The sequence below is a fragment of the Brevibacterium sp. RIT 803 genome (genome assembly GCF_016892625.1).
Classification (GTDB): Bacteria; Actinomycetota; Actinomycetes; order Actinomycetales; family Brevibacteriaceae; genus Brevibacterium.
Genome location: NZ_JAFEMW010000004.1, coordinates 455,377 through 512,718, shown reverse-complemented (window position 1 = coordinate 512,718; position 57,342 = coordinate 455,377). Strand labels below are relative to the sequence as shown.

Sequence of the window (57,342 nt, the reverse complement as noted above, 5' to 3'; positions counted from 1 at the left end):
ATCGACTCGCACCGCATAGTGGAACCGGCCGCCGATGAACTCGGCACGGGTGACGAACGGCTGCGCCGGCTGCACATATTCCTGGACCAGTGTGATTCCGTCGATCGGCTCGTTCGCACCACCGGCGGCGAAGTCACTCGCAGCCTCATCGAGTTCGGCATGAGACTCGAAAAGGCGCACGCCGAGTCCCTTGCCGCCCTGGTTGTGCTTGGTGATGAAGGGCGGGAGGAAATCGCGCGCCGCCGTGGACAGCGCAGCACTGCCGAAGACCGCCGAGGTGCGCGGGGTGTCGAAGTCGCGCATGGCGAGCTCGCGGTTCTGGCGGATTTTGCTCACCTCGAGTTCGTAGACGTCTGCGCCGTTGATGACCGTGCGTCCTGCGGTCTGGAGCCAGGCGAGTACCGCACGCCCGTAGTCCTTGACGTGCGGATCCGTGCGAGTGTGCGCCGAGGCGGACAGTCGCGACCAGAACAGGCCCTGCGGCGGCTCTGTGGTGAGATCGATCGAGACTTCAGGCAGCAGCCATTCGACGAACGGGATGTCTGATCGATGAAGGGCCTGCGCAAACGGTGCGATCCATTCGGGATTGTCATGAATGATGTAGACCGCTGGAACATCCGTGACGGGAAGCAGCTGTGTGCTCATCTGTAATACCTCGCATCCTGCAGCGGCGGCGAAGGGTGACTGGATGCACCCGCACACCTGTTCTGCTCAACAATCCTAATCCGAACGACCTCGTTGAGGCGAGGGACGCAGAATGTGAACCGTGCGCTCCAGCTTCACCGGGTTTCGTCCTCAGCGTACGCCTCATCGAAGAAGGCCAGTTCGAGGTGGACGCCGCGGTACCAGATGTGAGTCAGTCGGCCTCGTGTTGCAGCGGATTCTGCGTCCTCGCCGGTGGGGAACACCCGCTCAAGTTCGTCGACGAGGAACTGCACCCAGGCCCGGAAGGCGTCACCGCGGTGCAGGTCGATCCACCCGGAATGGACCCGGCGTGGAGGCATCGGTTCTGAGCGCTCGCCCCAATCGAGGTAGAGCCACTCGGCGATGACGAGCACGACGAGCAGCTCTGCGTAGGAGGCCGAGTCGATGGCCTCGTCCATGAGGTCGCGGAAGCCCTCGGTCGGCTCAGCCAGCTGGGGGTCAGCGTAGTCGGCGGCAGGGACACCCACCTCGGCGAAGGCCATGAGGAAATACGAATCCTCGTCGGCTTCGAGGAAGCCGAGCTGTTTGGCGAACCGCAGCTTGGGCCCGAGCGCATCGCCGTGAGCGACGCACGCGCCGAGCATCGAGAGGAAGGATTCGAAGAACTGGTAGTCCTGGATCAGGTACCGACTCATCACGGAGTCTTCGACCGTGCCGGCAAACAGTTCGGTGACGAACCTGTGTCCGACTGCCGCCTCCCAGGCTGGAGCTGTTTGTGCTCTCAGACTCGCAACGAACCCCTCTGGGGTCAGTCGAATGCCGCTGTTGGTGGTGTGTTTCGTGTCAACGTCGCTCATCGGTGTCCGAGCTCACTTCCTCCGCCGGAGTTGACCGGATCAGGTTCGAAGGGTCTGCTTGCGCACTCTCAGCGCCCATCTCATAGCGCTCCCCTGTGGTGTTTCGAGCCTAGCATCGACAGGCGCGTAGACTTCCAGCATGGCAATCGCAAAGCAGCCCGTCGTCGTTCTCGACGCCCCTGACGCACGCGAACTCGCGGAGTTCTACGGTCAGCTCCTCGACTGGCAGGTCAGAGTCGATGACGACGGCACCTGGGCAGAGATCACATCCGATTCCTGGCCGCCGATCTGCTTCCAGCAGGTCGAGGACTATCACGCACCCAGCTGGCCGGGCCAAGCCCACCCACAGCAGATGCACCTCGACGTCATCGTCGACGACCTTGATGTCGCCGAGGCGGCCGTGGTCGAACTCGGCGCCGGGAAGGCGGCAGAGCAGCCGGGTGAGACCTTCCGCGTCTTCTTGGACCCGGCAGGTCACCCGTTCTGCCTCGTGCTGAACTGAGGTTCTGGCCGGTGCAGACGCGGAACTAGAGTGATCACATGCGCGTGATCACCTCATTCGATGACCTCGAACCGGTTCCATGGGCCAATGGTGCGGGGGAGACGACCGAGCTCGTCTCGCTCACCGAATCCCAGTTTCTGACCCCGAGCCGACGACGGTGGCGCCTGAGCATCGCGCGACTGGACCGTCCGGCTGCGTTCTCCCCATTGCCGGGCTTGGCACGCACGTTCCTTCCTATCGGCGCCGAGGTTGTCCTTGAGATCGACGGACAGGTGCACCGTGTCGCCCAGGATGACCCGCAGAGGTTCCGTGGGGATCAGATTGTCTCCCTCATCGAACTGGGCGCCCCGTGCTTCGCCCTCAACCTCATGGTCGAGTCGGACGACGGGGCAGAATCGGAACACGTCGGGATGGAGATGTCGACGCGATCGACCGGTTCCGACTTCTTCGCAGTGACTGTGGAATCGGGTGCCGGCTACCCGAGATTTCAGGTGCTGGAACTCGAGGAAACGGACGTACTTCCGGATCACCTCGGCCTGGCCATCCTGCACTGAGACGGCGGTCCTCGCAGAGGCCGAATTCGGACCTGCGAGTATCCTGCCAAGCGCCTGTCCTGTGCGTCACACCGATCGGCATCATTGCAGGTCAACGGTCATGGGGGCGCAGTCGTCTCACAGTGTTGTCCCAGCTTCTGAGAGGGTGGGTCAGGAACTCCGGAAATGGACGGCCGATACTGGACTCAGAGACCAGTCATCGGAGGTATTTTGGTGTCGAATCAGAATGAGTCAGGCAGACAGAACGGGCAGAACGTCGCAGCGTCCGATCACGGCAGATCAGCATCGGGAGACGGCGGATCCGAAACGACCGTGCAGGCATCGCAGACCCTGCCCCTGATCACCGAAGAACTCGCCGCCACACACGCCAGGAGCACTCAGTCGACACCGACGACGAGCGCGCACGTGAGCACGCCGGTGATGCCGCCGAATCCGATTCGACGCGAAGAGCAGCCGGTGTCAGCAGGGTCGGCGACTCGGATGATGCAGGAGAACACCACTGCCGGCGGTGAATCTACAGCGAAGGATGACGTCGCCGAGAATGCGAAGGGCGACGTCGGTGAGAAGAAGGAGAAGAGCGAGAGCAGGGTCTCGGCGACCCAGCTCGTCGCCGGTGCCGCAGCCGCAGCGACCTCCTCGGTCATCGGCGGGCAGCTGGGCGTGGCCGGAACTGTCGTCGGTGCAGGGGTCGCGAGCATCATCACCGGACTCGCGGTGACGCTCTATACCAGCAGCCTCGACAAGGGCAAAGAGAAGATCAGAGAGGTCGGCACGAAGCTCGCTCCGGCAGTCAAGGCGAAGTCACTCGGTGCCAAGACTCAGCGATCCTCTGCTGTCTCATCAACCCATACAACAGGACCGTCCCGCGCCACCAGCACCTTCGGGAGCCTGAGCGACGAGGCGGAGGCCGCCACGACCGTCGACGCCCCGTCAGCGCAGCACCCGTCACCCGATACCACCGATGCGGCCAACGATGAACCGAAATCGTGGTGGCAGAAGCTGCGCCGCAAACGCGTCCTCTACCCGGTGGCTATCGGGGTGGCGACATTCGGAATCGGGCTGGGTGCCGTGGTCATGGCCGAATCATTCACCGACACCGACATCTCGCCAGGGACCTCACAGATCTCACGATCAGTGACCGGAGACTCCGGCACCGGGGATGACTCCGAAACATCGCAAGACGGAGGCGGCACTGCCGAATCCAGCTCTTCCGGGGACGATTCCCAGCCCGGCCAGAACCCGAATCAGGGGAGCGGAACCGAGAGCTCGACGACGAGTGAAGGACAGTCCACCTCGGCGAACGAGGGCAGCTCCACCACCACCTCCTCGACTGCAGATCAGACGGGGACCGATCAGGGCACCGATGCCAGTTCGTCCACAACCACCGGCGACGACACCGCAGGAGCCGCCAGCGATTCGAGCGGGTCCAGCAGTGCCGAAGCGGACACCTCGGGCGGGGGCGCAACTTCGACGGACGGGGGCTCGAGTTCCGGCTCGCAGGGTGGAGCTGGCAGCTCTGGCTCCGGCAGTTCGAGTGGAGGATCCAGCTCAAGCGGAGGCTCGGGTGACGGTGTGGGCAGCGGTTCCGGCTCGAGCTCTGCAGGCGGTGGAAGCGCCGCGACTGCCGAAGGCTGAGGGGCAGGAATAGTGAACAGGGTGGCCTTGGTTGTATCGAGTAAGGAACCTGGATAGCGTGAAAGTCGGCTGCGCCAGTCTTGAGCACGCTGCCAGGAACTCGATATCAGGGGAGCCGGATCGGCCTTCGCTTCATCGCATACAGGCGAGCGATGTTCGTCCTATGATGGTTGAAGTGGACCGGGAAGCATGACTCCCCGTCGCTCAATCGGTTGAAGGAGAAGCAATGACTAAACACGCTGATCATGAACATCCAGGATTCGACGGTGCGAAGCCGTCGACGACCGAATCAGGTGCTCCACGAGAGTCCGACGCGCACTCGCTGAGCGTCGGAGCAGACGGCCCACTCCTCCTCCACGATGTTGCACTCGTTGAGAAGCTGGCTCGGTTCGACCGCGAACGCGTTCCCGAACGCAGCCCGCACGCCAAGGGCTCCGGTGCCTTCGGTGAACTGGAGATCACTGCAGACGTCTCCGCCTACACCCGGGCGAAGTTCCTGCAGAAGGGCACCAAGACCCCGATGCTCGCACGGTTCTCCACCGTCGCCGGTGAGCTGGGCTCACCCGATTCCTGGCGCGATGTGCGTGGGTTCTCACTCAAGTTCTACACCGAAGACGGAAACTTCGACATGGTGGGCAACAACACCCCCGTGTTCTTCGTTCGCGACCCCATGAAGTTCCCCGACTTCATCCACTCGCAGAAGCGCACCCCCGATTCGGGGCTGCGCAGCAACAACATGCAGTGGGACTTCTGGTCGCTCTCGCCGGAATCGGCACACCAGGTCACCTACCTGATGGGACCGCGTGGCCTGCCCAGGACTTGGCGGAACATGAACGGCTACTCCTCGCACACCTACTTGTGGGCGAATGAAGCCGGCGAACGCTTCTGGGTCCAGTACCACTTCCACACCGATCAGGGCGTGGAGAACATGAGCAACGAAGAAGCCGGCAGGCTCGCCGGCGAGGATGCTGACGTCCACCGTCGGGACCTGTTCGATGCGATCGAACGCGGTGACTACCCGTCGTGGACCGTCCACGTCCAGATCATGCCGTACGAAGAGGCCAAGACCTACCGCTTCAATCCCTTCGACCTCACCAAGACCTGGTCGAAGAAGGACTACCCGCTCGTGGAGATCGGCAAGTTCACGCTCAACAAGAATCCGTCGAACCACTTCGCGCAGATCGAGCAGGCCGCGTTCAGCCCCTCGAACACCGTGCCGGGCACGGGAATCTCGCCCGACAAGATGCTGATGGGGCGTGTCTTCTCCTACCCGGATGCGCAGCGCAACCGCATCGGCACGAACTTCAACCAGCTGCCGGTCAACGCACCCATCACGAAGACCAACTCCTATGACAAGGAAGGTCAGATGGAGTACCACCACTCAGGTGATGCTCCTGTCTACGCACCGAACTCCTACGGCAGGTCCTACCAGGCCGAGGAGGCTCAGGTCGAAGCACGGTGGGAGGCTGATGGTGAACTGGTCCGCAGTGCCGCCACTCTCCACGCAGAGGACGACGACTTCGGTCAGGCACACACCCTGGTCCGCGAGGTCTACTCCGAAGAGGAGCGCCAGGGACTCATCGAAACCGTCGTCGGTGCACTCAAGGACGGCGTGGAAGAGCCTGTGCTCTCCAACGTCTTCGCGTACTGGCGCAACATCGATGAAGAGGTCGGCCGCGCAATCGAGGACAAGTACAGGTCCGAGACCGCGTGATGACGTCGGGCGGGGCATCGGCACAGCGTTGATGCCCTGACTGAGTGTCCGAGAACTCAGAGACTCTCCGGGTGCTGAGCGACCATTGCAGGTTGCCGAGCACCCGGAGAGTTTCTCTGTGACTGTTCCGGCCTCCGAGCTCAGTCGTCGATCTCGTCGAGAAGCTTCTTCTCGTCGATGGCCAGCTGCTCCTTGTCGAGGTGCTGCATGAAGTGCTTCTTGCCTCGGGCATACCAGAGCACAACGCTGATGACGAGCACGGCGAGGACAGCGATGGGGGAGTAGTTGAAGGTCGAGATGGTGATCGGCAGGGTCGGTGGCAGCACGAACAGGATGCAGATGAAGATCACCCAGACGACGGCGATCCACCCAATGACTGCGCTCCACCGTCCCAGATTCCACGGACCCGGCTTGAACGCATCGCCCTTGAGTCGGCGCAGCAACACGGGTGCCACGTAGGCGATGTAGAGCCCGATCACCGCCACACTCGTCACCGCCAGATAAGCGGTCTCATTGAAGAGCGCCGGCACTGTCAGGATCGAGGACAGCACAATGCACAGCCAGATCGAGTTCGTGGGTGTGCCGGTGCGTGGGTTGACCTTCTTCCAGTACTTGGATCCGGGGATCGCATCGTCGCGGGAGAATGCGTAGCTCATCCGCGAGTTCGCCGTCACCGAGGCCATGCCGCAGAAGAACTGGGCGCCGCAGACGATGAAGAGCAGGAACTTCGCCATCGTCGGATTGTTCAGAGCGTCGAGGAACACCTGAGCCGGAGGCAGACCGGTTGCGGTGGCGTTGAGAGCGGTGAGCCCCGCCTCGGAGCCGTCCTGGATCGCGGCCGTGATCGAGTACAGCAGGATCCATCCGCCGATGATCGAGATCAGGACGCTCATGACGATGCCCTTGGGGGCTGCGATCGACGCGTTCTTGGTCTCCTCGGCCACGTGCGCAGAGGCGTCATAGCCGGTGTAGGTGTACTGCGCCATAAGCAGCCCCATGAGGAACACGAACGGCATGAACGTGAACCCGGTTTCGTTGTGCCAGGCTGTCATGGTCCAGCTGAACGACTGATGCTTCGTGGGCATGATCCACAAGGCTGTCACGATGACGAGCACACCGACGATGTGCCACCAGGCCGAGACGCCGGAGAGCAGATTGACCAGGTTGACGCCGAAGGTGTTGAGCAGACCATGCAGGGTGATGATGACGAGGAACAGGACGAAGGTGTTGAGTGCAGTGGGCACGACCCCGAAGGTCAGTGCCGCAAAGGCCATCATGGTCGTCGCTGCGCCGTAGTCGATGGCTGCGGTCACCGCCACCTCGCCGAGGAAGTTGAACCATCCTACGTACCAGGCCCAATGTCGCTTGTTGCGTTTGGCTAGGCGACCGGCCCAGAAGTACAGGCCACCCGCCGTGGGGTACTTCGAGCAGACTTCGGCCATGGCCAGTGCCACGCAGAGGACGAAGATGCCGACCAGAGGCCACCCGATCGTGATCGCTGCCGGGCCGCCCGATCCCAGCGCAATGCTGTAGGAGGTGATGCAGCCGGCGAGGATCGAGATGATGGAGAAGGAGACCGCGAAGTTGCCGAAACCCGACATGCCGCGCTTGAGCTCCTGTTTGTAGCCGAGCTCGGCAAGACTGGCCTCGTCAGCGCTGAGGGCTGGGGCCGGATCGTCGGGTGGAGAGGATTCATTGCTCATGGACAACACCGTTCTGCTTGAAATGGTTGCTTCCGCTGGCTGGCTGGCTGCCTCGCTGGCTGGATCGGTCGTCGCTGACCGATCGGCTTCATCCGGCTGTCGGCCAGACGCTGACGCTGCGGCTGACGCTTGCACCTCCAACGGGAACGCGACCGTACAACGTGTGCCGAAGTCGCGAAACCTGTGCGTGATGCAGCTCACAGATCCGTTCTGACGTTGAGCTTGTCACCGTGCCTATGGTTTGTCAATAGGTATTTGTTCATACCGCAAAGCGGGGATGTCGCCAATTTCGCTCCAGCTATTGCGCACAAATGGTCCAGTGGCATACCTTAAATATGAGAGTCATCCTGATCCGCCGCAAACCGCCACTGCCGCACAGAATCACCCCGCAACGATGAGTGATCACCGCAGGGATGCAGTCCGTCGCAAGGATGCGAACACATCGCCGGGGTGAGCTACCGAGAAGAGGAACCATGAGCGTGACTTCATCAGATATGACCCTGGAGCAGCTGCAGGCAGAGATCGCCGCCGGCCGCGTCGACACAGTCCTCGTCGCCGCCACGGACATGCAGGGCAGGCTTCAGGGCAAGAGGATCACCGGCCGCTTCTTCCTCGATGAGGTGATGGACAACGGGACCGAAGGCTGCAACTACCTCATGGCCGCTGACGTTGAGATGAACACCGTCGACGGCTACGAACTCACCTCCTGGGAACGCGGTTACGGCGACCTCATGTTCGTCCCCGACTACTCGACCCTGCGCCGCATTCCCTGGCACCCGGCGACGGTCATGGTCCAATGCGACTTGGCCTTCCTCGACGGCTCGCCGCTGAGCGTCTCACCACGACAGGTGCTCAAGGCTCAGCTGGAGCGACTCGAGAAGGTGGGCTATTCGCCCATCGGTGCCACGGAACTCGAATTCGCTCTCTACAACACCGGCTACCGCGAGGCGATGGCCGGCGACTACCGCAACCTCGAAGCCGCCAGCACCTACAACATCGACTACTCCCTCTTCGGCACCGGTCAGGTCGAAGGGTACCTGCGTCGTCTGCGCAATGAGATGGACGAAGCCGGTCTCTACACCGAAAGCGCGAAGGGCGAATGCAACCTCGGCCAGCTCGAGGTCGGCTTCCGCTACACCGACATGCTCACCACCTGCGACAATCACGTCGTCTACAAGCTCGGTGCGAAGGAGATCGCAGACCAAGAGGGCAAGTCGGTGACCTTCATGGCCAAACCCAATGACCGCGAAGGCAGTTCCTGCCACATCCACATGAGCCTGCGCGACACGGACGGCACACCGGTCTTCCCCGCCGGCCACGGCACCGAGATGTCGAAGACGATGCAGCACTTCGTCGCCGGAGTCGTCGCCACTCAACATGACTTCACCTACCTCTACGCCCCGAACGTCAACTCCTACAAACGCTTTGCCGACGGCTCCTTCGCCCCCACCGCAGTGGGCTGGGGGTGGGACAACCGAACCTGTGCCGTGCGCATCGTCGGCCACGGTCCCGCCCTGCGTTTCGAACAGCGAGTCCCCGGCGCAGACGCCAACCCCTACCTTGCGAGTGCGGCCCTCATTGCGGCCGGAATACACGGAATCGAGAACCAACTCGAACTGCCCGAGGCGCTCGCCGGCAATGCCTACACCCAGGATGCCCCGACCATCCCACGCCGCCTCCACGATGCCGTCGCGGCCTTCGAATCCTCCGAGGTCGCCCGCCATGCCTTCGGCGACGAGGTCGTGAACCACTACACCCACGCCGGTCGTGTGGAGATGGCGGCCTTCGACGCCGCAGTCACCGATTGGGAGGTCCGGCGTGGCTTCGAACGACTCTGACCCGGCGCTCGGCAACGCGGCCCTCGACCCGACGATGCGCCGCCCGCTCATCGGGCTTCCCACCTACTACGGCCGCGGCCAGTTCGGAGTCTGGGACCGGGACGCGGCGTTCCTGCCCAGCGTCTACGTCACCGCTGTCACACGCGCCGGTGGCCGCGTCGTCCTCCTGCCCCCGGAAGATCCCTGGACTCTCAACGAGGTCGCCGAACTCGACGGCATCATCCTCACCGGCGGCGACGACGTCGACCCCGCACTCTACGATGCACAGGCCCACCCTCGCACCCAGGTGCCCAACGTGCGTCGCGACTCCTTCGAGACCACCCTGTACCGGCATGCCCGCTGCGCGAATGTGCCGGTCGTCGCGATCTGCCGCGGCGCGCAGATCGTCAACACCGTCCACCGCGGTTCCCTGCACCAGCACCTGCCCGACGTCGAGGGCTACGGCGCTCATGAGGCAGAGAAGAAGGACGAATTCGCCGAGGTGGCCGTGAGAATCGTACCCGACACCGCCGTATCCGATCTGCTCGGAACCGGTGCCACGGTCAGGTGCCATCATCACCAGGCCATCGACCGCCTCGGCGATGGACTGATCGTCAGCGCACGCTCCGAGGACGGCTGCATCGAGGCCCTCGAGACACCAGACGGGTCGATGCTCGCTGTTCAGTGGCACCCCGAGGAGACCCTGGAGGATCTGCGGCTGTTCGCAGGCCTTGTGGCGGCTGCGACCCAGCGCATGAGCGCACCACTGACGACACCCGAAACTGCGACACCCGAAACCGCGACACCCGAGACGAATGCGGAGGCCCACCGATGACCGAAGTGATCAACCCCGCGACCGAGGCACTCATCACCTCGGTCGATGCCCACAGCGCCGAGGCGACGAAGGACGCGATCGGACGCTCCGCCGACGCCTTCGCTCGGTGGCGGGCCACAGCGCCGGCCGAGCGGGCCGAACTGCTGCGCGCCTTCGCCGGCGCCGTCGATGCCGACATCGACAACCTTGCCGCACTCGAGGTCGCCGAGGCCGGGCACACCATCGGCAATGCCCGGGGTGAGGCCGGGAACGTCCGCGATGTCCTCAACTACTTCGCCGGCGGAGTCGAGCGCCACCTAGGCGATCAGATTCCCGTGGCCGGGGGAGTGAACATCACGTTCAACGAACCGCTCGGGGTCGTCGGAATCATCGTGCCGTGGAACTTCCCGATGCCGATCGCCGGCTGGGGCTTCGCACCGGCGCTTGCCGCGGGCAACACCGTGGTCCTCAAGCCCGCCGAGCTGACCCCGCTGACGGCGATCCGCCTCGGCGAATTGGCCCTGCAGGCAGGGCTTCCCGCCGATGTCTTCCAGGTCATCCCCGGCAAAGGATCCGTCGTCGGCCAGACCTTCACCGATGACCCCCGGGTCGCGAAGATCGTGTTCACCGGCTCGAGCGCGGTGGGCGAGGCGATCATGGTCGACGCGGCGAAGACGATGAAACGGACAACGCTGGAACTCGGCGGCAAGTCCGCGAACATCGTCTTCGACGACGCCGACCTCGAACTCGCCGCGGCCACCGCACCCTACGGCGTCTTCGACAATGCCGGCCAGGACTGCTGCGCCCGCTCGCGCATCCTCGTCCACGACTCTGTCTTCGACCGCTTCATGGAACTCCTCGAACCAGCGGTCTCCGGGGTGGTCGTCACCGATCCCAGCCTCGAGGAGGCAGAGATGGGACCGCTCATCTCCGCAGCCCACCACGAGAGCGTGGCCGGATTCCTCGACGGCGTGGACATCGCGTTCACCGGCAGCGCACCCGAGGGCGCCGGGTACTGGATGGCGCCGACGGTCGTACTGCCGACATCACCGCGTGATCGCATCGTCACCGAGGAGGTGTTCGGGCCCGTCGTGACCGTGCAGCGTTTCCGCGACGAAGCCGAGGCGATCACCATGGCCAATGATTCGCCCTACGGCCTGTCGGGTTCGATCTGGACGCGCGATGTGGGCCGCGGACTGCGGGTCGCCCGCGGCGTGGACTCGGGGGCGCTGTCGCTGAACTCCCATTCCGCGGTGCGCTATTCGACCCCCTTCGGCGGGTTCAAACGCTCCGGCATCGGCCGCGAACTCGGACCCCACGCGATGGACTCATTCACCGAGACGAAGAACCTCTTCATCGCCACGGACTGATCGACCGGCCGCCGCAACCAACTACCCACCCACCCACGCGAACACCACCAGCAGGCAAAGGACACACCATGACCGAGACAGCAGCGACGGGCTCGACCCAGATCATCTGCCGGCGCCTCCCGGGGCGAACCGCAGTCGTCACCGGAGGTGCCAGCGGCATCGGCCTGGCCACCGCGAAGCGCCTCGCCTCCGAAGGCGCGAACGTCGTCATCGCCGACACCAACGCAGATTCGGGGACAGCCGCCGCCGAGGCGGTCGGGGGACTCTTCGTGTCCACCGACGTCACCGATGCCGACCAGGTGGAGAACCTGTTCCAGACGGCCTTCGACACCTACGGCAGCGTGGATGTCGCCTTCAACAATGCGGGAGTCTCCCCACCGGCAGACGCCTCGATCACCGAGACCGGACTCGACGTGTGGCGCAAGGTCCAGGACATCAACCTGACTTCGGTGTATCTGTGCTCGAAGGCGGCACTGAAGCACATGCGCAAGCAGGGCCGCGGCTCGATCATCAATACGGCCTCATTCGTGGCGCTGATGGGCTCGGCGACTTCCCAGATCTCCTACACTGCCTCGAAGGGCGGGGTGCTGGCCATGTCGCGGGAACTCGGTGTGGAGTTCGCGAAGGAAGGCATCCGCGTCAACGCCCTGTGCCCGGGGCCGGTCAACACCGAGCTGCTCCGGGAACTGTTCGCCAAGGACCCCGAGATGGCGGCCAGGCGGCTGGTGCACGTGCCGATGGGACGCTTCGCCGACGCTTCCGAAATGGCTGCCGCCGTGGCCTTCCTCGCCAGCGACGATGCGTCGTTCGTCACCGCACAGTCGTTCACCGTCGACGGCGGCCTGACCAACGCCTACACGACCCCGCTGTGAGTGGCGATGGCATGAAGGCAAGCCAGTCCGCGGGCAGTCAGGTGACAGCGCTGCGGGCGATCGCTCCCGCCCGGTCGGGCAACATCTTCGAGGAGACGATCGAGTGCCTGCTCCAGATCATCCGCCTCGGGATCATCCCGCCCGGGCAGCGTTTCCCACCCGAACGGGAGCTCGCCGAGCAGCTGCGGGTCTCCCGGGCGACTCTGCGTGAGGCGATCTCGGAGCTGCAGACCGCCGGCTGGGTCAATGTCCGCCGAGGTCGCGGTGGCGGAACGTTCGTCGCTCGCACTCCCGCAGGCGGCTGGGCGCCCTGTCCGACTCATGACCGTGACACCGGCCGCGGGTCCGGGTTCTCCGCAGCTGAGGTCGAAGACACCCTGACCTGGCGTCGTGTGATCGAGATGGGAGTCGCCGAGGTGGCTGCCGGGCAGGATCTCACCGCACCCCAGCGAGGTCAGCTGGCCGGAGCCATGGACGCGAGTCGCCAGTCGAGCCTGGCCGAGTACCGGCGCTTGGACTCCCAGCTGCACCTGACTTGGGCGCAGGTGACAGGCTCTGCGAGCCTCGTGCGCTCGATGGTCGAGAGTCGGACTCGGGCGAACAAACTGCTCGAGCAGATCCCGATGATCGAACCCAATCTGGCCCATTCGCACGAACAGCATCAGCGGGTCCACAACGCGATCCTCGCTGGAGATGCCGACGGGGCCCGCACAGCGATGGCTGAGCATCTCGACGGCACTGCAGCATTGCTGCGCGGCTTCCTTGCAGAGCCCTGATCACGAGCGGTCCCGCGCGGGCCTCACCCCTTCCCGGCGGCCTCCTGCTGGGCACGTTGGGCGATGCGACCTCCGGCCAGGACCATGTCGACCTGCCGGGGCGAGAGCGTATGGCGGAATTCGAATTCTCGCCCGCCCACCTCGGCGCTCACGGTCCCGCCGTCGGCCAGCTGATCGCGCAGTCCCCGGAACTTAAGGACATCACCCTGGGACAGGGTCTCGTAGTCGTTCTCATCTGAGAATTCGAGGGCGAGGACGCCGAAATTCGCGAGGTTCTGCCAGTGGATGCGCGCCAAGGATTTGGCGACGACGATGCGCAGACCCAGATAGCGCGGGGCGATCACGGCGTGCTCACGCGATGAGCCCTGGCCGTAGTTCTCCCCGCCGATGATCGCATGTCCGCCGGCATGGCCCGCTGCCCGTTCGGCATAGCTCGGATCGACCTGGATGTAGACGAATTCGGAGATCTTGGGAATGTTGCTCCGATAGGGCAGGACCCGGGAGCCGGCGGGCATGATCTCGTCGGTGGAGACGTTGTCGCCGACCTTGAGCATGATCTCGAGATCGATGTCTTCGGGCAGCGGATCGAAGTCAGGCAGTGAGGAGATGTTCGATCCTTTGACAAGCTCGACCTGCCGCGCCTCGTCGAGTGGAAGCGGTGGGGCCAGCATCGACCGATTGGCGGAGAACTTCTCCGGGAGTCTGACCTGTGGATATTCGATGCCCAGCTCTCGTGGGTCTGTGATCTTGCCCGTCAGTGCTGCGGCTGCGGCAGTCTCCGGAGAGCACAGCCACACGGCGTCTTCGTCGGTGCCCGAGCGGCCGGGGAAGTTTCGCGGCATGGTGCGCAGGCTGTTGCGGCCCACCGCTGGGGCTTGTCCCATGCCGATGCATCCCATGCACCCCGACTGGTGGATGCGTGCGCCGGATCCGACCAGTGAGGTCAGCCAACCGCCGGCGATGAGGTCGGCGAGGATCTCTCGCGATGTCGGGTTGACGTCGAGTGAGATCTGCTCGTGGATGCGGCGGCCCTCGAGCGTCTCGGCGACGACCGCGAAATCCCGCAGACCCGGGTTGGCCGAGGAGCCGATGACGACTTGGAAGACCTCCTCACCGGCGGCATCACGCACGGGGCGGACATTGCCCGGTGAGGAGGGCGCGGCGATGAGCGGTTCGAGCTGCGAGAGATCGATGGCATCGTGGAGATCGTACCGGGCGCCCTCGTCGGCTTCGATCCGGGTGAAGTCTTCGCCCCGGTCGCTGGATTCGAGGAAGTCCCGGACTGCGTCGTCGGCGGGGAAGACCGTGGCCGTGGCACCGAGTTCGGCACCCATATTCGCGATCACGTGGCGGTCCATAGCTGTGAGGTCCTTGAGGCCCTCGCCGTAGTACTCGATGATCGTGCCGACCCCGCCCTTGACTCCGTGACGACGCAGCATCTCGAGGATGACATCCTTGGCCGACACCCACGGCGGCAGCGTGCCGGTGAGTTCGACTCCCATGATCTGGGGTGCACTGATGTAGAGCGGTTCGCCGACCATGGACATCGCGATCTCGAGACCGCCGACGCCGATGGCCAGCATTCCCAAGGCCCCGGCCGCGCAGGTGTGGGAGTCGGAGCCGATGAGCGTGACTCCGGGTTTGCCGAACCGCGACTGGTGTACCGGGTGGGACACGCCGTTGCCGGCGGGGGAGAACCACAGACCGAAGCGCTGCGCGGCAGAGCGCAGGAACATGTGGTCCTCGGGGTTCTTCTCATCGGTCTGCAGAAGGTTGTGGTCGACGTATTGGACAGAGGTGTCCGTGCGGATCCGGTCGATGCCCAGTGCTTCGAGCTCGAGCATCACCAGCGTACCCGTCGCGTCCTGAGTCAGCGTCTGATCGATGCGGACTCCGATCTCGTGTCCGGGTTCAAACGTGCCGGATTCCAGATGTGAGCCGATGAGCTTCTGAGCGACATTCTCAGCCATCGTCACCCTCCTCATGAAGTGGTCGAACTGCTGGTGCTGCACGCTCTCACGTGGTCAATCCACGGTAGTCCTCGTTCAGGGAACTCACAAGGGCGGTTTTCCCGGGAGCAGTGCGCCTCCGCGCGCGAGGGCGCATACTGGACCCATGCCGGAATTGCCCGAGGTCGACGCTCTCGTCCACTTCATGGGCCCCCGTATCGTCGGGGACTTCATCACCCGAACCGATATCGGTGAACTGAGCATCCTCAAGACGGCCGATCCGCCCTTGGAAGCGATCAGCGGGCTTGAGATCAGCGGGGTCTCCCGGGTGGGCAAGGCCCTCCTCATCGAGTTCGACGGACTCGACCTGGTGTGCCGTTTCGCCCGCGCAGGCTGGTTGATCTGGCACGAACAGGTGCCCACCGGGCCGGTGAGGATGGGCAAGGGGCCGCTGGGCCTGCGCATCCACTTGGCTTCCGGCGCCGGCTTCGACATCAGCGAAGCGGGAACGAAGAAGAACGCCTCGGTGTCTCTCGTCGATGACCGCACCGAGGTTCCAGCCATCGCGAATGCCGGTCCCGATGCCCTGTCCATCGATGACGACCAGTTCGCCGCGCTGCTCGCGGACTCGAGCTCACGGATCAAGACCGTGCTCGAGGAACAGCAGCTCATCGCCGGCATCGGCAACGCCTACTCCGACGAGATCCTCCACACGGCCAAGCTCTCTCCCTTCACCCCGGCCAACCGTGTCGATGCGGAGGCGCTGCTCGAGGTGATCCGTGGGGTTCTCGGCGCTGCCCGCGAGGCGCTGAACGATCTGCCGCCGGCGAAGGTCAAGACAGTGAAGAAGCGCGGGCTTCGGGTCCACGGCCGAACCGGTCAGACCTGCCCGGTGTGCGGTTCGACCATCGCCGAGGTCTCCTATGCCGACAAGTCACTGCAGTACTGCCCCGGTTGTCAGACCGGCGGGAAGAAGCTCAGTGATCGCCGGATGGACCGGCTGCTCAAATAGCCCCGGACTCCTGAATCGTTGGCTCAGCCGTTCTCGACTGTCCTCTGCAGCAGGGGAGTGACGCGGTATTCGACCATCTGCTTCATCGACACGAGGGTGCGTGTGCGTTTGACGCCGGGAGTTCCGAGGATCTGCCCGGCGACCCGATAGAGGTCATCGGTGTCTCGGGCGACGATCTGGATGAGGGTATCGGCTGTTCCGCTGACGCCGATGACCTCGAGAACTTCGGGGATCCGACTCAGCGCCGCACCGACCTCGTCGAGTCGTGACTGTTTGAGGTTGGCCAGCACGTGCGCCCGGATCGGATAGCCGAGCCCAGACGTGTCGACACGATGTCCGAACGGGTGAAGCCCCTCGGACTCAAGCCTGCCCAACCGTGCCTGAGCGGTGTTCCTGGCCACCTGCAGACGATGGGCCAGTCCCGCGATCGTCGCTCGCGGCTCGCGGATGAGTTCGAGGAGGATCCTCGCATCCAGCACATCTGCGATTCGTCGCCGTCGCCCCTCGGTCATGACACCACCATCTTTCCTCAGCGAAATGCTCACCAGCTGCTCAATCGTACAACTCTATACTGAGCATTCTGCTCAATTTCGAATCGACATATTGAGCACTCCGATCAGACCTGTTTGGATCGTTGTGAGTCGGACCGGACCTGGACCGACCTGCGGTTCGACATACACCGTCGGCACCCCTCGGGCGCAGCTGCCCTGCGTGCGCCGGTCCATGTGCCCAACGGCCACATGGACCGGCGTACGCGCCAGACAGTTCATTCAAGGAGGAATACGTGTCCGACCGCTCTGCTCTCGACGCCCTCGACGAGATCCATGACCGCATCCTGTGGCTATCGACCTCGATCATCCACCACGCCAACCGAGTCCGGCCCAACCGGAGCGGCCTCAAAGTGGGCGGCCATCAGGCCTCATGCGCATCGATCACCTCGATCATGACCGCGCTGTGGTTCCACGAACTTCAGCCCGAGGACCGCGTGAGCATCAAACCACATGCCGGTCCCGTGTGGCATGCCATCAACTATCTCTTCGGCGAACTCGATGAAGAGCAGATGACCACGCTGCGGGAGTTCGGCGGCCTCCAGAGTTACCCGAGTCGCACAAAGGACCCGGTCCCGGCCGACTATTCGACGGGATCAGTGGGCATCGGTGCCACTGCCCCGATCTGGGGAGCCGTTGCCCGCCGCTACGTCGACTCCAGCCTGCGCGACATCGGCACCGGACGGCAGTACTCACTCGTCGGCGATGCCGAACTCGACGAAGGAGCCGTCTGGGAAGCCGTCAACGATCCCGGAGTCAAGCATCTCGGCGAGATCGTGTGGATCATCGACCTCAACCGGCAGTCGCTTGACCGCGTCGTCCCAGACATCGCCGCCGGACGGATCGAGGCGACGTTCGAGGCCGCCGGGTGGCAGGTCATCACGGTGAAGTTCGGGCGTCTGCTCGAAGATCTCTTCGCACGTGAGGGCGGGGACGCGCTGCGCCGGCGCATCCTCACGATGTCCAATCCCGAGTATCAGCGGATCCTGCGCTGCAGCGCCGATGAACTGCGCACTCGGCTGCCCGGAGAAGCAGGAAGTGACGATGACAGCGAGAGCGGTCAAGCGCTGAGGGCCCTCATCTCCGACCTCGACGATGCCACGCTCTTGGCCGCGATCAGGAACCTGGGTGGTCATGACATTCCGACCCTGCTCGAGGCCTTCGCGCAGATCGACGACTCTCGTCCTACCGCGGTCATCGCCTACACGATCAAGGGATTCGGGCTGCCGAGCTCCGGCCATCCGCAGAATCACTCGGCGCTCATCGACGAGGCCGAGTATTCGGCATTGGCCGAACTCAGCGGCCAGGATCCGCAGTCGCCGTGGTCGCGGTTCGACTCCGACACCCCCGCCGGTCAAGTCGTGGCCGAAGCCGCACAGCGACTGGCCCGGCCTGAATTCGCGCCGGCCGCACCGGTCGAGCTTCCCCGCGATCTGGAACGGAGGCACAAAGGGACCTCGTCCTCGCAGTCGGCGCTCGGTCGGGTCCTCATGGACCTCAGTCGGCAATCGCCGGAGACAGCACGCAGGGTCGTGACCGTCAGTCCCGATGTGTCATCGACGACCAACCTCGGCGGATGGGTCAACAAGGTCGGTGTGTGGAGCGCGGACGCGGCACAGAACTGGTTCGCCGACGATGCGGAGACGATCCTGCAGTGGAACGAATCGGCACACGGCCAGCACATGGAGCTCGGCATCGCCGAGACCAACCTCGTCGGACTTCTCGGCGAATTGGGTGCGACGTGGAGCCGCTGGGGCGAGCCGCTGTTCCCGATCGGGGTGATGTACGACCCGTTCGTCAATCGGGCGCTTGAGCCGTGGACGTTCGGCATCTATGCCGGTGGCCAGTCGATTCTCGTCGGCACTCCATCCGGAGTGACGCTGGCTCCGGAAGGCGGGGCGCACCAGTCGATCACCACTCCGTCGACGGGCATCGAGGTGCCGGGGCTGGTCACGTATGAACCGGCCTTCGCGCAGGACGTCGAATGGTCGCTGCTGCACGCGATGTCGCTCATGGGAAGGCCCGGCGGCGAATCGGCCTACCTGCGCCTGTCCACTCGCGCCGTCGACCAGAGTTTGGCCCGCGTTCCCACGGATCCTGCCGCTCGGGAGCGTCGCCGGCAGCAGGTCATCGCCGGGGCCTACCGGCTCAGGTCCTCGACCCGACCGGTCGTGCAGCTCGTCGGAATGGGCGCTCTCATGACCGAGGTGCTCGCGGCGGCCGATCGACTCGCCGAGATGGGAATCGAGGCCGAGGTCGTGTGCGTGACGAGCCCCGGTCTGCTCTATCGTGCGCTGAGATCTGGGCAGCGCCGTTCTCCAGCCATGGAGTCCGCTGGAGGGTCTGCCGCTGGTGGGAATGGTTGGGTTCTTGATCAGGTGTTCCCTGCCTCGAACGCGGTGCCCATGGTCACGGTCCTCGACGGCCACCCGCACACGCTGTCATTCCTCGCGACGGTCAATCAGGTCGAACATGTGGCGCTGGGCGTGAGCACCTTCGGGCAGTCGGGCGACATTGACGATGTCTACCGCTATCACGGCATCGACACCGAATCGATCGTCTTCGCGGCGCTCGATGCAGTCCGCAGCTGAGCGGCACCTCAGCAGGTGTGGTGGCCTGACCGCGGGAAATAATCCTCCCGCGGTCATCGTTGCAGGAAGCAGGCAACCCGACCCTGAGCCGATAGAGGACCATCATGACGCAGCAGCTGCAGATCCCCGGCACCGACCTCACCATCTTCCCCATCAATCTGGGGACGAACACCTTCGGGTGGACCGCTGACGAAGTCGGATCACACGCCGTGCTCGACGCGTTCGTCGCCGCCGGCGGCAACTTCCTCGACACGGCCGAGTCCTACCCGGCATGGGTGCCCGGGAACACCGGGCGAGAGTCCGAGACCATCATCGGCACCTGGCTCGCCGCCCGCGGGAACCGGGACAAGGTCGTCATCGCGACGAAGGTCGGTGACCATCCGGATCACAGGACACAGGATCCTGAGTACATCCGCACCGCCATCGATGCCTCCCTCGAACGACTCCAGACAGACTACGTCGACCTCTACTACGCCCACCGCGATGATGAGGTGACCCCCATCGCCGAGGTGGCCCGAGTCTTCGATGAGATCGTGTGTGCCGGTCAGGCCAAGCATGTCGCCGTCTCCAACTATTCGAAGGACCGTCTGGCCCAATGGCTGGCCGTGGCAGAGCAGGAGAACCTGGCCACACCCGTGGCGATCCAACCTCAGTACAGCCTCGTGTTCCGCCGCGACTACGAGGCCGAGCTGCAGCCGCTGGCCGATGAGCACAACCTCGGCGTCTTCACCTACTTCAGCCTTGCCGCAGGATTCCTCACCGGAAAATACCGTACGGAGGACGATCTCGAGGGAGCCAGCCGGGGCGGTCTGGTGCAGGGATACTTCAACGCCGATGGCCTCACCGTCGTCGATGAGCTGGTTGCCGTGTCTGAAGTCCATGACGCGGCACCGGCAACCGTTGCGCTCGCCTGGCTGCTGGCCAAGGGAGTCACCGCCCCGATCGTCTCGGCGCGCACACCCGAACAGCTCGATGCCCTGATGGCGGCCCCGGACCTTGATCTCAGTCCCGTGGAGCTCTCGCGCCTCGATCGGGCTTCGTCTCCCTTCGCCTGAATGTGACACCATCCGCACTGGTGGCCCGCCTTCGCACCTCCGCGGAAACGTCTATGCTGACCCGGCGACCATATCCGGTCCCGCGCCATAGGCGCGCAGGGCAACCTTGGAGACGTGCATGAGGAAGTCAGCCGTGGGCATCCGCTCCGGCACGGGGGTGTGCACACGCTGAACCAGGGCTTCGGTGATTCCGCCGACGATGATGAGGCTAGTGAGGCCGCCGTCGTCGCAGCGCGGCGACGCTCCAGGCAGCGACAGATCGAACGTCGAGGCCACGCGTGTGAACGCGACATCGACCGCGGCTGCAAGCATGCGCATCGTTTCACGCCGCCTCGCCTCGAGTGACTCGTTGACACCGACGGCCTCAATTTCGAGGACGCGAGCCTTGCGCTCATCGGCGAGCATCGGCATGAGCGCGGCGGAGACGATGCGCACGGTCGTGTCGAGGAGGTCTGATTCGGCCGGGATCGTCAATGACGTCATTGCCTCGCCGATCTCCTCGTTGAGGACGATGTAGAGCTGTTCGAGCAGCGACTCCTGCGCCGACAGCGACTCCTGCTGCGCATCCGATCTGCGGGCAGGGAAGAGTTCGTAGAAGGACCGACTCGAGACCCCGGACTCGTGACACAGTGCCTGGATCGACGTTCCGCGAAAGCCCAGCGTTCCGTACAGTTTGAGGGCGGCCTCAAGAAGCCTTTCCCGGCGGGCCCCATCACGGTCGGTTCGTGAAGTCCCACGCCACAGTCCCGTGGCGGACGTGCCGGAGATTTCGGCGGGCCGTGCAGAATCTCGAAAGTTCATGACTCCAGTGTAGTGAAAATATTGATTTTCAATGGCAGTATTGTGACATGCCTTACAGTGTCAGACAGAAACATCGAGCCCCGGCGGTCACCGAGGAGATCGCACCGAACCCTGCACTGCCGCGGGTGTGCATCATCGGCGCCGGAGCCTCGGGCCTCGCCGCGGCCAAGGCCCTCTACACAGCTGGAGTTCCCTTCGACTGCTTCGAGAAGGGCACTGAATTCGGTGGCAACTGGCTCTACGACAACCCCAACGGTGTCAGCGCCTGCTACGAGACCCTGCAGATCAACACCTCGTGCCCCCGCATGGCCTTCTCCGATTTCCCGATGCCAGCCGACTACCCCGATTACGCCAGTCACGACCAGGTCCATGCCTACTTCCGCGACTACGTCGCCCACTTCGGCTTCGGCCACACGATCACCTTCACCACCGAGGTGACCCATGTTCGACGAGGTGAACACGGTGGTTGGGATGTCGACATCTGTTCCACCAACGCCTCTTCCGCTGATGCCGGCATCGCCGCCGAACCTGACGAGACTGCGTCGACCCAGACCCGCCATTATGGCGCCGTGATGGTCGCCAACGGCCATCACTGGGATGCGCGTTGGCCCGAGCCCGAGTACCCGGGTCGCTTCGACGGCGAGCAGATCCACGCCCACGACTACCGCAGCGGAGACCAGCTCGAGGGTCGCGATGTTGTGGTCGTCGGTGCAGGCAACTCCGCGCTGGACATCGCCGTCGAGGGATCTCACCGGGCGCGCAGCGTCAACCTCTCGATCCGCCGCGGCCAATGGGTGCTGAAGAAGACTCTCTTCGGAATGGCCGCCGATCAGATCGCCCTGCCCAGCTGGGCGCCCTGGTGGGCCACGAGCGCTCGCCTGCGCATCGCCGCGATGCTCTCCGGGGGACTGCGAAAATACGGTCTGCCCACTCCGCCCCATGCACCGGGCCAATCGCATCCGGTGCAGTCGGACGCCATCAGGGACCGCCTCGGTGCCGGTGCGATCACAGTGAAACCGAGCATCGAACGACTCGAGAGTGATCGGGTGGTGTTCACCGATGGAAGTGAGGCACCGGCCGATCTCATCGTGTGGGCGACAGGATATCGGGTGAACTTTCCCTTCTTCGATCCGGAACTCATCTCTGCCGAGGGCAATGACCTGCCGCTGTTCAAGCGCATGATCCACCCCGATCGACCCGGCCTGTTCTTCATCGGTCTCCTCCAGCCGATCGGTGCCGTCATGCCGCTGGCCGAAGCACAGAGCAGACTGGTCGTCAAAGCGCTCACAGGCGAGTACGAACTGCCGAGCCGGCAGGACGTGACCCGCCGAATGCACGAGGACGATCGGAGGAACAAACGAGCGTTCTACGATTCGCCCCGGCACACGATGCAGGTCGACTTCGATCACTATCTGTTGGAACTGGAGCGCGAAATGCGCAGAGGAAAGGTGGCGGCGTGAGCCGAACACGGACATTGACAGGCCGAGTCGTGGCGATCACCGGTGGGGCCCACGGCATCGGCCGAGAGATCGCAGCGACGTTCACAGCTGCCGGGGCACGAGTGGCCATCGGTGATATCGACCTCGACGCCGCCCGGGAGGCCGCTGCGGAGCTGGGAGTCCACGCCAGCAGACTCGACGTCACGGACCCGGATTGCCAGAACGCGTTCCTGGCCGAGGTGACAAGGGAGCTCGGCCCCATTGACATCTACGTCGCCAACGCGGGGCTGATGTGGGTCGGGTCCTTCACAGATGAGCCCGCCACCGCGACGCGGGCGCAGATCGAGGTCAACCTGCTCGGAGTCATCAACGGCATCAAGGCCGTGGCTCCAGGCATGCTGGCCCGGGGGCGGGGTCACCTCATCACCGTGGCCTCAGCAGGCTCCATCCTCCCCACCCCTGGTGAGGCCAGTTATGCTGCGACGAAGCACGGTGTCCTCGGTTACCTCAAAGCGGTGCGCGCGGAGATGCGCGGAACGGGTGTCCACGTCACATCGATCATGCCCGGCGTCGTCGACACAGCTCTTGCCGCAGGTACTTCGAGCGGGGCAGCCAAACTGCTCACTCCCACCGAGGTGGCCCGGGCCGTTGTGAGAGCCGCCGCCCGGCCCCGCTTCGAGGTGACCGTTCCGGCTTTCATCGGCCCAGCAGTGCGAGTCGTGAATCTCCTGCCGAGACCGATCCACGACCGGATCTGCGCCGCCCTTGTGCCCAACCAGCTCCAGGCGCGCAAGGATCAGCGTCGGGACTACGAAGCGGGATTCACTGGCTCGCAGCGGTGATCTCTTCAGCCGATGAGCGGACCTGTGAGTTCAAGGCCGCGGTCCTTCAGACGACTATCGCGGCGATGAACATCGCCAGCTGGTGGAGTCGACGACGAGCAGTGCCCGGCCGCCTGAAGAGGGCTATGAGTGACGTCTGCGCGTCTCAGACGGCTTCTCTCGATGTCGCTGGGCGTAGTCCGCGGCGAAACGGCCCAGGTGGGTGAACCCGAATCGTCGAGCCACCTCGGAGACGGAAGAGTCGCAGGGGCTCGACTCTCGAAGTGCTTCGGCCACTCGGTCCAGGCGGACAGTCTTGAGGTACTTCATCGGTGAGAGATCCAGCTCTCGTCGAAACGACAATTGCAACGACCGCCCGCTGACGCCTGCATATCGGGCGAGGGATTCAAGTGTCAGCGCCTCCTCCGGAATCGCATGAATGAGATCGACGCCCCGGCGAAAGGCCGAAACGGATGCCGGCGACGTCCCGTGCAGCTGCGGACGCAGTGAATGTTCGCCGGTCCACAGCAGGCCGACGACGGTCTCTTCGACGAGGTGATCGATGAGCAGAGGACCGGTGTCTTCTCTTTGGGGCAGAGTCAATAGGAGGCGCACCGCTTGCATCCACGCGGCTCCATCACCCCTATCGATCGTCATCGGCAGTTCGAAGTCGATCGGTGAGCACACCTGGGTGCCGAGGTATTGCGCAGTGATGCGCTCGAATGCGGATCGTTCGATCTTGACGGTGAACATTGTGCAGGGAGAGTCCCAGCCGCTGAATGCCGTATCGACATCGGGCCTGTAGACGGCGCACCGTGATCGGTTTGCCACGATGGCGTTTGAACCTGCCGACGTCCGGAACGAACCGTTCAACGCGATATTCACCTGGTAGGCGTCTTCGTAAGGGCCGGTCTCGACTGTGACTGGAGCTGTATACTTCAGCGTCCCGATCGACAAAGGGCCCACCTTGGTCGCCGTTGCCCGCATCTCGAATCGAGAGCCGATTCCCCGAATGCGCAGCTGGTGCGGGTAGTAGAGCTCGGTGCCGACTTCCCGTGCCTCTTCAGGCGATTGCCCGCGCAGCCGCCTCGGCGACAGATCGAGGTCCGGGCTGCGGTCGGCTGAGCTGTCGTTCATCTCAGATCGCTGTCAGCTCGCTGACCCGGTGGAAGCCGCGACCGTAGTAGACCAGCCCCTCTGCGTCATCCCTGACTCGGATCGAGTCGATTTCGACGAAGAGCACGGAGTGGGTGCCCTGTGTCATTGTGCTTTGGATGTGGCCGACGAGGGCGACCCGAGCGTCTTTGAGGGTCGGTGCGGTGGTGTCGTCATCCCAGATGTCCCACGCGAACCGGTCCTCCATCGGAACCTTGGTCGCCCCGGAGAAGTGACGAGCCAGTTCGCACTGCTCGGCGGCCAGGACGTTGATCGCCACCACTCCGTTGCTCGTGAAGACGTCATGGGCAGCACTGCGCTGGTTGACACACACGAGCACTGTGGGCGGAGAGTCCGTGACCGAGCAGACCGCGCTGACCGTGATGCCGAGTTTTCCGTGGTCTCCTTCGGTGGTCACGATATTCACGGCCGCGGCCAGGTGCGCCATCGCCTGACGGAACTGCTGCTGGACGTCGTTGAGGTCGTTCATGACTCTTCTCCTCCTGATAGTGCGAAATCGACGATGGTGGCCCCGCCCGTGGCATAGTTGCCCACATCTGCGGCGACATCCTGTCCTACCGGTGAGGCCATTGCGCTTGCGAAGGTGCCCTTGTCGGGGAATTCTGCTTCGAAGATCGCGAAATAGGGTGAATTGCCGTCTTCATCCGCGGTGATGTCGACTGAGTACGACCAGCTCAGCATTCCGGGCAGCTGCTTGGCGAGCGGCAGATGGGTCGTGGTGTAGTAGTCGATGAACGCGGCCCGGTCGGTGGGCTCGGGGTAGAGGACGAGAAGTTTGTGCATGGTCGGCTCCAGTCTTGGGATCGATTCGGTGAGTGCGGGAATCAGGCAGAAGTGCGCTCAATGGCCGCGTCCACACGCTCTTCACTGGCCAGCAGATCAATCTGACGGATCGGGTGGTTGAAGTTCTCGGTGAACTCATCTGTCAGCTCCTGGTTGTTGACCATGGCGCTGAAGAGCTTCGGGATCTGCGGAAGGGTGGGCGTGTGGATGATTGTATTGAGCCAGTCGTTGGCGGCCTCGAGGCGTTCATTGCGACGGGCTGCCACCTTCTTCATGAAACGTTCGTCGAAGACATCGTCTTCGATGATCGCATCGCCGACGACTCGAGCTGAATAGGCGGTTGAGTTCGCGCCCTGTGCTTGTACAGGGTCCATGGTCAGGTGCACGTCGCCCAATGCCAGAAGGAACTTGCCGTTGGGGAGGCGAGCGTAGTCTTCGCGCATCACCGGAGTGAATGCACCCTGGAGGATGTCTTTGTCTGAGTCGGACTGGAGGCGGAATTCGTCGTGGTCGACTCGGTCGTAGACGGTGGGGTGATGCTCCTTGAGCATGTCGAGCGTGAGCTGGCGGTAGGCCTCAGGATCATCCGCATAGCGCTGATCGGTGAGCGGTTCCTGTGCGCCGCCGGGCACGCTTTCGAACAAGAGGGCCATGACATCGCCGGAGAACGACCACATCGGAATGGCAAGGAGCTCTCCGACGCCGGGAACCACGCTGACCCCGACCCCGTTCGGATCGCAGCGTTCGACGCCCTTCCAGAACCCCACCGCAAGTTTGCGCTGAGGGCGATCGTAAGGTGACCTGTCTGCGCGTTTGGGGAACATTGCGCCGATTTCGCCTTTGCCGGTCGAGACCACGACCAGATCGTGGACTTCGCTGAGGTCCTGGATGTCGGGGACTGCAAGATCACGATATTCGATGACGCCGCCGCGGTCGGTGAAATCCTTCATCAGCCGGGGCAGATAGATTCGATAGTCCAGCGTCCGTGAGGGTGACGCGAACTGACCCTGGAAGGTCCGTTCCTCGCCCCAGCCGTTGTAGTGGTAGTGGTGGGTGTAGTAGTACTGGTCCTCGGTCCAGTGGTTGATCCCGAGGTCCTCTTCCAGCTCGAGAGTCACGTGCATATGGGCGACACTGTTCATCACCTTGCCATCGGCCACCTCTTCGGCTGTGCGGTTGGTGTAGATGGTCGTGGCGATTCCATGCTGCCGCAGCTGCAGACCCAGGTGGAGTCCGGCAACTCCTGCGCCGATGATCCCGATGCTCTTCATCATTCATTCCTCTCGGATGGACGTCGATGTCCGACAGTAGATTCGTGCGTGTTCGCATATCGAGCACATTGAAAGTTTCTGCTCTCTATGTGAGCAATGAATCTACCGAAAGTGGCGTACCGCACACAATGGTGCCAGGGATAAAGCTGGCATCTTTCGCAAAACGGATAGTGGAGGTTCAGGCCATCGACGCGGTCATCGGCCAAGGACGCGAGCAGTCAGAGCTGCCAATCGTTCGCGGGAGACGTCAGGCGTTCGCTGTATATCCGCAGTTCGTTGACCATGAGCTGCACGTCTTTGTCGCCCACAGGGAACAGGAGGGAAAGACTGGCTTCCTGTCCGTCGGGCATTCTCACGGGAGCGGCGAGGGCTTCGAGTCCGACGAACGGTCTCCCCTTGGTGTGAACGTAGCCCGTCTGCCTGGCCAGTGCCACCTCGTCGGCATCGTGCTCACTGTGCTCCTGCAGGGACAGGATCGCCAGGCCGGGCGCGCTGTTGTCCACTGGGAAGCGACTGCCCGTTCGCACAGCGACAGAGGCAGGGCTCTGCCCCGGTCGGGTCGATGACAGGACGACGGCATCGTTGCGCTGTCGCGCGCAGAAGATCGCCGTCGCCGAGGTGACATTCGACAGTTCCTGCAGGACCGTCGTGATTTCGATTTCGACGTCGCCGATTCCAGATTTTGCCAGGGCAGTCATGCCCAATCCGACCCGGAACCGTCCGTCTTCATTGCGCGTGACGAGAGAATAGTCCTCCAGGGTACGAAGAATTCGATAGACGATGGACCTGTGCAGGTCGAGCTCCGCGGCGAGTTCCCTGCTGGTGCGCTGTCGTCCATCGGCAAGGAGCTGAAGCGCGTCGAGGGCCCGCTCCAGCGTCTGGGATCGAACTCCGCGGCCGGGCTTGGGCGCGGGATCGGTTTCGTTGCTGCTCACGCGTCTGCCCTCCTCTACGGCCTCGGATGTTCATCCTATCCGAACGGAATCGCGAGGAGGGCGTACGTGCCGATCTGCTACTGTCCCGGCGCAGTGATGCCCTCGACCGTGGAGCCGATCAGGGCGGCGGCTGCACGCTCGGCGATCATGATCGTGGGCGCATTCGTGTTGCCGGTGGGCACCTGCGGCATGATCGAAGCATCGGCGATCCGCAGGCCAGCCAGTCCGTGGACCTTGAACGACTGCGGATCGACGACGGCAGCATCATCCTGACCCATTCGGCAGGTGCCGACCTGGTGGTGGTAGGTGACCACAGATCCTCGGACATAGTCTTCGAGATCCTCATCGGCGACCTCGGGGCCGGGGAAGATCTCGGTCGGCTTCCACGCTGACAGCGCCTCGGCGCGTCCGATCTCCCGGCACTGCTTCACCGAGGCTACGAGGGCGTCGACATCGGCCTGCTCAGTCAGCACATTCGGGTTGACCAGCGTCGGGTCCTGCGGGTTCGGTCCGCTGAGAGTGACCTCGCCACGGGACTCGGGACGAACGATCCCACCTTGGAGGGTGAACGCGTTGTCCGGGCCCGACTGCACATTCGGCGCGGAATCCTGGGCATACATCGGTACTGAGAAGAACAGTGGTTGGGTGTCGGGCACCGGAAGGTCAGGCTTCGATTTCCAGAACAGATGCACCTCGGCGGGGGCGATCTCACCCATCGGCACGGGCTCGGAGCCGGTGGTGAAGATGACCGGGGAGAGCCAATGATCCTGGAGGTTCTTGCCCACCCCTGGCAGGTCGTGGATGGGATCGACTTCGACCTCGCGCAGCTCTTCGGTAGGGCCGATGCCGCTGCGCAGGAGCAGCTCGGGTGAGGCCAGCGCACCGGACGTGAGGATGACCTCCTCGGCGGTGATCGTGCCCACCCGTCCGCGGAAGTCCACCTCGACCCCGGTGATCTGCTTGTCGTCGGCGATGAGCCGGCGTGCGTGCGTCGACGTCAGGATCGTGAGATTCCCATCGCCGAGGCGGGGCTTGAGGTAGGCGCGCCAGGTGTTCAATCGCTTGCCGTCGCGGACGTTGAGTTGGATCCGGGAGATGCCCTCGACGCTGCCGGAGTTGTAGTCCGGGTTGTAGCTCAGACCGATCTGCTCACCGGCGGTGACCATGTCCTCCTGGATGGGATTGCGCTCGTAGCCGATGCGCACGTCCATGGGCCCGTCCGTGCCCCGATTGTCCGTGAGTTCGCCGTCATAGTTCTCGATGGCCTTGAACACGGGCAGGACTTCGTCCCAGGACCAGCCAGGGCAGCCCGATTCCACCCACTGCTCGTAGTCCCAGGCATCGCCGCGAACCCAGATCACAGCATTGAGCGCGTTCGATCCGCCGAGGACCTTTCCGCGGGGCAGGTGGATCTTGCGATTCATGGCCGCCGGCTGTGGGGTCGTGTAGTAGTCCCAGTCCTGTTTCGAATGCCAGATCAGGCCGAGGGTGTTGAGGTGATCGATGTTCGGGTTCGTCTCATCTCCGCCGGCCTCGATGAGGCAGACCTTCTTGCCTGCATCGATGAGTCTGCGGGTGATCACGCACCCGGCAGATCCGGCGCCGACGACGACATAGTCGAAGCGTTCGTCGGGCAGGTCGGTCGGGAAGGTCTCGCTGTGCTCGGTGATCGAACCTGTTGGGCTGACTGCGTTGTCTGCTGCGGTGGTATTCATGACGTCAGAATAGAGACCTGTCTCACGCTGCAACAGGGGGCGGAGCGGAACTCTGCACGCACAGGCAAGCAGGGACACTGCGTGTGCGCGGAGGGTCAATTCGGTACGCGAAGCGCGGACGCCCACACCGCCTTCTGCTGTGAGCACCTATAGTGGCGTTCGGAACATCCACTCACTCAGCGCAGCTCTGACACGCAGGGCAGGAGGAACACATGCTTTTCTTGGCACGCATGGACGTCGTATTCCCCGAATCGATGACCGACGAGACCAAAGCCGATTTCCAGGTCAGGGAGAAGGCCTATTCTGCCGATCTTCAGGAACGCGGAATCATGAAGGGCATCTGGCGAGTGGTTGGGGAATACTCGAACTACTCGATGTACGAGGTCGATGACCTCGACTTCCTGCACGCGACCTTCCAAGGCTTCCCGATGTTCGCCTATATGAACGTCAAGGTCACGCCCTTGGCGAAGCACCCCAACGCAACCACGGATGATTTCTTCGGCGAACTCTGAGGCTCACGTTCCGTGAACCAGGCGACCTTCGAAATAGGTTGTGAGGACCGTGGTCTCATGCAGATGGGCGGGATCAGCGGTGAACAGGTTCCGGTCCAGGACGATGAAGTCGGCGGACATTCCGGGGCGCAGCATTCCGGTGACCTCACCCAAGCCCATTGCGTGAGCTGGGTTGCGGGTGAATGCTGAGATTGCCTGTTCGACGCAGAGCGCCTCGCCGGGGTTGAGTTCTCCTGCCACCGCAGGGTCCGGGTTGGCTCGGGTGATCAGGGTTGCCAGCCCGGTCCACGGATCCGGAGTCGGAGCAGCGCAGGGCCAGTCGGAACCACAGGAGACCTGTGCGCCGGAGTCGATGAGCCGACGCAGCGGCCAAGAACGTTCGAAGGTCTCGGCTGACACCTGCTTGGCCATCGATTCTTGCATCACCGAGGGGAACCACAGGTACGGAGACGCGTCGGGGACTACTTGCAGCTCGGCAAAACGAGCCAGATCATCGTCGTGGACATACTCCACGTGCGCAATGTGGAACTTCGTCTCCCAGCCACGTTCACGTCTCACCGTCTCCACGGCGTCGAGGATCATCCGGACAGCACCGTCGCCGGTGGCATGCAGCTTCGCGCTGAGGCCACGGTCGGCCAGGGAGAGCAGCGAAGCGACGAGCTCTTCGCGGCCCCAGAGCGGTTCGCCGGTGAAGGTCGGATCATCCCCGGGGTGGTGGCACTGGTACGGAGTGAGCAGTGCCGCGGTGCGAGTCATCGGGACGCCGTCGAGCACGTATTTGGCGAAGGTCGGATGCAGATGAGCCGTGTGGTTCGCGTCTCCGACCCGATAGAGCTCTTCGCCGGTGATGCCCTCTTCCAGAAAAGGCTGTGCAGGCATCGAGGCCACCACGTGGGCGGTCAGTATTCCGGCTTCGTCGAGGACGCGCAACGTGGTCAGCGCGTAGTCCATCGTTGCAGATTCCTGTACAGCGGTGACTCCGAACGAATTGAGAGTCTGTACTGCGGTGCCGATAGCCCGTGCATGGAAGTTCGCGACGTCGCTGATCGACTCCAGCACTGCTGCCTCGGCTGCGCTGCAGGCCAGCTCGGTCAGGACGCCATTGTGCAGACCGGCCCTGTCTCGGACATACGTTCCGCCCTCTGGATTCGGTGATCCCTCGGTGATGCCGAGGATCTCGAACGCGGCAGAGTTCACCCATCGGTTGTGCATCGTGTCATCGCGCAGCAGCACGGGATGCCCTTCTGCTGCATCATCGAGGGTCAGCAGGTCCTGGTGGGTGAGATCGTCCATGACGGTTGAGCCGACGATACCGCCGACCACCCATTGGCCGGGCTCGAGCTCCGCTCGCCACTGTCTGACCTTTGCCGCAATCGCGGCGACATCGTCGCTGGGCAGCACCTGGAGTTCGAATGCGAGCTGGCGCCCGCCGAGGCCGAGGTGAGCGTGCACGTCGACCAGACCGGGCATCGCGAACTGACCATCGAGATCAACCACCCCGGCGTCGGCGGTCACCGATGAACGAACCTCGTCGAGGGTTCCGACCGTGCCGATCCTGCCGTCTTCGACAGAGAAGGCCTCGGCCCATGGGCGTTCGGGGTCGCTGGTGTAGATGGGGCCGTTGGTGACGATGAGTGTGGTCATGCCGACAGGCTAATGACACGGCTCGGGTCGCGACACACCCTGGGCGCAACTGTGCGCGAACTGGCAAGCCGAGGGGGCCGACCTGCGTGGAAAATCAAGTTCACCCCACCTCGGCGAAACATTCGATCAGCGTGGTCCGGAGGGTCGCGTCCGTGCATTGACGACGAGCAGCACCAACAGGACGAGGCACAGGCCGGCGATCATCGCACTGGCGACGCTGACTGCTGAACCCAATGTGCCGGCGGTGGCAAGGGCGCCCATGCCGATGGCCGTCGCAGCTTGGAGTACATAGGCTGCCAAGTAGAGCAGAGACAGAGTCCCGCCGCGGTGGTGGGCAGGAACTGCTTGGTTGATCACCCCGAGCCCGCCGGTGAACGCAAAGGCGTAGGCGACTCCGCCGACGAAGCACCAGGCCAGGAACAGTTCGATTGAACCGAATCCCGCCGCCGCGGCCATGAGGCTCAGGCTGACGAGCGTCAGCAGTGCACCCATCAGTACCGAGGTACCTGGTCGGACACGTGCGAGCAGGAGACCGGTGACGCCGATGGCTGCCGAGGAACATCCGAGCAGGGCTCCCACCGTTGCCGCATTGGTGGTGTGGGTGAATTGGCCGATCATGTGCGAGCCGAGTGAGAGGAAGATCGCTCCCACGCAATAGGCGAGAGAGACCGACAGTGCTGCGATCGAGAAGCTGCCGCGCTGTCCGGGGGCGAGACGCAGGGTCTGGGGCCGCCACCGGCGTGATTCCGAGGGGCGGTCGTCCGGGGTCAGAATCAGCGCGACGACAGCGGTCACGGCCAGGCCCATCAGGAGGATGTAGCTCCAGAACAGGGGCATGGGGAAGTACCGAGCGAAGACGCCGCTGAGCACAAGCGCCAGGGTGAGTCCGGCTGCGGTCGACACGGTTGCCAGAGAGCTGGCGAATCGGGCGTTGCCGGTCGTGTTGTTCTCTACTAGGGACGCCGTCGCGGCCCCCATCGCCAGTCCGGAACCTGCGCCCTGGAGCACGCGTCCGACAAACAGGAACGCGACGTTCGGGGCGATGGCGAAGGCGACGGCCGACGCCGCGATCATGGCCACGCCCCACACCATCACCAGCCGTCGCCCGAACTGATCCGACAGATTGCCGAAGAGAGGGAGGGTGACGATGAGTGCCAGCTGATAGGTGGCGAACACCATTGTGATCAGGGCTAGGCTCAATTCCCACTTCTGGGCGTACAACGGGTAGAGAACGCTCGGAGCTCCGCTCGACCACAGCACCAGAGCGAGCACCGACGCCGAGGTCCAGAAGGCTCCCGCCCTGCCTAGCCTGCTCGCTGCCGGCATCAGTCGTCGGCGTCGAGGTGGGAGCGAACCGCCACGGCGAAATCGTCAACGTGCTGGAACACGCCGCCGTGCCCGGATCCGGGGTAGATGATGAGCGTGCTGCCGGGGATGCGAGCATGCAGATCGCGCGACACAGCGATGGGGCCATCGCGGTTCATGATCCTCTCGCGCAGCCGGGCCAGAAGGGATCGCAGCATATCCCAATAGATGTAGGTCCCACCTGCCGGGTGGTCGATTCCGGCACCGCCGGAAGGGCCGGTGCCGGCCAGGACGATGCGGCGAGTTGGTGTCGAGGTCCAAACGGTCGGACTCTGCTGAGCGGACTTCTCATCCATGAGTGGTCACCGAGTTCGGGTCGGTGGTGACGAGGACCTTGCCGCGTGTTCCACCGGCGAGGACATCGTCGAGTGCCGTCTGAGCCTGGTCGAAGGCGCGTACATGATCGATGATCGGGCGCAGGACCCCATCGTCGGCGAGTTTCGCCACTTCCTGCAGGGCGGCTCCGTCGGGAGTGATGAACAGAAACCTGTATGTGACTCCGAGGCGGCGCGCTCTGCGGCGCACACGTGCACTCATGGCCCTGATGGCCAACCGAACTACCCGGTTGACGCCGATGCGGCGCGCGAACACCGGCTCGGGTGGTCCCGTGATTCCGATGGCTGTGCCGCCGGGTCGCAGCACCTCAAGCGAATTCAGGAGTGTGGTCCCACCCTGAGTTTCGAGGACGAGGTCGAGTGACGTGCCGCCGAGTCGCTGGGCAAGGTCGTCGCGCGTGTAGTCGATGACGATGTCTGCGCCGAGTTCTCGAGCGGCATCGATGTTCTTCGTCGAGACAGTGGTGGCGACGGTGGCCCCCAGATGCTTGGCGAGCTGGATCGCAACAGAGCCGACACCTCCGGTGCCGCCGTGCACGAGAACCGTATCGCCCTGCGCCGTGTGCCCCATGTCCACCAGGGCCTGCCATGCGGTGAGTGCCGCGACAGGGAGGCCGGCAGCCTCCGACAGACTCAGCGATTGAGGCGCGCGCGCCACATCGCGAGCATCGACGGAGACGAACTCCGAAAGAGTCCCTGCGGCGAAGAGACCGACATATCCATACACCTTCTCGCCCACGGTGATATCGGTGACAGCGGAACCGGTCTCGACGACGATCCCTGCGAACTCACCGCCCATGACCTTCGGAAGGTCGATGGGGAAGAGGAGTTTGAACTCGCCCGCCCGGAGCCTCTCATCGGCATGGTTGAGGCCTGCGGCGACCATACGCACCAGTACTTCATGGGGTGCGGGGATCGGAACGGGCATCTCGGTCTGCCGAAGTGCGGAGCCGTACTTTTCGAGGACGAAGGCTTTCATAGTGAGCTCCTGGCAGCATAGGTGATTACATTCTGTTACCAGTAGTACTCTAGAGCTATCCAGTAACACTTTGCAATCACTTCGGAGTTCCCATGATCACCACTCCACGATCGAATTGTCCGATCAACCGCGCTCTGGAGATGCTCGGCGACCAGTGGAGTCTGTTGATTCTGCGCGATATCGCGATGCACGATCGTCGTTCGTTTCGGGAGCTGGTCGCAGGCAGCGATGAGGGGATCAGTGCGCCGGTGCTGTCTCGCCGGCTGGCCGACCTGACTGCGGCCGGATTCCTCCGCAAGTCGGCAGTCGGTCGCGGCAAGCAGGGTCGGTACTCGCTGACCGAGCGCGGACTCGAGGTCATTCCACTCCTCGTCGAGCTCGGCCGTCTCGGTGCAGCCATCGACCCGAGCACCGCCGGGAATGCTCCTGCATTCGCCGCCGAAGGCTCCGGCAGCCTTGACGACCGTTTGCGCTCTCTGCGCGCTGCGCACCTCTGAAGCCGGAGTCCTGGGTGAGAGCCTCAGCTCTCGCAGCATCCTCCGTCGGATCCCCCGCAGTGTCGACCGGACTCCGGAGCGGGGACGTCGAGGACGGGGGAGCGGTCGAAGAATCCCTCAGGGCGCAGTTTGAACCCGACGGTGTCCACGGGCATGATCGGCCAGTCCTCGACCCGGGGGAAGTGCGTGAGGCCGAAGCTGTGCCACACCACGATGTCCTCACCGTCGACGCTGCGATCGGCGGCAGTCCATGCGGGCAGACCTGCGTGACCGGGATGCTGGTTAGGGAAGTCGCCGGTCGGATAGCGCTCGTCCTCGTGATACTGCGAGACCCATAGTGCCTTTGATGCGAACGTCGCCCGCTTGTGGATCGATGAGTCCTCGGCTGCAAGTAAGGTCGGCAGCCCCGTGGGGTGGAGCTTGTAACCCACGGGTTCGCCGAGGCGGTTGGCCGAGTCCGGGTTCGTCACCACCCAGGTCCGAGCCTTCGACTGATCTGCGTCGCGCTGAGCGGCCAGTTCCGTACCCAGTACGGTGCGTTTGCGGCTGAAGGCATTGCCGCGCGGATTGGACTCCGAGACCGGCAAGCGCACGACGTCCTCCTCCTCGACCCGGCATCTGCCGCCGTCGAGGGCGAAGTCGAGACGCGCCCCGAATAGATGCTGATGGAACGGTGCACCCAGGCCGGGGGCGATCTCCGAGGCGAAGTCACTTGATCCGTTCGGCAGCGCCGAGGTGAAGACCACCCCGGTGGCCTTGGCCTCGAACTCGATCGTGCCGTCGAGGTAGAGGTACCAGTAGAAGCCGTAGTCGTAGTTGCCGACAGTGGTGAAGAAGGAGACGACGAACCTCCGGTTGCGTCTGGTGTAGTCCACTCCCGACCACAGATCCGAATGTTTGGCCAGGATCGAGGCGTCCTCCTCGTGCATGCAGATGCCGTTCTTGATCTGCCTGGGTTCGCCGAGGTTGTTCGCCACCCACGGGGACAGGTACGTGATGTCGCCGAGGCAGTCGCAGCCCAGCTCGAGCGAGTTCGCCCACTGCCCGACGAGGTATTCACCCGTGTCGAAGTAGTTCTGCCAGGACCGCACCGGAGACGGGTCGCCATAGGGCACGACCATCTCTGCAATCGCGGCCCGGTCGAGGATCGTGCGGGTGACCTCGCTGTCGGTGAAGGCGATGTTGTGCAGGATGAGGCCTTCGCGCATGTCGAAGCCGACGTCGAATGACCATTTCTCCCATTCGATGTGATTGCCCTCGGACAGGGTGAAGCTGGGCCCCTCCGGCTGCGTGATCTCGATCGGCTTCTGGGTGGTGCGCACCGGGCCGGTGAGCTTCGGATCCGTGTAGTTTCCGTGCTCGGCAGGCACCGGAACATCCTCGAGATCGAGGATCTGATCGACGGTCCGGTTGGTCACATCGACATAGGCGACGAGGCCGTCGATCGGATGCGCCCAGGCCGAATCGCTCGCGTGCGGTTGGAGGAAAGCGAGGCCACGCAGGATCCTCCGCCCCGATTCCTCGGGGTATTCGAAGACACCGGCCGATAGCGGTGCGACCCGAACCTGTTCGATCGGCAGGCCACGACGGGCGAGGATCTGCTGCCACTTCGGATCCGCTGCGAGGACGTTCTCGACGATCTCGAACTCCTCTTCCATGACCGGGAACTCACCTTCGGCCCTCGAATCCACCTCGGCGACGGAATCGATTCGGGCATGAGTTGCGGACACGATGATGTCGCGGGATGTGCCAGCGGACTTGTCGATGACGAGAGCACGGAAGCGCCGGTTCGCCTCCGCTGCGGTGCGCGTATGACCGCGCACAGGATCGAGCAGTCCGACGTAGGACAAGCGCGCCTCGGTGGGGAAGTGCCCGGCCTCGCGCAGCGCCGAGGTCACGGTTGCGATCTCTGCCTCGGTCGGGAGCGAAAACGGTGTGAGTGCGGTCGGTGTGGAAGGATCGGCGGGAGTGGAATGGCAAGACATATGTGCACCTTCGCAACGTCATTGATGTGTGCTGATTCACTTAATAACCTACGCTTGTAGAAAATAAAGTCAAGGCCGGGACCGGAGGAAGAATGCCTAAGATCGTCGATCACGATCAGCGTCGGCGCGAGCTCGTCGAAGCGACCCTGCGCATCATCGTCGACCAGGGGCTGGCCGGGGCGACGATGCGTGACATCGCCGCAGAGTCCGGATTCGCCAATGGGGTGATCAAGTCCTATTTCGCCTCCAAGTCGGACCTGCTGGCCGCCACCTACCTCTTCGTCTACGAAGCCACGAACCGCCGCGTCGAGCTCTCCACGGCGCACCTGCGCGGCCTTGCTGCCCTGCGGGCCTTCGCGAACGAGGTCCTCCCGGTCACGCCCGAGCTTCACGATGAGGCCCGCGTCGTTCTCTCATTTCTCGCCGAGGTGGCCCAGAGCCCCGATCATGCCCGGACCACCCGCGAGACCATGGCTCAGTGGCGGACTTGGATCCGAGGCTGGCTTCGCCAGGCCGACGACGATGAAGAATTGGCCGCCGAGATCGAGCTTGAGTCTGCAGCCGATGTTCTCCTCACATATCTGCTCGGTGCCCAGACCGCAGCCATCATCGGAGGTGAATCGTTCGACTTCGCAGGTTTTCGCAGGCAGTTCGACCATGTGATTGCGCGACTTTCCAGGTAATCATGACCATATGGTCGGTAAATGCCTGAGAAGCCGTGACTCCCCGCGTGGTTGGGGATAGAGTGGCGCCAAGTGATCGTCGACACAGCAGTCGGTCGTCGGATGTTTCTGAGAAGGACGAAGATGTTACTTGAGAGCACAGCCTCTGATTTCGACGGGTGGCAAGCCCTCGTCTCGGACTCGTTCGTGCCGCTGGACACCGAGCCTGCCCGCCGCGGCGGATTCAGAGGAGCGATCAGCGCCCGCGACTATGACTCCGTCGTCATGTCCCACATCAGCGCCAACCCTCATGCTGTGCTGCGAACCCCGGATCTCATCGGGGCGGATTCACCCGGCAACGCAACCGGGTCCGGCGACGCGGATGGGCTCAAGGTGGGCTCGTCGACGAACTATTACAAGGTCTCACTCCAGCTCAACGGGCATGGACTCCTCATCCAAGATGGTCGAGAAGTGTCTCTGGCGCCCGGTTCCTTGGCGATCTACGACACCTCGCGTCCCTATACTCTGAGCTTCGACTGTGACTTCTCGTCCTACGTGATGATGTTCCCGCAATCGCGGGTGAACCTGCCCACCGACACCGTCGGTCGGCTCACGGCCACCTCGATCGGCGCCGATCATCAGCTCGGCGCCGTTGCCACGCAGATCATCACGCAAGCGGGAGCCATGCTGCCCACGCTCAACCGGTCCGTCGGAATCAGGTTGGCCGGAAACGTCGTCGACCTGCTCACCACCGTCATGGCCGATGAGCTCGCAGAGTCAGACGATGCGCCGGGGGAGAGGCAGCGACTCTGGACGGAGGTCACCGCCTACATCGACGCCAATCTCGCCGACCCGCAGCTGACACCCTCAACGATCGCCGCCGCTCATTTCATGTCGGTACGCACGCTGCATCAGGTATTCGAGGGCAGCGGGGAGACGGTGTCCGGGGAAATCCGTCGTCGCCGAATCGCGGCCTGCCGACACGACCTCGCCGATCCGCAGAAGTCGCAGGTTCCCGTTGCGGCGATCGGAGCTCGGTGGGGCCTGAGCGACCCGGCCCATTTCTCCCGACTCTTCCGCAGCCTGGTGGGATCGCCTCCGGCGCAGTTCCGCCGCAGCGCATTGCGCTGACTCGAGCAATCCACGACGCGGCTTTCTCTGCGCCGAAAGTCAAGAGTCCTGCTTCCAGAGCCAAGACACCGGCAAGGCTGATGAGAGAACCTGACGATACAGCCACTATCGCAAGGGGGATCACATGGGCGTGAATCTCGGCACTGGTAGCGAACCTGACAGCGCATCCCATCAACCGATCAGTTCGGGACTCGACTCCCGCCGCATCGGCACTCTCGCTCTCGTCTTCATGATCATCGCCGCCTCGGCGCCACTGACCGTGGTTGCCGGCGGCGTCCCCAGCAACTTCGCGGTCACCGAACTGCTCGGCATCCCACTGTCCTTCATCGTCCTCGGCGTCATTCTCATTCTCTTCGCCATCGGCTACGCAGCGATGAGCCGGCACGTGCACAACGCCGGTGCCTTCTTCGCCTACATCGCCAAAGGTCTGGGCAAGCCCGTCGGGATGGGCGCGGCCATCACCGCGCTCGTCGCGTACAACTCGATGCAGATCGGCATCGCCGGAATGTTCGGCTTCGTCTTCTCCTCCTTCCTCGATTCGCTGTTCGGTCTGCAGGCGGCCTGGTGGATCTGCGCGCTCATCGCCTGGGTGATCGTCGGTCTCATGGGCATCAGCCGCGTCGACTTCTCCGCGAAGGTCCTCGGCATCATCGTCGGCACCGAATTCCTCATCGTCATCGTCTTCGACGTCGTCGGATTCGCCCACAGCCCCGAAGGCATCACTGCCGACGGGCTGCTGCCCGACCAGCTCTTCGCCCCCGGAGTCGGGGCCGCGCTGGCGTTCTCGATCGCGGCGTTCATGGGCTTCGAGTCGGGCGCGATCTACAACGAAGAGGTCAAGGACCCTCAGCGCACAGCCGGCCGAGCGACGATCATCGCAGTGAGCATCATCGCCGTCTTCTACGCCCTCTCAGCCTGGGCGATGACCGTGGGCGAAGGCGCCTCGAACGTCGTCGGACGCTCCCAGGAGTTCGGTCCCGACCTGATGTTCGTCTTCCTCGGCGAACATACACCGGTCTGGTTCGTCGACCTGTCGAACCTGCTCTTCCTCACCTCGCTGCTGGCCGCGCTCGTGGCCTTCCACAACATCGTCTCCCGCTACTTCTTCGCCCTGGGCCGCGATCGGGTGCTGCCGACGATCCTGGCCACGACGTCGCGGCGTACCGGTGCTCCAGTCGCCGGCTCCCTGGCCCAGTCGGGACTCGCACTCATCGTCATCATCATCTTCGCCATCGTCGGCTCCGGCAGTGACGACCCGCTCTTTCCCGTCGTCACCCTCTTCACCTGGCTGACGAATATGGGCGCCTTCGGCCTCGTCCTCCTCATGGCGTTCACGGCGTTGGCCGTCGTCGGATTCCTTCGGTCGCATTCGAGCGACTACTCACTGTGGACGCGCGTGATCGCACCTGGGCTCTCCGCCATCGGACTGATCGTTCTCTTCGTAGCCATCGTCATCAACTTCAACGTCCTCATCGGTCTCGAGGGCGCCTCGGTGCTCTCCTGGCTGCTGCCGGCCATCGTGCTCGTTCCCGGGATCTTCGGCACTATCTGGGCCCTCGTCTTGAGGTCGAGTCGCCCGCAGCTCTATGCAGGCATCGGCACCGGTGGAAGCCTGGGATGATGACCCTGCCGATCCGCCCCATGAACCATCGACAACCACCGAGATCAGCCAAGTCAACCTCCAGAAAGGGAGAATCATGAGCACCGACGTCACCACTTACGCAGGACTGCTGTCGTCCATCGAGGACCCGAACGGTCGCAAGCTGCTCGACCCCGCCACAGGCGAGGTTGTCGGCCGCACCCGTGAGGGCAGCCCCGCCGACATCGACACCGCTGTGGCTGCCGCCCGCAAGGTCCAGCCCGATTGGGCGGCGCGGAGCTCGCAGGAGCGCAGCGGACTGTTGAATCAGGCCGCCGACGCGATCGAGGCATCCGCCGAGGCCCTGGCGGAACTGCTCTCCCGTGAGCAGGGCAAGCCGCTCAACGGACCCAATGCCCGTTTCGAAGTAGGTGCCTGCGCTGCGTGGCTGCGGGCGAATGCTGCCTTCGAGCTCGACGCCGAAACTCTCGTCGACGATGAGGAGACCCACGCCGAACTTCACTACGCGCCGGTGGGTGTCATCGGCGCTGTGGGGCCGTGGAACTGGCCCATGATGATCTCGGTCTGGCAGTTCGCGCCCTCGCTGAAGATGGGCAACACCGTAGTGCTCAAGCCCTCCGAATACACGCCGCTGTCCGTGCAGGCGCTGGTCGCGGTGGTCAATCAGGTCCTGCCCGCCGATGTGCTGACCGTGGTTCCCGGCGGTGGCGAGGTCGGTGCAGCATTGACCTCCCACGCCGATGTCGACAAGATCATGTTCACCGGTTCGACCAAGACGGGCCAGGCGATCATGGCCTCGGCGGCCGATACTCTGGCCCGTCTGACCTTGGAGCTGGGCGGCAACGACGCGGGAATCGTGCTCGAGAACGCCGATCCTGCGGCCATCGCCGGCGACCTGTTCTGGGGTGCATTCATCAACACCGGTCAGACCTGTGCAGCGATGAAGCGCCTCTACGTGCCCGAATCCCTCTACGACCAGGTCTGCGATGCCCTCGTCGAGGTGGCCAAGCAGTCACCGATGGGAGTGGGCCTGAAAGAGGAGAACGTGCTCGGGCCGCTGCAGAACAAGCAGCAGTACGATATCGTCGCCAAGCTCGTCCAGGCGGCGAAGGACGGTGGAGCTCGAGTCCTCACAGGAGGTGACCCCGCTGCCGATCAGCCCGGTTACTTCTATCCGACCACGCTCGTGGCAGATATCGACAACAACAACCCCTTGGTCGCCGAAGAACAGTTCGGACCAGTTCTGCCGATCATCAGGTACACAGACCTGGAACAGGCCATCGGGTGGGCCAACGAGCTCGAGGTCGGTCTCGGCTCCTCGGTCTGGGGCAGTGACCTCGAGGAATGCAAGAAGGTCGCAGCCCGCCTGGAAGCAGGATCGACGTGGATCAACAAGCACGGTGCCGTGGACCCGCGGATTCCCTTCGGCGGTGTGAAGAAATCCGGCTTCGGGCTCGAATTCGGTCTCGAGGGCCTCAAGCACGTCAGCGTTCCCCACGTGATCAGCTGGTAACTCCCGCCCCGCTAAACCTCCCTGACGTCACTAAACACGCGTGGCGCCGGGGAGGTTTAGTGACGTCGGGGAGGTTTAGCGGGAGGTGCGCTCCTCCGGCAGGATCTCCTGCACGATCTCGACCACCCTTGCCAGGGCCTCCGAGGGGTTATTGCGCCTCCAGCCCAGCGCGAGGGTGAACGCATCCCCACCTTCGGCGAGGCGAACATAGGTGACGCCGTCGATGCGGATGTGATCTGAGGATTCGACGACAACCGCGATTCCGACCTGCGCACCGACGAGTGCGAGCAGGCTGTAGGGATCGGGGGCCTCCTGAGTGATGTGGGGGAGGAACCCGGCCTCATCAGCCAGTCGCATCATCACCTCACGAACCTGGGAGCCGTGTGAAGGCGCATAGGAGATGAACGGCTGGTCAGCCAGATCGCTCATCGAGACCAAGTCGCGATTGGCAAGAGCATGACCAGTGGGAACGGCAACCATCACCCGCTCCTGCCGGATGATGTGGACATCGACCCCGGCAGGCGAGGGTGGGCTGATCACAGCCAGATCCATCGTCCCGTCACGGGCCGCCAGCGCGGCCTCTCCGGAATACGTCTGCGGGTGCAGGTCGAGGTTGATCCCCGGCTGTCGGCGGGCCACTTCCCTCGACAGCCGTGACAGGATCGAATAGCCGCTGGTGCCGCCGAAGCCGATCTTCACCCGACCCACCGCACCTTCCTGCGCGGCCCGGGCGATACGACGGGCCCCGTCGACCTGTGCTTGGATGGCCTGCGCGGGCTCGAGCAGCGCCTCACCTGACGAAGTCAGTCGCACCCGGCGCGTTGTCCGTTCGAACAGCTGCACCCCCATGTCCTTCTCCAGCGAGCGGATCATCTGGCTCAGCGCTGGTTGAGCGATGTGCAGTGTTTCGGCAGCCCGACCGAAATGCAGCTCCTGCGCCACCGCAGTGAACGCCGCGAAGTATCGTAACTCCATCCCATCACCCTTCCTCTCAAAGGCCAGTGAGGCCTCCACCGCCGACCAACAAAAGCACATTAATAAGAATTGTCAATTAATAGCGTAGAGATTACGTCTTGGACTCTGCGTAATACAAGTGGAACAGTGATGACAGCACAGATTGAGTCATCCAGCAACGAGAGAGCAGACATGAGCAACCTTGGATCAGCGTCGATCCCCGACTCTGACGCGACACCCGCACCGAAGGTCGATCCCAAGCAGGGGCGCCGAGCCGGCACCGCTGCCTTCATCGGTACCACCATCGAATGGTTCGACTTCTACATCTACGGCACCGCCTCGGCGCTGGTGCTGGGCAAGCTCTTCTTCCCGGAAGTCAGCCCGGCGATGGGCACACTCGCTGCCTTCGCCACCTTCGCCGTCGGCTTCATCGCCCGGCCGCTCGGCGGTATCGTCTTCGGTCACTTCGGCGACAAATTCGGTCGGAAGAACACCGTCATCACGACACTCCTGCTCATGGGAGCGGCCACGGTCGGTGTCGGCCTCCTGCCCACCTACGAACAGATCGGGTTCATGGCTCCGATCCTGCTTGTCCTCCTCCGCGTCATCCAGGGAGTCGCCATGGGAGGCGAATGGGGCGGCGCGGTCCTCATCGCGACCGAGTTCGCGCCCCCGGGCAAGAAGATCCTCTACGGTGCCTTCGCACAGCAGGGGTCACCGGTCGGCAACTTGTTGGCGACCGTCTCCTTCCTTGGCCTGACCTATATGAGCGCCGAGAACTTCGGTGCCTGGGGGTGGAGAATTCCCTTCCTCGCCTCTTCGGTCCTCATTCTCGTTGGTCTCTACATTCGGCTCAAGATCACCGAATCTCCCGAGATGATCGCAGCCACGGAGAAGGCACCGCAGAAGCGCACCCCGATCGTCGAACTGCTGCATAACCACTGGAAGGTGGTCTCCTTGGCGATCGGCGCAGTCGTTGCAGGCGTGGCCATCACCTACGTCAAGACGACGTTCGCCCTGTCCTGGGCGACGACCGAATTGGAATTCGGCCGCACGCAGTTCCTCCAAGTCATCACCGCAGCTCTGATCGCTCAGGTGATCATCCAGCCCTTCGGAGCTATCCTCGCGTCGAAAGTCGACGCGAAGAAGGCGATCCTCATGATGCTTCTGCCTGAGCTGGTGCTGCTGCCGGCGATGTTCCTCCTCATCCAGACCGGAAATTTCTGGTTGGCGATGTTCGGCATGGTGCTGGCCACTGCACCGCACGCGATGTACTACGCAGCACTGGCAGGCGTCCTTGCTCAGCTGTTTCCCACCACCATCCGCTACACCGGGATCTCCGTGGCCTACCAGGTTTCGACGGCTCTGTTCGCCGGTACCGCGCCCTTCCTCAGCCAGGCTCTTCTCAGCGCCACCGGATCGATCTGGGTCGTCGTCTGCCTCGGCCTGGGCTACGTCCTCATCTCCGTTGTGTGTATGTCTCTCCTGCTGCGCGGAAAGTCCTGGATCAATCGCGAAGGAGAAGCCGGGCACGTCGCCGAGGCGAGCACCACCTCGGCGAGCGTGAGCGAAGCCGAGGAATCGGCACCCACAACGAGCCGCTGATCGCCACCGATTCGACCGCTCGGCGCAGCAACCACGTATGACCAGAGAAGGAACCATGAACTACATCGACCTCGATCCCGCTCTGCAGCCCCTCATCGAGTCCTACCTCGACACGAGCGATCAGGAGCTGCTGGCCCCGGTACTCACTGCACTCGGCGCCGACGCCGCACAGCGCCTCGCCCCACTGGCCGATGTCGCAGACAAGAACCCGCCGATGCTGGCGCAGTTCAACCGCGAGGGCGATCGCGTCGACACGATCGACTACCACCACAGCTATCAGGAGCTGCAGAAAGCCGCCTACGAAGAGTACGGACTTTCCGCGCTCTCACACCGAGGCCTCCACGGCTGGGAAGACGTGCCACCCCACCTGGTCAAATACATCCTCTCCTACGTCTTCGTCCAGGCCGAGTTCGGCCTTGCCTGCCCGGTGTCGATGACGGATGCCGCGGCGCGGACCCTGCGGAAGTTCGGTGAAGGCGAGCAGATCGCCGAGGCGATTGATCGTCTCATCTCGACCGATCCCGAGCGTCGGTTCACCGGTGCGATGTTCATGACCGAGATCCATGCCGGCACCGACATCGCTCAGACGTCGACCGTGGCCGAACGCGAGGGCGAGAATTGGGCCCTGTTCGGCCGCAAGTGGTTCGCCTCGAACCCGGACGCCGACATCATCCTCACCCTCGCCAGATTCCCCGGCGGCGATGACACCACACGTGGAGTCGGACTGTTCATGCTGCCCAAGCACCGTCCGGACGGGACGAAGAACTCCTATGTCATCGACAGGCTCAAGGACAAGCTCGGCACCAGGTCGATGCCCAGCGGCGAGGTCACCCTCAACGGTGCCTATGCTATTCAGGTCGGCGAACTTGAACGCGGATTTCGACAGATGGCGGAGATGGTCAACACCTCCCGACTGTCCAACGCGATGCGCGCCACCGCCCTCATGCGCAGGTCGATCAACGAAGCGCTCGCCCACGCCCGCCAACGCGTAGTCTTCGGCAAGACCCTCAGCGAAGCACCACTGATGCGCATGACCCTGCTGCCGCTGCAGGCCGAAGCCGAGGCCGCTCTGGGGCTCGTCTTCTACGCCGGCGACATCCTCCAACGAGCCGACGCCGGCGATGCGGATGCGACCGCGCAGATCCGCGTCCTCACCCCGCTGGCCAAGCATTACATCTGCAAACGCGCCCGCTTCGTCACCGGTGAGGCGATGGAGGTCCGCGGAGGTCGCGGCTACATCGAGGAATTCCCCGATGCCCGCCTCGTCCGCGACTCACACCTGGGTTCGATCTGGGAGGGCTCGAGCAACGTCATCGCCCTCGACGTCCTGCGGTGCATGCGCAAACAGGGCGCCCACAGGCTCCTGGCCGAGACGATGACGCAGAAGCTGAGCACCATCGCCCTCGCCGAGGCGGGCCCTGAGATCCGTGAGCTTCTGACCAGATGGAACGCGATCGTCGATCGCGGTGACGCGATTCTCAATGCCGAGGCCGATGCCGCTGAGGCTCTCATCGGCGGCTATGCCGACGATCTGGCGCAGCTGATCATGGCGACCCTGGTGCTCGAACAGGCCGATGTCGAAGTCACCCGCGCTGCCAACTTCCGCAAGCTGCTCGTCGCCAGGACCTTCATCGGCACCACCATCACAGGCGACGAGCACACCGTGGTCGACACCCTGTCCCACTTCGATGACATCGTCGATGGCACGACCGTGCCCCGCGACGCTGTGCCAGCCGACGTCGTCCCAACATCCGCACCCGTGGCCTGAAACCACAGACAACACCGGAGCAAGTCATGAGAAACACAGAGACAGAATCCACCCTCGATGCGAGCACTGCGGCAGGCGGGAATTTCGAAGGACCACTCGCCGGTGTGCGCGTCATCGACCTCTCGAAGATCCTCGCCGGACCCTATGCCACGATGTCACTGGCCGACCTCGGTGCCGAAGTGATCAAGGTCGAGCACCCGGACGGTGGAGACCCGACCCGAGCCTGGGGTCCGCCGACGGTCGGCGCCGATGCCACCTACTTCCACGCCGCCAACCACAGCAAGAAGTCCGTGACGATCGACCTCAAATCCGATCGTGGACAGACACAGGTCCACGACCTGCTAGCCGAGGCCGATGTCCTCGTCGAGAATTTCAGGCCCGGCAGCTCCCTGCAGACGATCTTCGACTACAAGGAGCTCTCGGCGACGTTCCCGCACCTCGTCATCCTCCACATCTCCGCCTACGGAGATCACGGACCGATGCGCGATGAACCCGGCTACGACATGGTCGCCCAGGCCCGCGGCGGGCTCATGTCCCTGACCGGAGAAGCAGGCGGCCCGCCGATGAAGTCAGGCTTCGCCATGGGCGACCTGGGTGCGGGACTGTTCGGAATCATCGGCATCGTCTCCGCGCTCTTCGAACGCAGTCGGACCGGCAAGGGCCAGTACCTGACGACCTCCCTCTATGAGGGACAGCTGGCGCTGCACGTGAATTGGGCGACGAACTACTTCGCCGACGGCAGACGCCCGCACGCTCTTGGCTCTGGTCATCCCAACCTCGTGCCATACCAGGCTTATCCTGCCGCCGATGACTACTTCGTCATCGCAATCGGCAACGATTCCCTGTGGCGAAGCCTCTGCACCGCCATCGACCGGCCGGATCTCGGCGGTGACGAACGCTTGTCAGCCAACCGCGGTCGAGTCGTGAACCGCGACTACCTCAACGAGGAGCTCTCCCGCACTCTGCGCACGAATACCGTCGACCACTGGTGTGCACTGTTCTCGACCTCCGGAATTCCTGCTGCACCGATCAAACACCTCGACGAGGTCTATGCTGATCCGCAGACCGAGGCCCTGGGCATGGTCCAGACCGTCGAGCACCCCACCGCCGGACCGATGCGACAGGTGGCTTTCCCCGTCAACTTCAACGGAGTCCGGCCACCCGTGCGTTCCGCGCCACCGGAGCTCGGCGCAGATACTCACGAGATCCTCGGTGCCACAGCCCACCCACACCCAGCCACCACAGGAGCCTGAAATGACGACGACCGCCACCGCGCAGGATGCCGCCGACATCGACAAGTCCGACCTCCTCGACCTCGAAGGACTCCTCAGCAAGTCCGAGATCGAACTCCGCGACATGGTGCGGGCCTTCGTCGATGAGCGTTTCCGTCCGAACATCGCCGACTGGTATGAGAACGCCGTCTTCCCCCGAGAGATCGTGGCCGAGATGGGCGACCTCGGGCTGCTGGGCATGCACCTGCACGGCTACGGCTGCCCGGGGCGATCCGCCGTCGAATACGGTCTCGCGGCTATGGAGCTCGAAGCCGGTGACTCGGGACTGCGGACCTTCGTGTCCGTGCAGGGATCCCTGGCCATGTCCGCGATCCACAAATTCGGCTCCGAAGAGCAGAAGAATCGTTACCTGCCGGGCATGGCCAAGGGTGAGATCATCGGCTGCTTCGGCCTGACTGAGCCCACTGCCGGGTCCGACCCAGGATCGATGGCCACCACAGCAGCACGCAATGATGACGGCTCGTGGACCCTCAACGGAGCCAAACGCTGGATCGGCCTGGCATCTATCGCCGACGTCGCGGTCATCTGGGCCGCGACGGACGAGGGCATCCGCGGGTTCCTCGTTCCGACAGACACCGCAGGCTTCGCCGCCACCCCGATCGAGGCGAAGCTGTCGATGCGAGCCTCCATCCAATGCGACATCGACCTGAATGATGTCTGCCTTCCCGCCGAGGCGGTCCTGCCCGATGCACGCGGACTCACGGGGCCCTTCTCCTGCCTCAACGAAGCCCGCTACGGGATCATGTGGGGTGTGATGGGTGCGGCCCGTGACTCCTATGAGGTGGCTCTGAAGTATGCGCAGGAGAGGATGCAGTTCGACAAACCTCTCTCCGGCTATCAGATCACGCAGCAGAAGCTGGTGAATATGGTCCTTGAGATTCAGAAGGGCATCCTCGTGGCCGTGCAGACAGGGCGACTCAAAGACGCGGGCACGCTCGACCCGGTCCAGATTTCGGTCGGCAAGCTCAACAACTGCCGTGAGGCGATCGCCATCTGCCGGGAGGCCAGGTCCATGCTCGGCGGCAACGGCATCACGCTCGAATACTCACCGCTGCGTCACGCCAACAACCTCGAGTCGGTGCGCACCTACGAAGGCACCGATGAGGTGCACACTCTGATTCTGGGCCGTCACATCACAGGGGAGCAGGCGTTTCGGTGACAGCGACTCGACCTGCTCAGACTTCTGCTGAGCTATCCACCAACTGTTTCATCTGTTTTCCCGCATGCCGGAAGAGCGAACGCATCCACTGATGCTCCGGATCGTTCTTGTGCGCGGGATGCCACCAGAGCGCATTGACCACGGGCACGGCCTCGAAGGGCGGGCGGAGGGCTCGCAATCCCTCGAAGCAGCGGGAATCGCTGGCCAGCCCGGCCTGGACGATCCCAAGCCGATCGGTGCCGCGGATGAAGTAGGGCAGAGCCAGGAAGCTCTCGACGACAGAGTCGACGACCGGTTCGATCCCCATCCCTGAGAGCTGTTTGTTCACCGAGGTGAAAGCCGTGCGCGACTGGTATGTGAAGACCCAGGGATTGTCCTGCAGGTCGGCAAGAGTCAGCTCATCGCCGATGCTCGGGTGGTCCTCGCTGACGAGGACCACCCAATGATCGGTCCACAGATCGAGGTGGTTGAGTTCCTCGAGGTGCCCGTGAGGGATCATGATCCCGTCAGAGGCCCGCAGGCGATTGGGGTCCTCGACGATCCCTGGGGTGTGCAGTTCGAATCGGAACTTCACTCCGGGTGCGGTCTCCTTCGCCAGCCGCGATACGGACTGCCCGATCGTGGCGAATCCGTAGTCCGATCCGAAGATCCGGAACTGTCGGGTCGACGTCTCCGGTGACCACTCGGCTTGGCTCTCAAACACTCGGCGGACCGCATCGATGGCAGAGGGCACCTGTGCAGCCAGCCGCACCGCCATCGGGGTCAGCTCGCTTGCATTGCCGCGCCGAACCAGCAGCGGATCGCCGAAGTGTCTGCGCAGGCGAGCCAGCGAAGCACTCAGCGCAGGCTGGCTGAGGCCCAGGCTGTCCGCCGCACGGGTGACGTTGCGTTCTGTGAGCAGTGCGTCAAGGGCCACGAGCAGGTTGAGATCAAGCCGCGACATCAGCGGAGATGTGGTCATGAGGGCAGTCAATCACATCACTGCCGTTTATGTGGGGCATCAGTGATATCCGTTAGATTTATGCGATGGGAGTCACTAGCGTGAAGTGCAGATCAACTCAACGATGAAGGAATCCACCATGATCAAACTTCTTTCCCACCTGTCCTCCGTCTCCATCGCCGCCCCCGATGTCGAGGCCTCGGTCACGTTCTACGAAACACAGGTCGGTATGACTGTCGTCGATCGGATCGACGATCGTGTGTATCTGCGCTGCTGGGGCGACTACTACCGCTACAGCTTGGTGATCGTGCCCGGCGCCGAACCCGCATTGGAGTCGATGACCTGGCGCACCTCCTCGCCCGAAGCTCTGCGTGAGGCCGCCGACCGCATCGCCGCTGCCGGAGTCCACGCCGAATGGTTCGATGGCCACACGACCGGTCGCTCCCTGCGTTTCACGGGGCCGTGGGGCCACACGATGACCCTCCACTGGGACGTCGAACACTACCGAGAGGCGACCGGGGACGAGGCCTCCGTCTACCCAGACCGGCCCACACGCCGCAGCCGCTTCGCGGGCGCGCCGCGCCAGCTCGACCACGTCACAGTCGCAACTCCCGAGGTCGACGCGTTCGCCAAGTGGTACAGCGACGTCCTGGGCTTTCGGATCATGGCGCGCACCGAGCTCGACGAAGCCCCGGTGTCCGTGTTCTCGGTGCTCACGACGAACGAGAAGTCCCACGACCTGGGCGTCGTCATGGACGGATCGTCCCGCCCCGGTCGCGTCAACCACTTCGCCTTCTGGGTCGATACGCGTGAGGAACTGCTCATCGCCGCCGATACTCTCATCGAGAACGGCGTCGGAATCGAGTACGGACCATCCATCCACGGCATCGGCGAGCAGAACTTCCTCTACTATCGGGATCCGTCCACAATGCGCATCGAGCTCAACACAGGTGGGTACCGCAACTATGTCCCGGATTGGGAAGCGCAGACCTGGCACCCTTCGCAGGGGTCGAACAACTTCTACAAGAACTCTCAGATGCCGATGTCGATGACCGAGTCCTTCCCGCCGGCCGACGGCCCGTCGGCGACTGAGGAAGGTGTCCCAGATGAGATCAAGTCGGCGCTGCTCAATCCCTACGCGAAGCAGGGTCGCGGCTGAAGGATTTCGCAGAACAGAACATGGAATCCACACGCAACGAAATCCCCACGCAGAGGAGAGGCAACACCATGACACTTGACTCACCATTCGCCCTCGCACGTTTTCGCGACACCGGCCCCAGCGCCACCGCAACCACCGTCGTCGGCTCAGTCGCAGGACAGGAGCCGGCCGCCCTCGGACTCGTCGCCGGCGGTCTCATCCGAGCACTGAGCACATCCGATCTGGGAGCTGCGAACCTCAATGAGTTCCTCGCAGACCCGGACTGGGACCGGCTGGCGGCCTTGGCGGCGGAGGATTCTGCTGATGGAGGTCAGCTCTGGCGTCCTCTGGACTCCGTGACTCTCACCGCGCCGGTCGAACCACGCCAGGTGCTCCAGGCCGGCGCCAACTATCGCGATCATGTCATCGAGCTCGTTGCCTCGGGACTGTCGACCAACACCGAGCTCTCACTCGAAGCTGCCAGAGATCAGGCAGCGACGATGATGGATGCTCGCGCTGCCAACGGTGAGCCCTACATCTTCATCGGACTGCCTTCCTGCGTCGTCGGAGACGACGAAGCACTGCAACTTCCCTCGTCGAGTGACACTCACGACTGGGAGCTGGAGCTGGCGGCCGTGATCGGCAAACCGGCTTTCCAGGTCAGCCGCGAGGAAGCGCTCGAGCATGTGGCCGGCTTTACGATCTGCAATGACATCTCCACCCGAGAATTCACCTTCAGGAAGGACATGAAGGAGATCGGATCGGACTGGCTGAAGTCGAAGAACTCACCGGGATTCCTGCCCACGGGCCCATTCCTGGTCCCGGACCGATTCGTCGATCCGGCAGACATGGATGTGAGGCTCGAACTCAACGGCGAGGTCAAACAGGACGCGAACACCTCAGGTCTCATGTTCGACCTCGCCGCGCTGCTGTCGACGGCCAGCCAGACCGCACGGCTGCTGCCTGGCGACCTGCTGCTCACCGGCAGTCCGGCCGGCAACGGCCAACACTGGAAGCGGTTCCTGCATGACGGTGATGTGCTGACTGGTCACATCTCAGGACTGGGCACACAGACCATCCGCTGCGTCGAAGAACCCAGCACCGCCGATGGCGCACGGGACGGAGTCCGATCATGAACGACACGACCACCTCGGCGGCGGGAAATCAAGGCACCCTTGACGATCCCGCTTCGATCGACCGAAACGACCCGGAAGCTGAGGTCGGCAGACGGGCCAAGGCCTACCGCAATTGGGGCCGTTGGGGCGACGATGACGTCCTAGGAACACTCAACTTCATCGATGAGGCAAAGCGCATCGAAGCCGCGGCTCTCGTCCGCACCGGTCAGACCGTGTCGCTGTCGCTTCCCTTCGATATGGACGGCCCACAGAAAGGATGGAGGCGCCGCACGAACCCCGTGCACACGATGCTCGACACCGGCACTGATGCCGAAGCGGGCAACCAGGGGTTCCCCCACGGAATAGGTGGAGCAGACGATGTCATCGCGATGCCGCTGCAGTGCTCGACCCAGTGGGATGGGTTGGGGCACATCTTCGATCACGGACAGGCTTGGAACGGTCGCCGATCCGGAAGTGTCGTCACCAGCGACGGTGACCTGGTCACGGGCATCGAGCACACCGCCGACGTCCTCGTCACCCGCGGAATCCTGCTCGACGTAGGCAGGTACCTCGAGCCAGAGAGCGGAGAGCTGCCTGACTCATTCGCCATCACGGGCGATCACCTCGCGGCCACGGCTGCCAGCCAGGGCGTGGAGGTTCGCCGGGGCGATATCGTCCTCGTGCGCACCGGTCAGCTGACCCGAGCATTGTGCGAGGGATGGGGCGAATACGCGGGCGGCCCAGCACCGGGGCTGTCCTTGACGAGCGCGGGATGGATCCACGACTCGGAGATCGCTGCCATCGCCACAGACACCTGGGGCTTCGAAGTCCGCCCCAACGAATTCGACGTGGAGGCGTTCCAGCCGCTGCATCAGGTAGCCATTCCCAACATGGGTCTGATGATCGGGGAGATGTGGAAACTCGACGAACTGGCTCAGACCTGCCTCGGCGAGGGCCGCTGGGAATTCCTGCTGACCGCACCGTCTCTGCCCATCACCGGTGCCGTGGGCACACCGGTCAACCCGATCGCTGTGTTCTGATGCCTGAGCAATACGCAACCGAGGAGGTCCGATCATGACCCGAGCAGTAAATACCGCAGCCATCGTCGGTGCGGGTGCGGCCGGTCTGGCCGCAGCGATCCGACTCGCACGCACAGGCGTGCAGGTCGACCTGTACGAAGACAAGGCGGAACTCGCTGCCGCGGGCTCCGGCATCACCCTGCAGGGCAACGCCCTCCGCGTCTTCGACGATCTGGGAATCTGGGAGAGCATCAGAGCCAAGGGCTTCCCCTTCGACGGACTGACTCTGCGCGCACCCGGCCCAGGAGCACCCGTCATCGCCGAACTGCCGGAGGTCAAGACCGGAGGGCCGCATTACCCCGCAGGGATCGGAATGCACCGACCGGATCTGGCGTCGATCATGGTCGATGCCGCCGTCGAGGCCGGGGCCAGAATCCACTTCGGCAAGACGGTGACAGGACTGACCCAGGACGAGCGCGGCGTCGACCTTGGAACGAACGGTGAGCAGGCAGGCCGCTACGACGTGGTCATCGGTGCCGATGGTCTCAACTCTTCGGTGCGATCGCTGCTGGGAATCGAGACCGCACCGGTACCCAATGGCATGGGGATCTGGCGTGCTTTCGTCCCGCGCCCCACCGAGGTGATGCGCACCGAGCTCTACTACGGCGGGCCCGTGTTCATCGCCGGCTACACCCCGACGAGTCAGGATTCGCTCTACGCCATCCTCGTCGAACGAGCCCAGGACCGCACCGGAGTCACGAGTGAACAGGGGAGGGCCATCATGATCGAAGAGTCCGCCGCCTACCAGGGACCCTGGAATGACATCCGGGAATCCTTGGCTGCGGGGAACGCTCATGTGAACTACACGCAATTCACCTCTCACCTCGTCGAGGGCGCGTGGAACCGCGGTCGCGTGGTCATCATCGGCGATGCGGCCCATTCCTGCCCGCCGACCATCGCGCAGGGCGCAGCACAATCGCTCGAAGACGCATTGGTCCTCACCGAACTGCTCCTCGAACACGACAGCCTCGACTCTTCCCTCTGGGACGAATTCCACGCTCGCCGAGTTCCGCGAGCGTCAGCAGTCGTCGACGCATCACGTCAACTGGCGCAGTGGCAGCTGGACGGGAACCGGGACGCGGACCCTGGAGTACTCATCATGGGAGTGGCACAGACGATGGCAGAACCCGCATGAGCGCCGGCGCCGAGGCGAATGACGCCAGCACAGCCCTCGCCCCCGTCACTGATGTCCATGCGCACGCGATCATCGCCGGGCTCGAGGAGTTCGTGCGACAGCGGGCACCAGAGCAGTTCGCGCTCGCCGCGGAACTGGACCACAGACGCAACGGTGCTGCATCGGCGGCAGTCTCCGGTCCGATGGTCGGTTCTCGGATACCGAAGCTGACCCGCCTCGACACACGCATCGCCGACATGGACGCGCAGGGAGTCGACGTGCAGTGGGTGAGCCCCTCACCCAACCACTACTATCCCTGGGCGGACGAGGACCTGGCGACCTGGATCGCCAGAGAGGCGAATCTGAGGATCTCCGAGATCGTCGCACAGGCACCCGAGCGCCTGCTCGGTCTGGGGCTGGTGCCGATGCAGCACCCGGAGCGCATCGTCGAGTGCGTCGACGACGCGGTGCTGGGACGCGGTCTCATCGGCATCGAGATCCCCTCATTTGCCGGAGAGGTCGAACTCTCCGACGAGAGACTCGAACCGTTCTGGACGAGGATGGAGGAACTGGGCGCCATCGTCTTCCTCCACCCCTTCGGCTGCAGCCTCGACGAACGTCTCGACCGGTTCTACCTCAGCAACACCGTGGGGCAGCCGGTGGAAACCGCCACAGCTCTGTCGCACCTCATCTTCGCCGGCGTCCTCGACAGACACCCGAAGCTGAAAGTCGTCGCCGCCCACGGTGGCGGTTACCTGCCGACGACCATCGGGCGCTCCGACCACTCGTGGAACGTCAGAGAGGATGCGCAGGGCTGTGCCGAAGCGCCCTCGTCCTATCTGCGCAGAATCTGGTACGACACCGTCGTCCACGATGCCAGACAGCTGCGCCATCTCATCGAAGTCGTCGGAGCCGACCGTGTGGTTCTCGGCAGCGACTACCCCTTCGATATGGGTCTGGACGATCCCGCGCGTGAAGTGGAGGGATTGCTGAGCACCGAGGGCTTCGACACCGAGGTCTCAGATGCACTGCTGCGCAGCAACGCCGCAGCGATGATGAGGCCGACAACCGTTTCCGCACAGGAGAGGGCGAGACAATGAGGATTGCACGCTGGGAAACGTCGGTCGGGCAGATCGGCGAAGGCTTCGTCGTCGATGATCGGGTGGTGCCGTTCCCACAGGGAAACACCGTCGCCGAGGTGATGGCCGGCGGGCTCGATTACGCCCGTGGACTGCTGGCCCAGTCGGCAACCTCGGTGGGAGTTCCTCTCGCCGAGGTAGTCCTGCAGGTGCCATTGACACCGGCGAGCATCCGGGATTTCGTCGCCTTCGAAGAGCACGTGGAGGGCATCAGCGGATCAGTCGATGGAAAGAGCGAAGTCGTGCCCGAGTGGTACGAGGCTCCCACCTTCTACTTCACGAATCCGCACACAGTCTCACCCACGGCAGCGACTGTGCCGATTCCCCAGACCCAGGCCATGGACTTCGAGGCCGAACTCGCAGCCATCATCGGGGGAGTGGCAGGGTCCTCGGGAGAGAACCTCACCGTCGGCCAGGCGGGGGCACACATCTTCGGATACACGGTCATGAATGACTGGTCCGCGCGCGACCTGCAGTCACGGGAGATGAAGGTGCGTCTGGGACCCTGCAAGGGCAAAGACTTCGGTATGACGCTGGGCCCATGGATCGTCACTGCCGACGAACTCGAGGAGTTCGCAGACGAGGATGGATTCCTCGAGCTGCGCGGCGAGGTCCACATCAACGGCGAACTCGTCGGTGAAGACCTTGTGTCGAACATGGGATGGCCCTTTGCCGAACTCGTCGCCTATGCCTCCCGGAACTCCCGCGTCGTGCCTGGTGATGTGCTCGGCTCCGGAACGCTCGGCAACGGCGGCTGCTTGGGTGAGCTGTGGGGCATCGGCAGGACCCGGGCCGCATTGGAGCCCGGTGACGTGGTTGTCATCAGCTTCGAAGGAATCGGCGAGATCACCAACACCGTGGGCAAGCGAGTTGCCGCTCCGGAGATCCCTCGGGCGCGCGTGCGTTCACGTGCCCGGCGAAGGAGCAGGTGACCAACCTTCATCGCCGTCACGGCAGAGGGCGTATCTTTCTAGAGCTCCGGGAACCCAACCCCAGTCAGTTCTTCCGACACCGTCCACAGACGTCGGGCAACCTGGGCGTCCTTGGCTGCAGCTGAGCGGCCGACGAGCTTCGGCTGTCCGAAAGTCTCCTTGAAACGGCGTGGGCCGACATAGCTGTTGCCCGGGATATCAGCTGTGGCTGCGCACAGGGTCGGCACGGCGCCCTGATGCTCGTCCTGTGAGATCAGACCGATCGCGGCCTCGGTGACTGACGCGAGCAGTCGGTTCCCTTGCAGTCGGTAGAGGTTCGTTGCCGCCAGACCCGGATGGGCTGCGGTCGCAATGACGCCGGCGTTCACCTCAGTGAGCCGTCGCTGGAGTTCGGAGGTGAAGAGAAGGTTGGCGAGCTTCGACTGCCCGTAGGCCGCCATCGGCTTATACGGTCTGCGTTCCCAATTGAGGTCATCGAAGTTGATGGTCCCCATCCGATGCCCGATCGAAGAGATGGTGACTACCCGATCTCGGATCTGGGGAAGCAGCAGGTTGGTCAGGGCGAAATGGCCGAGGTGGTTCGTGCCGAACTGGGATTCGAACCCGTCGGCGGTGTGACCCAAGGGCGGGGCCATGATCCCCGCATTGTTGATGAGGATGTCTATGGGCTCGGTGAATTCCTCAGCGAAGGCGCGCACCGAGGCGAGATCGGCGAGGTCGAGATGTCGTACGTCGACGGTCCCACGCATCGCGTCAGCTGCGGCTCGTCCCTTGGCCGGATCGCGAACGGCAAGCACCACTTGAGCATCCATGCCCGCAAGCATGGAGGCTGTTGCCCGACCGATTCCGCTGTTGCCACCGGTGACGACGATGGTGCGGTTCGCCGCTGAGGAGATGTTGTCATCGAGCCTATTGCCCATAAGGCCATCGTAAGCCCAAGCAAGCCGTTCATGGCTCCTCGCAAAATGTTAGGGTAGCCTTCGTGCCGAAGACTCCCTCATCAGGTTCGATGCTGCTGCGCAGGGCCGCCCGGCGTCGACTCGCGCTGCTCGTGCCCGGAGCCATCACCCTGTCGTTGTGGCAGGTCTGTGAGGCGCTCGTGCCCGTCGCCATCGGAATCGTCGTCGACCGCGCGATCATTCCGCTGTCCCTGCCGACGCTCGCGGTCTCGATCATCGGCATCGGACTGCTGTTCACGGTGCTCAGCCTCGGGTATCGTTTCGGCTCCCGCTTCTGCAACTCCGCCCGTGAACACGAAGCCCATGCCCTTCGCGTCGAGATCACCCACGCTGCGCTCACCTCGGCGAACCTGCCGCCCGATCGCGCCTCCGGTGAGGTCCTCTCGATCGCTTCGGCAGACGCCGACACCGCAGCGCAGTCGTTCGCCCAGGCCGGGCGCGGCATCGCCTCGGTGCTGGGCATGGTCACCGCCGCCGTCTTCCTCCTCATCGCTGACCCAGTGACCGGGCTCGTCGTCCTCATTGCCGTACCCGTCGGGCTGCTCATCGTCGCCCTTCCCAGCCGCTCCG

General features: G+C 63.7%; 51 protein-coding genes and 1 riboswitch (2 of these 52 cut by a window edge). Of the genes, 31 read left to right on the top strand and 20 right to left on the bottom strand.

The features are described from left to right. Together JTF07_RS15465 and JTF07_RS15460 are read right to left on the bottom strand one after the other, a co-directional pair. On the bottom strand, positions 1-645 hold the 5' portion of the coding sequence (locus JTF07_RS15465) for an ATP-grasp domain-containing protein (protein WP_204235090.1). Its footprint begins 345 nt before the window's first position; only the first 645 of its 990 coding nucleotides appear in the window; it begins with the start codon at positions 643-645; the stop codon falls past the left edge of the window. A gap of 134 nt (positions 646-779) precedes the next feature. After that, on the bottom strand, positions 780-1,502 hold the full coding sequence (locus tag JTF07_RS15460; protein ID WP_204235089.1) for a TenA family protein: 723 nt from the start codon (positions 1,500-1,502) through the stop codon (positions 780-782). Further along, positions 1,502-1,607: riboswitch (TPP riboswitch) on the bottom strand. (Overlaps the previous gene by 1 nt.) 34 nt (positions 1,608-1,641) lie before the next feature. Here JTF07_RS15460 and JTF07_RS15455 point away from each other — a divergent pair. The 4 genes from JTF07_RS15455 (at position 1,642) to JTF07_RS15440 (ending at position 5,907) form a co-directional block, all read left to right on the top strand. Then, complete coding sequence (locus tag JTF07_RS15455) at positions 1,642-2,004, top strand: VOC family protein (protein WP_204235088.1); 363 nt, start codon at positions 1,642-1,644, stop codon at positions 2,002-2,004. Between the two features lie 38 nt (positions 2,005-2,042). Continuing rightward, complete coding sequence (locus JTF07_RS15450) at positions 2,043-2,558, top strand: HutD family protein (RefSeq protein ID WP_204235087.1); 516 nt, start codon at positions 2,043-2,045, stop codon at positions 2,556-2,558. A gap of 213 nt (positions 2,559-2,771) precedes the next feature. Continuing rightward, the gene (locus tag JTF07_RS15445) at positions 2,772-4,193 is read left to right on the top strand and encodes a hypothetical protein (protein ID WP_204235086.1); all 1,422 of its coding nucleotides are present in this window, start codon (positions 2,772-2,774) and stop codon (positions 4,191-4,193) included. Between the two features lie 226 nt (positions 4,194-4,419). Beyond that, positions 4,420-5,907, top strand: a complete 1,488-nt coding sequence (locus JTF07_RS15440) for a catalase (protein ID WP_204235085.1) — start codon at positions 4,420-4,422, stop codon at positions 5,905-5,907. A 140-nt stretch (positions 5,908-6,047) separates the two neighbouring features. Here the strand turns inward: JTF07_RS15440 and JTF07_RS15435 are convergent, their stop codons facing one another. Then, entirely contained in the window at positions 6,048-7,610 is a 1,563-nt protein-coding gene (locus JTF07_RS15435; RefSeq protein ID WP_204235084.1) for an amino acid permease, read from the bottom strand. A gap of 473 nt (positions 7,611-8,083) precedes the next feature. On the opposite strand from JTF07_RS15435, the gene JTF07_RS15430 reads away from it, so the two are divergent. The 5 genes from JTF07_RS15430 (at position 8,084) to JTF07_RS15410 (ending at position 13,259) form a co-directional block, all read left to right on the top strand. Then, the gene (locus tag JTF07_RS15430) at positions 8,084-9,448 is read left to right on the top strand and encodes a glutamine synthetase family protein (protein ID WP_204235083.1); all 1,365 of its coding nucleotides are present in this window, start codon (positions 8,084-8,086) and stop codon (positions 9,446-9,448) included. Then, complete coding sequence (locus JTF07_RS15425) at positions 9,429-10,262, top strand: gamma-glutamyl-gamma-aminobutyrate hydrolase family protein (protein ID WP_353843987.1); 834 nt, start codon at positions 9,429-9,431, stop codon at positions 10,260-10,262. The genes JTF07_RS15430 and JTF07_RS15425 overlap by 20 nt, the downstream gene beginning before the upstream one ends. Further along, positions 10,259-11,611: an aldehyde dehydrogenase family protein gene (locus tag JTF07_RS15420; protein WP_204235082.1), complete on the top strand. Its 1,353-nt coding sequence runs from the start codon at positions 10,259-10,261 to the stop codon at positions 11,609-11,611. The genes JTF07_RS15425 and JTF07_RS15420 overlap by 4 nt, the downstream gene beginning before the upstream one ends. A gap of 68 nt (positions 11,612-11,679) precedes the next feature. Further along, entirely contained in the window at positions 11,680-12,483 is an 804-nt protein-coding gene (locus tag JTF07_RS15415; protein ID WP_213018845.1) for a 3-oxoacyl-ACP reductase, read from the top strand. An 11-nt stretch (positions 12,484-12,494) separates the two neighbouring features. Then, positions 12,495-13,259: a FadR/GntR family transcriptional regulator gene (locus JTF07_RS15410; protein ID WP_204235081.1), complete on the top strand. Its 765-nt coding sequence runs from the start codon at positions 12,495-12,497 to the stop codon at positions 13,257-13,259. 23 nt (positions 13,260-13,282) lie between these two features. Here the strand turns inward: JTF07_RS15410 and JTF07_RS15405 are convergent, their stop codons facing one another. Next, the gene (locus tag JTF07_RS15405; protein WP_204235080.1) at positions 13,283-15,229 is read right to left on the bottom strand and encodes an aconitate hydratase; all 1,947 of its coding nucleotides are present in this window, start codon (positions 15,227-15,229) and stop codon (positions 13,283-13,285) included. Positions 15,230-15,374: 145 nt separating this feature from the next. Between JTF07_RS15405 and JTF07_RS15400 the strand changes: the two genes are divergently transcribed. Continuing rightward, a complete protein-coding gene (locus JTF07_RS15400; RefSeq protein WP_204235079.1) occupies positions 15,375-16,220 on the top strand; it encodes a DNA-formamidopyrimidine glycosylase family protein in 846 nt (281 codons plus the stop codon). 23 nt (positions 16,221-16,243) lie between these two features. On the opposite strand, the gene JTF07_RS15395 is transcribed toward JTF07_RS15400, so the two are convergent. Continuing rightward, positions 16,244-16,732, bottom strand: a complete 489-nt coding sequence (locus JTF07_RS15395) for an Lrp/AsnC family transcriptional regulator (RefSeq protein ID WP_143922284.1) — start codon at positions 16,730-16,732, stop codon at positions 16,244-16,246. A gap of 272 nt (positions 16,733-17,004) precedes the next feature. On the opposite strand from JTF07_RS15395, the gene JTF07_RS15390 reads away from it, so the two are divergent. Both JTF07_RS15390 and JTF07_RS15385 read left to right on the top strand, forming a co-directional pair. Beyond that, entirely contained in the window at positions 17,005-19,359 is a 2,355-nt protein-coding gene (locus JTF07_RS15390) for a thiamine pyrophosphate-binding protein (protein ID WP_204235078.1), read from the top strand. A gap of 104 nt (positions 19,360-19,463) precedes the next feature. Continuing rightward, positions 19,464-20,414 (top strand): aldo/keto reductase, encoded by a 951-nt coding sequence (locus JTF07_RS15385; protein ID WP_204235077.1) that lies wholly within the window; start codon positions 19,464-19,466, stop codon positions 20,412-20,414. A gap of 51 nt (positions 20,415-20,465) precedes the next feature. Here JTF07_RS15385 and JTF07_RS15380 read toward each other — a convergent pair whose 3' ends face one another. Then, positions 20,466-21,215 carry a TetR/AcrR family transcriptional regulator gene (locus tag JTF07_RS15380; protein WP_204235076.1) on the bottom strand — a complete coding sequence of 250 codons (750 nt, stop codon included), beginning with the start codon at positions 21,213-21,215 and terminating at the stop codon, positions 20,466-20,468. A gap of 47 nt (positions 21,216-21,262) precedes the next feature. Between JTF07_RS15380 and JTF07_RS15375 the strand changes: the two genes are divergently transcribed. Continuing rightward, positions 21,263-22,675, top strand: coding sequence for a flavin-containing monooxygenase (locus JTF07_RS15375; RefSeq protein ID WP_204235075.1), 1,413 nt, complete (start codon positions 21,263-21,265; stop codon positions 22,673-22,675). Beyond that, positions 22,672-23,496, top strand: coding sequence for an SDR family oxidoreductase (locus tag JTF07_RS15370; RefSeq protein WP_204235074.1), 825 nt, complete (start codon positions 22,672-22,674; stop codon positions 23,494-23,496). The genes JTF07_RS15375 and JTF07_RS15370 overlap by 4 nt, the downstream gene beginning before the upstream one ends. 123 nt (positions 23,497-23,619) lie before the next feature. On the opposite strand, the gene JTF07_RS15365 is transcribed toward JTF07_RS15370, so the two are convergent. The 6 genes from JTF07_RS15365 to JTF07_RS15340 form a co-directional block, all read right to left on the bottom strand. Further along, positions 23,620-24,612: an AraC family transcriptional regulator gene (locus tag JTF07_RS15365; protein WP_204235073.1), complete on the bottom strand. Its 993-nt coding sequence runs from the start codon at positions 24,610-24,612 to the stop codon at positions 23,620-23,622. Position 24,613: 1 nt separating this feature from the next. Beyond that, positions 24,614-25,120 (bottom strand): flavin reductase, encoded by a 507-nt coding sequence (locus JTF07_RS15360; protein WP_204235072.1) that lies wholly within the window; start codon positions 25,118-25,120, stop codon positions 24,614-24,616. Beyond that, positions 25,117-25,434, bottom strand: a complete 318-nt coding sequence (locus JTF07_RS15355) for an EthD family reductase (RefSeq protein WP_204235071.1) — start codon at positions 25,432-25,434, stop codon at positions 25,117-25,119. Before JTF07_RS15355 ends, JTF07_RS15360 begins: the two co-directional genes overlap by 4 nt. Positions 25,435-25,475: 41 nt before the next feature. Then, positions 25,476-26,708 (bottom strand): styrene monooxygenase/indole monooxygenase family protein, encoded by a 1,233-nt coding sequence (locus JTF07_RS15350; RefSeq protein WP_204235070.1) that lies wholly within the window; start codon positions 26,706-26,708, stop codon positions 25,476-25,478. A gap of 215 nt (positions 26,709-26,923) precedes the next feature. Next, a complete protein-coding gene (locus JTF07_RS15345) occupies positions 26,924-27,640 on the bottom strand; it encodes an IclR family transcriptional regulator (protein ID WP_204235069.1) in 717 nt (238 codons plus the stop codon). Positions 27,641-27,717: 77 nt separating this feature from the next. Beyond that, the gene (locus JTF07_RS15340) at positions 27,718-29,355 is read right to left on the bottom strand and encodes a GMC family oxidoreductase (RefSeq protein ID WP_204235068.1); all 1,638 of its coding nucleotides are present in this window, start codon (positions 29,353-29,355) and stop codon (positions 27,718-27,720) included. 212 nt (positions 29,356-29,567) lie between these two features. Between JTF07_RS15340 and JTF07_RS15335 the strand changes: the two genes are divergently transcribed. Continuing rightward, positions 29,568-29,867 carry a muconolactone Delta-isomerase family protein gene (locus JTF07_RS15335; RefSeq protein WP_204235067.1) on the top strand — a complete coding sequence of 100 codons (300 nt, stop codon included), beginning with the start codon at positions 29,568-29,570 and terminating at the stop codon, positions 29,865-29,867. Positions 29,868-29,870: 3 nt separating this feature from the next. On the opposite strand, the gene JTF07_RS15330 is transcribed toward JTF07_RS15335, so the two are convergent. The 4 genes from JTF07_RS15330 to JTF07_RS15315 all read right to left on the bottom strand — a co-directional run bounded on the left by JTF07_RS15330 (position 29,871) and on the right by JTF07_RS15315 (position 34,190). Beyond that, entirely contained in the window at positions 29,871-31,511 is a 1,641-nt protein-coding gene (locus tag JTF07_RS15330) for an amidohydrolase (protein WP_204235066.1), read from the bottom strand. 126 nt (positions 31,512-31,637) lie between these two features. Then, a complete protein-coding gene (locus JTF07_RS15325; protein WP_213018844.1) occupies positions 31,638-32,837 on the bottom strand; it encodes an MFS transporter in 1,200 nt (399 codons plus the stop codon). Continuing rightward, on the bottom strand, positions 32,837-33,172 hold the full coding sequence (locus tag JTF07_RS15320) for an alpha/beta fold hydrolase (RefSeq protein WP_204235065.1): 336 nt from the start codon (positions 33,170-33,172) through the stop codon (positions 32,837-32,839). The genes JTF07_RS15325 and JTF07_RS15320 overlap by 1 nt, the downstream gene beginning before the upstream one ends. Beyond that, a complete protein-coding gene (locus JTF07_RS15315) occupies positions 33,165-34,190 on the bottom strand; it encodes an NADP-dependent oxidoreductase (protein WP_204235064.1) in 1,026 nt (341 codons plus the stop codon). Before JTF07_RS15315 ends, JTF07_RS15320 begins: the two co-directional genes overlap by 8 nt. 92 nt (positions 34,191-34,282) lie before the next feature. Between JTF07_RS15315 and JTF07_RS15310 the strand changes: the two genes are divergently transcribed. Beyond that, complete coding sequence (locus JTF07_RS15310; RefSeq protein WP_204235063.1) at positions 34,283-34,687, top strand: winged helix-turn-helix transcriptional regulator; 405 nt, start codon at positions 34,283-34,285, stop codon at positions 34,685-34,687. 23 nt (positions 34,688-34,710) lie between these two features. Here the strand turns inward: JTF07_RS15310 and JTF07_RS15305 are convergent, their stop codons facing one another. After that, entirely contained in the window at positions 34,711-36,672 is a 1,962-nt protein-coding gene (locus tag JTF07_RS15305) for a primary-amine oxidase (protein ID WP_204235062.1), read from the bottom strand. A gap of 92 nt (positions 36,673-36,764) precedes the next feature. Here JTF07_RS15305 and JTF07_RS15300 point away from each other — a divergent pair, with 92 nt between their 5' ends. The 4 genes from JTF07_RS15300 to JTF07_RS15285 all read left to right on the top strand — a co-directional run bounded on the left by JTF07_RS15300 (position 36,765) and on the right by JTF07_RS15285 (position 41,578). After that, on the top strand, positions 36,765-37,355 hold the full coding sequence (locus JTF07_RS15300) for a TetR/AcrR family transcriptional regulator (protein WP_204235061.1): 591 nt from the start codon (positions 36,765-36,767) through the stop codon (positions 37,353-37,355). 123 nt (positions 37,356-37,478) lie between these two features. Beyond that, entirely contained in the window at positions 37,479-38,465 is a 987-nt protein-coding gene (locus JTF07_RS15295; RefSeq protein WP_204235060.1) for an AraC-like ligand-binding domain-containing protein, read from the top strand. 124 nt (positions 38,466-38,589) lie between these two features. Then, entirely contained in the window at positions 38,590-40,086 is a 1,497-nt protein-coding gene (locus JTF07_RS15290) for an APC family permease (protein WP_204235059.1), read from the top strand. 76 nt (positions 40,087-40,162) lie between these two features. Then, positions 40,163-41,578, top strand: a complete 1,416-nt coding sequence (locus tag JTF07_RS15285; RefSeq protein WP_204235058.1) for an aldehyde dehydrogenase family protein — start codon at positions 40,163-40,165, stop codon at positions 41,576-41,578. A 75-nt stretch (positions 41,579-41,653) separates the two neighbouring features. On the opposite strand, the gene JTF07_RS15280 is transcribed toward JTF07_RS15285, so the two are convergent. Continuing rightward, positions 41,654-42,553 carry a LysR family transcriptional regulator gene (locus JTF07_RS15280; protein WP_204235057.1) on the bottom strand — a complete coding sequence of 300 codons (900 nt, stop codon included), beginning with the start codon at positions 42,551-42,553 and terminating at the stop codon, positions 41,654-41,656. Positions 42,554-42,682: 129 nt separating this feature from the next. Between JTF07_RS15280 and JTF07_RS15275 the strand changes: the two genes are divergently transcribed. The 4 genes from JTF07_RS15275 to JTF07_RS15260 are packed head-to-tail and all read left to right on the top strand — an operon-like array spanning position 42,683 to position 48,356. Continuing rightward, complete coding sequence (locus tag JTF07_RS15275) at positions 42,683-44,137, top strand: MFS transporter (protein WP_204235056.1); 1,455 nt, start codon at positions 42,683-42,685, stop codon at positions 44,135-44,137. Between the two features lie 55 nt (positions 44,138-44,192). Further along, positions 44,193-45,905: an acyl-CoA dehydrogenase family protein gene (locus JTF07_RS15270; RefSeq protein WP_204235055.1), complete on the top strand. Its 1,713-nt coding sequence runs from the start codon at positions 44,193-44,195 to the stop codon at positions 45,903-45,905. Positions 45,906-45,931: 26 nt separating this feature from the next. Further along, positions 45,932-47,158: a CaiB/BaiF CoA transferase family protein gene (locus tag JTF07_RS15265; protein WP_204235054.1), complete on the top strand. Its 1,227-nt coding sequence runs from the start codon at positions 45,932-45,934 to the stop codon at positions 47,156-47,158. A gap of 1 nt (position 47,159) precedes the next feature. After that, on the top strand, positions 47,160-48,356 hold the full coding sequence (locus JTF07_RS15260) for an acyl-CoA dehydrogenase family protein (RefSeq protein ID WP_204235053.1): 1,197 nt from the start codon (positions 47,160-47,162) through the stop codon (positions 48,354-48,356). 16 nt (positions 48,357-48,372) lie between these two features. Here JTF07_RS15260 and JTF07_RS15255 read toward each other — a convergent pair whose 3' ends face one another. Further along, a complete protein-coding gene (locus tag JTF07_RS15255) occupies positions 48,373-49,317 on the bottom strand; it encodes a LysR family transcriptional regulator (RefSeq protein WP_204235052.1) in 945 nt (314 codons plus the stop codon). A 118-nt stretch (positions 49,318-49,435) separates the two neighbouring features. Here JTF07_RS15255 and JTF07_RS15250 point away from each other — a divergent pair, with 118 nt between their 5' ends. The 6 genes from JTF07_RS15250 (at position 49,436) to JTF07_RS15225 (ending at position 55,813) form a co-directional block, all read left to right on the top strand. Then, entirely contained in the window at positions 49,436-50,455 is a 1,020-nt protein-coding gene (locus JTF07_RS15250; RefSeq protein ID WP_204235051.1) for a VOC family protein, read from the top strand. Positions 50,456-50,523: 68 nt separating this feature from the next. Then, the gene (locus tag JTF07_RS15245; protein ID WP_204235050.1) at positions 50,524-51,570 is read left to right on the top strand and encodes a fumarylacetoacetate hydrolase family protein; all 1,047 of its coding nucleotides are present in this window, start codon (positions 50,524-50,526) and stop codon (positions 51,568-51,570) included. Next, on the top strand, positions 51,567-52,589 hold the full coding sequence (locus JTF07_RS15240; RefSeq protein WP_204235049.1) for a cyclase family protein: 1,023 nt from the start codon (positions 51,567-51,569) through the stop codon (positions 52,587-52,589). Before JTF07_RS15245 ends, JTF07_RS15240 begins: the two co-directional genes overlap by 4 nt. Positions 52,590-52,623: 34 nt before the next feature. After that, a complete protein-coding gene (locus JTF07_RS15235) occupies positions 52,624-53,763 on the top strand; it encodes an FAD-dependent monooxygenase (RefSeq protein ID WP_204235048.1) in 1,140 nt (379 codons plus the stop codon). Beyond that, positions 53,760-54,842: an amidohydrolase family protein gene (locus JTF07_RS15230; protein ID WP_204235047.1), complete on the top strand. Its 1,083-nt coding sequence runs from the start codon at positions 53,760-53,762 to the stop codon at positions 54,840-54,842. Before JTF07_RS15235 ends, JTF07_RS15230 begins: the two co-directional genes overlap by 4 nt. Beyond that, the gene (locus JTF07_RS15225) at positions 54,839-55,813 is read left to right on the top strand and encodes a fumarylacetoacetate hydrolase family protein (protein WP_204235046.1); all 975 of its coding nucleotides are present in this window, start codon (positions 54,839-54,841) and stop codon (positions 55,811-55,813) included. Before JTF07_RS15230 ends, JTF07_RS15225 begins: the two co-directional genes overlap by 4 nt. Before the next feature lie 38 nt (positions 55,814-55,851). On the opposite strand, the gene JTF07_RS15220 is transcribed toward JTF07_RS15225, so the two are convergent. Continuing rightward, positions 55,852-56,733, bottom strand: coding sequence for an oxidoreductase (locus JTF07_RS15220; protein ID WP_204235045.1), 882 nt, complete (start codon positions 56,731-56,733; stop codon positions 55,852-55,854). A gap of 62 nt (positions 56,734-56,795) precedes the next feature. Between JTF07_RS15220 and JTF07_RS15215 the strand changes: the two genes are divergently transcribed. Further along, positions 56,796-57,342, top strand: partial view of an ABC transporter transmembrane domain-containing protein gene (locus tag JTF07_RS15215; protein ID WP_353843985.1) — the start only. Its footprint extends 1,196 nt past the window's final position; 547 of the gene's 1,743 nt are visible here — the first part of the coding sequence; its start codon is at positions 56,796-56,798; its stop codon lies beyond the right edge, outside the window.

Coding starts and splice junctions, on each gene's coding strand:
- JTF07_RS15460 (WP_204235089.1), bottom strand. CDS start 1,502: ATGAGCGACGTTGACACGAAACACACCACCAACAGCGGCATTCGACTG.
- JTF07_RS15455 (WP_204235088.1), top strand. CDS start 1,642: ATGGCAATCGCAAAGCAGCCCGTCGTCGTTCTCGACGCCCCTGACGCA.
- JTF07_RS15450 (WP_204235087.1), top strand. CDS start 2,043: ATGCGCGTGATCACCTCATTCGATGACCTCGAACCGGTTCCATGGGCC.
- JTF07_RS15440 (WP_204235085.1), top strand. CDS start 4,420: ATGACTAAACACGCTGATCATGAACATCCAGGATTCGACGGTGCGAAG.
- JTF07_RS15435 (WP_204235084.1), bottom strand. CDS start 7,610: ATGAGCAATGAATCCTCTCCACCCGACGATCCGGCCCCAGCCCTCAGC.
- JTF07_RS15430 (WP_204235083.1), top strand. CDS start 8,084: ATGAGCGTGACTTCATCAGATATGACCCTGGAGCAGCTGCAGGCAGAG.
- JTF07_RS15420 (WP_204235082.1), top strand. CDS start 10,259: ATGACCGAAGTGATCAACCCCGCGACCGAGGCACTCATCACCTCGGTC.
- JTF07_RS15415 (WP_213018845.1), top strand. CDS start 11,680: ATGACCGAGACAGCAGCGACGGGCTCGACCCAGATCATCTGCCGGCGC.
- JTF07_RS15410 (WP_204235081.1), top strand. CDS start 12,495: ATGAAGGCAAGCCAGTCCGCGGGCAGTCAGGTGACAGCGCTGCGGGCG.
- JTF07_RS15405 (WP_204235080.1), bottom strand. CDS start 15,229: ATGGCTGAGAATGTCGCTCAGAAGCTCATCGGCTCACATCTGGAATCC.
- JTF07_RS15400 (WP_204235079.1), top strand. CDS start 15,375: ATGCCGGAATTGCCCGAGGTCGACGCTCTCGTCCACTTCATGGGCCCC.
- JTF07_RS15395 (WP_143922284.1), bottom strand. CDS start 16,732: ATGACCGAGGGGCGACGGCGACGAATCGCAGATGTGCTGGATGCGAGG.
- JTF07_RS15385 (WP_204235077.1), top strand. CDS start 19,464: ATGACGCAGCAGCTGCAGATCCCCGGCACCGACCTCACCATCTTCCCC.
- JTF07_RS15380 (WP_204235076.1), bottom strand. CDS start 21,215: ATGAACTTTCGAGATTCTGCACGGCCCGCCGAAATCTCCGGCACGTCC.
- JTF07_RS15375 (WP_204235075.1), top strand. CDS start 21,263: ATGCCTTACAGTGTCAGACAGAAACATCGAGCCCCGGCGGTCACCGAG.
- JTF07_RS15365 (WP_204235073.1), bottom strand. CDS start 24,612: ATGAACGACAGCTCAGCCGACCGCAGCCCGGACCTCGATCTGTCGCCG.
- JTF07_RS15360 (WP_204235072.1), bottom strand. CDS start 25,120: ATGAACGACCTCAACGACGTCCAGCAGCAGTTCCGTCAGGCGATGGCG.
- JTF07_RS15355 (WP_204235071.1), bottom strand. CDS start 25,434: ATGCACAAACTTCTCGTCCTCTACCCCGAGCCCACCGACCGGGCCGCG.
- JTF07_RS15350 (WP_204235070.1), bottom strand. CDS start 26,708: ATGATGAAGAGCATCGGGATCATCGGCGCAGGAGTTGCCGGACTCCAC.
- JTF07_RS15340 (WP_204235068.1), bottom strand. CDS start 29,355: ATGAATACCACCGCAGCAGACAACGCAGTCAGCCCAACAGGTTCGATC.
- JTF07_RS15335 (WP_204235067.1), top strand. CDS start 29,568: ATGCTTTTCTTGGCACGCATGGACGTCGTATTCCCCGAATCGATGACC.
- JTF07_RS15330 (WP_204235066.1), bottom strand. CDS start 31,511: ATGACCACACTCATCGTCACCAACGGCCCCATCTACACCAGCGACCCC.
- JTF07_RS15325 (WP_213018844.1), bottom strand. CDS start 32,837: ATGCCGGCAGCGAGCAGGCTAGGCAGGGCGGGAGCCTTCTGGACCTCG.
- JTF07_RS15320 (WP_204235065.1), bottom strand. CDS start 33,172: ATGGATGAGAAGTCCGCTCAGCAGAGTCCGACCGTTTGGACCTCGACA.
- JTF07_RS15315 (WP_204235064.1), bottom strand. CDS start 34,190: ATGAAAGCCTTCGTCCTCGAAAAGTACGGCTCCGCACTTCGGCAGACC.
- JTF07_RS15310 (WP_204235063.1), top strand. CDS start 34,283: ATGATCACCACTCCACGATCGAATTGTCCGATCAACCGCGCTCTGGAG.
- JTF07_RS15305 (WP_204235062.1), bottom strand. CDS start 36,672: ATGTCTTGCCATTCCACTCCCGCCGATCCTTCCACACCGACCGCACTC.
- JTF07_RS15300 (WP_204235061.1), top strand. CDS start 36,765: ATGCCTAAGATCGTCGATCACGATCAGCGTCGGCGCGAGCTCGTCGAA.
- JTF07_RS15295 (WP_204235060.1), top strand. CDS start 37,479: ATGTTACTTGAGAGCACAGCCTCTGATTTCGACGGGTGGCAAGCCCTC.
- JTF07_RS15290 (WP_204235059.1), top strand. CDS start 38,590: ATGGGCGTGAATCTCGGCACTGGTAGCGAACCTGACAGCGCATCCCAT.
- JTF07_RS15285 (WP_204235058.1), top strand. CDS start 40,163: ATGAGCACCGACGTCACCACTTACGCAGGACTGCTGTCGTCCATCGAG.
- JTF07_RS15280 (WP_204235057.1), bottom strand. CDS start 42,553: ATGGAGTTACGATACTTCGCGGCGTTCACTGCGGTGGCGCAGGAGCTG.
- JTF07_RS15275 (WP_204235056.1), top strand. CDS start 42,683: ATGACAGCACAGATTGAGTCATCCAGCAACGAGAGAGCAGACATGAGC.
- JTF07_RS15270 (WP_204235055.1), top strand. CDS start 44,193: ATGAACTACATCGACCTCGATCCCGCTCTGCAGCCCCTCATCGAGTCC.
- JTF07_RS15265 (WP_204235054.1), top strand. CDS start 45,932: ATGAGAAACACAGAGACAGAATCCACCCTCGATGCGAGCACTGCGGCA.
- JTF07_RS15260 (WP_204235053.1), top strand. CDS start 47,160: ATGACGACGACCGCCACCGCGCAGGATGCCGCCGACATCGACAAGTCC.
- JTF07_RS15255 (WP_204235052.1), bottom strand. CDS start 49,317: ATGACCACATCTCCGCTGATGTCGCGGCTTGATCTCAACCTGCTCGTG.
- JTF07_RS15250 (WP_204235051.1), top strand. CDS start 49,436: ATGATCAAACTTCTTTCCCACCTGTCCTCCGTCTCCATCGCCGCCCCC.
- JTF07_RS15245 (WP_204235050.1), top strand. CDS start 50,524: ATGACACTTGACTCACCATTCGCCCTCGCACGTTTTCGCGACACCGGC.
- JTF07_RS15240 (WP_204235049.1), top strand. CDS start 51,567: ATGAACGACACGACCACCTCGGCGGCGGGAAATCAAGGCACCCTTGAC.
- JTF07_RS15235 (WP_204235048.1), top strand. CDS start 52,624: ATGACCCGAGCAGTAAATACCGCAGCCATCGTCGGTGCGGGTGCGGCC.
- JTF07_RS15230 (WP_204235047.1), top strand. CDS start 53,760: ATGAGCGCCGGCGCCGAGGCGAATGACGCCAGCACAGCCCTCGCCCCC.
- JTF07_RS15225 (WP_204235046.1), top strand. CDS start 54,839: ATGAGGATTGCACGCTGGGAAACGTCGGTCGGGCAGATCGGCGAAGGC.
- JTF07_RS15220 (WP_204235045.1), bottom strand. CDS start 56,733: ATGGGCAATAGGCTCGATGACAACATCTCCTCAGCGGCGAACCGCACC.